The 57671-nt window shown below is 27.8% G+C and carries 58 protein-coding genes, 1 pseudogene and 2 riboswitches (1 of these 61 running past the window's edge); of the genes and pseudogenes, 10 read left to right on the forward strand and 49 right to left on the reverse strand.

The features are described 5' to 3' along the window. Positions 1-151: 151 nt before the first annotated feature. The 17 genes from BHW04_RS07120 to BHW04_RS07200 form a co-directional block, all read right to left on the reverse strand. On the reverse strand, positions 152-439 hold the full coding sequence (locus BHW04_RS07120; protein ID WP_302699282.1) for a class I SAM-dependent methyltransferase: 288 nt from the start codon (positions 437-439) through the stop codon (positions 152-154). A gap of 20 nt (positions 440-459) precedes the next feature. After that, a complete protein-coding gene (locus tag BHW04_RS07125; RefSeq protein ID WP_022166577.1) occupies positions 460-621 on the reverse strand; it encodes a hypothetical protein in 162 nt (53 codons plus the stop codon). A 24-nt stretch (positions 622-645) separates the two neighbouring features. Next, positions 646-1074 (reverse strand): GNAT family N-acetyltransferase, encoded by a 429-nt coding sequence (locus BHW04_RS07130; protein WP_022213016.1) that lies wholly within the window; start codon positions 1072-1074, stop codon positions 646-648. A gap of 113 nt (positions 1075-1187) precedes the next feature. Beyond that, positions 1188-1355: a hypothetical protein gene (locus BHW04_RS07135; RefSeq protein ID WP_022213017.1), complete on the reverse strand. Its 168-nt coding sequence runs from the start codon at positions 1353-1355 to the stop codon at positions 1188-1190. A 24-nt stretch (positions 1356-1379) separates the two neighbouring features. Further along, positions 1380-1547, reverse strand: a complete 168-nt coding sequence (locus BHW04_RS07140; protein ID WP_022166580.1) for a hypothetical protein — start codon at positions 1545-1547, stop codon at positions 1380-1382. A 378-nt stretch (positions 1548-1925) separates the two neighbouring features. Continuing rightward, a complete protein-coding gene (locus tag BHW04_RS07145) occupies positions 1926-3050 on the reverse strand; it encodes an RNA-guided endonuclease InsQ/TnpB family protein (protein ID WP_302638711.1) in 1125 nt (374 codons plus the stop codon). 644 nt (positions 3051-3694) lie between these two features. Next, positions 3695-4465, reverse strand: coding sequence for a diaminopimelate epimerase (gene dapF / locus BHW04_RS07150; protein WP_302699283.1), 771 nt, complete (start codon positions 4463-4465; stop codon positions 3695-3697). 139 nt (positions 4466-4604) lie between these two features. Further along, positions 4605-5033: a HepT-like ribonuclease domain-containing protein gene (locus BHW04_RS07155; protein WP_302699284.1), complete on the reverse strand. Its 429-nt coding sequence runs from the start codon at positions 5031-5033 to the stop codon at positions 4605-4607. Further along, positions 5026-5394 carry a type VII toxin-antitoxin system MntA family adenylyltransferase antitoxin gene (mntA, locus tag BHW04_RS07160; protein WP_302631209.1) on the reverse strand — a complete coding sequence of 123 codons (369 nt, stop codon included), beginning with the start codon at positions 5392-5394 and terminating at the stop codon, positions 5026-5028. The genes BHW04_RS07155 and mntA overlap by 8 nt, the downstream gene beginning before the upstream one ends. A 105-nt stretch (positions 5395-5499) precedes the next feature. Next, on the reverse strand, positions 5500-6885 hold the full coding sequence (locus BHW04_RS07165; RefSeq protein ID WP_302699285.1) for a PH domain-containing protein: 1386 nt from the start codon (positions 6883-6885) through the stop codon (positions 5500-5502). Positions 6886-6887: 2 nt separating this feature from the next. Beyond that, positions 6888-7286 carry a GntR family transcriptional regulator gene (locus BHW04_RS07170; protein ID WP_302631211.1) on the reverse strand — a complete coding sequence of 133 codons (399 nt, stop codon included), beginning with the start codon at positions 7284-7286 and terminating at the stop codon, positions 6888-6890. Positions 7287-7402: 116 nt separating this feature from the next. Further along, entirely contained in the window at positions 7403-7582 is a 180-nt protein-coding gene (locus BHW04_RS07175; RefSeq protein ID WP_302699286.1) for a YjfB family protein, read from the reverse strand. Positions 7583-7643: 61 nt separating this feature from the next. Next, a complete protein-coding gene (locus BHW04_RS07180; protein ID WP_302699287.1) occupies positions 7644-8426 on the reverse strand; it encodes an ABC transporter ATP-binding protein in 783 nt (260 codons plus the stop codon). Further along, positions 8423-9415: a FecCD family ABC transporter permease gene (locus BHW04_RS07185; protein ID WP_302699288.1), complete on the reverse strand. Its 993-nt coding sequence runs from the start codon at positions 9413-9415 to the stop codon at positions 8423-8425. The genes BHW04_RS07180 and BHW04_RS07185 overlap by 4 nt, the downstream gene beginning before the upstream one ends. A gap of 3 nt (positions 9416-9418) precedes the next feature. Next, entirely contained in the window at positions 9419-10297 is an 879-nt protein-coding gene (gene isdE, locus BHW04_RS07190) for a heme ABC transporter substrate-binding protein IsdE (protein WP_022213029.1), read from the reverse strand. Between the two features lie 15 nt (positions 10298-10312). Beyond that, a complete protein-coding gene (locus BHW04_RS07195; protein ID WP_302699289.1) occupies positions 10313-10954 on the reverse strand; it encodes an NEAT domain-containing protein in 642 nt (213 codons plus the stop codon). Positions 10955-11015: 61 nt separating this feature from the next. After that, entirely contained in the window at positions 11016-12971 is a 1956-nt protein-coding gene (locus BHW04_RS07200; protein ID WP_302699290.1) for an NEAT domain-containing protein, read from the reverse strand. Between the two features lie 181 nt (positions 12972-13152). Between BHW04_RS07200 and BHW04_RS07205 the strand changes: the two genes are divergently transcribed. Further along, the gene (locus BHW04_RS07205) at positions 13153-13878 is read left to right on the forward strand and encodes a helix-turn-helix transcriptional regulator (protein ID WP_302699291.1); all 726 of its coding nucleotides are present in this window, start codon (positions 13153-13155) and stop codon (positions 13876-13878) included. A gap of 40 nt (positions 13879-13918) precedes the next feature. On the opposite strand, the gene BHW04_RS07210 is transcribed toward BHW04_RS07205, so the two are convergent. The 3 genes from BHW04_RS07210 to BHW04_RS07220 all read right to left on the reverse strand — a co-directional run bounded on the left by BHW04_RS07210 (position 13919) and on the right by BHW04_RS07220 (position 17135). Then, on the reverse strand, positions 13919-15367 hold the full coding sequence (locus BHW04_RS07210) for a TrkH family potassium uptake protein (RefSeq protein WP_302699292.1): 1449 nt from the start codon (positions 15365-15367) through the stop codon (positions 13919-13921). A 1-nt stretch (position 15368) separates the two neighbouring features. Further along, the gene (trkA, locus tag BHW04_RS07215) at positions 15369-16724 is read right to left on the reverse strand and encodes a Trk system potassium transporter TrkA (protein ID WP_302632979.1); all 1356 of its coding nucleotides are present in this window, start codon (positions 16722-16724) and stop codon (positions 15369-15371) included. A 180-nt stretch (positions 16725-16904) separates the two neighbouring features. Next, positions 16905-17135 (reverse strand): hypothetical protein, encoded by a 231-nt coding sequence (locus BHW04_RS07220; protein ID WP_022213035.1) that lies wholly within the window; start codon positions 17133-17135, stop codon positions 16905-16907. 266 nt (positions 17136-17401) lie between these two features. Here BHW04_RS07220 and BHW04_RS07225 point away from each other — a divergent pair, with 266 nt between their 5' ends. Then, positions 17402-18250 (forward strand): DegV family protein, encoded by an 849-nt coding sequence (locus BHW04_RS07225; RefSeq protein ID WP_302699293.1) that lies wholly within the window; start codon positions 17402-17404, stop codon positions 18248-18250. Between the two features lie 67 nt (positions 18251-18317). Here the strand turns inward: BHW04_RS07225 and BHW04_RS07230 are convergent, their stop codons facing one another. The 9 genes from BHW04_RS07230 to BHW04_RS07270 all read right to left on the reverse strand — a co-directional run bounded on the left by BHW04_RS07230 (position 18318) and on the right by BHW04_RS07270 (position 28857). After that, positions 18318-19091: a sugar phosphate isomerase/epimerase family protein gene (locus BHW04_RS07230; RefSeq protein ID WP_302632158.1), complete on the reverse strand. Its 774-nt coding sequence runs from the start codon at positions 19089-19091 to the stop codon at positions 18318-18320. A 21-nt stretch (positions 19092-19112) separates the two neighbouring features. Continuing rightward, a complete protein-coding gene (locus tag BHW04_RS07235) occupies positions 19113-19808 on the reverse strand; it encodes an ECF transporter S component (RefSeq protein WP_022213038.1) in 696 nt (231 codons plus the stop codon). Beyond that, complete coding sequence (locus BHW04_RS07240) at positions 19790-21469, reverse strand: ABC transporter ATP-binding protein (RefSeq protein WP_186834591.1); 1680 nt, start codon at positions 21467-21469, stop codon at positions 19790-19792. Before BHW04_RS07240 ends, BHW04_RS07235 begins: the two co-directional genes overlap by 19 nt. Continuing rightward, positions 21442-22341, reverse strand: coding sequence for an energy-coupling factor transporter transmembrane component T (locus BHW04_RS07245; protein WP_186834590.1), 900 nt, complete (start codon positions 22339-22341; stop codon positions 21442-21444). Before BHW04_RS07245 ends, BHW04_RS07240 begins: the two co-directional genes overlap by 28 nt. A gap of 25 nt (positions 22342-22366) precedes the next feature. Continuing rightward, complete coding sequence (locus BHW04_RS07250) at positions 22367-23218, reverse strand: DUF4430 domain-containing protein (protein WP_302699294.1); 852 nt, start codon at positions 23216-23218, stop codon at positions 22367-22369. 132 nt (positions 23219-23350) lie between these two features. After that, a complete protein-coding gene (locus BHW04_RS07255) occupies positions 23351-24523 on the reverse strand; it encodes an LPXTG cell wall anchor domain-containing protein (RefSeq protein ID WP_302699295.1) in 1173 nt (390 codons plus the stop codon). Between the two features lie 35 nt (positions 24524-24558). After that, the gene (locus BHW04_RS07260) at positions 24559-25575 is read right to left on the reverse strand and encodes an outer membrane protein assembly factor BamB family protein (protein ID WP_302699296.1); all 1017 of its coding nucleotides are present in this window, start codon (positions 25573-25575) and stop codon (positions 24559-24561) included. 244 nt (positions 25576-25819) lie between these two features. Next, a riboswitch (cobalamin riboswitch) is annotated at positions 25820-26021 on the reverse strand. 153 nt (positions 26022-26174) lie between these two features. Then, positions 26175-27752: a starch-binding protein gene (locus BHW04_RS07265; protein WP_186834587.1), complete on the reverse strand. Its 1578-nt coding sequence runs from the start codon at positions 27750-27752 to the stop codon at positions 26175-26177. A 250-nt stretch (positions 27753-28002) separates the two neighbouring features. After that, on the reverse strand, positions 28003-28857 hold the full coding sequence (locus tag BHW04_RS07270) for an alpha/beta hydrolase (protein WP_186834586.1): 855 nt from the start codon (positions 28855-28857) through the stop codon (positions 28003-28005). 400 nt (positions 28858-29257) lie between these two features. Between BHW04_RS07270 and hydG the strand changes: the two genes are divergently transcribed. Further along, positions 29258-30676 carry a [FeFe] hydrogenase H-cluster radical SAM maturase HydG gene (hydG, locus tag BHW04_RS07275; protein WP_302631144.1) on the forward strand — a complete coding sequence of 473 codons (1419 nt, stop codon included), beginning with the start codon at positions 29258-29260 and terminating at the stop codon, positions 30674-30676. An 83-nt stretch (positions 30677-30759) separates the two neighbouring features. Here hydG and BHW04_RS07280 read toward each other — a convergent pair whose 3' ends face one another. The 7 genes from BHW04_RS07280 to BHW04_RS07310 all read right to left on the reverse strand — a co-directional run bounded on the left by BHW04_RS07280 (position 30760) and on the right by BHW04_RS07310 (position 38257). Beyond that, entirely contained in the window at positions 30760-31311 is a 552-nt protein-coding gene (locus tag BHW04_RS07280) for a hemerythrin domain-containing protein (protein ID WP_302623087.1), read from the reverse strand. 10 nt (positions 31312-31321) lie between these two features. Continuing rightward, entirely contained in the window at positions 31322-31960 is a 639-nt protein-coding gene (locus BHW04_RS07285; RefSeq protein ID WP_022213047.1) for a hypothetical protein, read from the reverse strand. 153 nt (positions 31961-32113) lie between these two features. Further along, the gene (gene hcp / locus BHW04_RS07290; protein WP_302699297.1) at positions 32114-33787 is read right to left on the reverse strand and encodes a hydroxylamine reductase; all 1674 of its coding nucleotides are present in this window, start codon (positions 33785-33787) and stop codon (positions 32114-32116) included. 100 nt (positions 33788-33887) lie between these two features. Next, positions 33888-34700, reverse strand: a complete 813-nt coding sequence (locus BHW04_RS07295; RefSeq protein WP_186834581.1) for an ABC transporter ATP-binding protein — start codon at positions 34698-34700, stop codon at positions 33888-33890. Between the two features lie 11 nt (positions 34701-34711). Next, positions 34712-35761: a FecCD family ABC transporter permease gene (locus BHW04_RS07300; RefSeq protein ID WP_302699298.1), complete on the reverse strand. Its 1050-nt coding sequence runs from the start codon at positions 35759-35761 to the stop codon at positions 34712-34714. A gap of 12 nt (positions 35762-35773) precedes the next feature. Continuing rightward, entirely contained in the window at positions 35774-36721 is a 948-nt protein-coding gene (locus BHW04_RS07305; RefSeq protein WP_022213051.1) for an ABC transporter substrate-binding protein, read from the reverse strand. A gap of 37 nt (positions 36722-36758) precedes the next feature. Beyond that, positions 36759-36969: riboswitch (cobalamin riboswitch) on the reverse strand. A gap of 148 nt (positions 36970-37117) precedes the next feature. Then, entirely contained in the window at positions 37118-38257 is a 1140-nt protein-coding gene (locus tag BHW04_RS07310) for a glycoside hydrolase family 32 protein (RefSeq protein WP_302699307.1), read from the reverse strand. Positions 38258-38406: 149 nt separating this feature from the next. On the opposite strand from BHW04_RS07310, the gene BHW04_RS07315 reads away from it, so the two are divergent. Next, entirely contained in the window at positions 38407-39420 is a 1014-nt protein-coding gene (locus BHW04_RS07315; RefSeq protein ID WP_302699299.1) for a LacI family DNA-binding transcriptional regulator, read from the forward strand. A 54-nt stretch (positions 39421-39474) separates the two neighbouring features. Here BHW04_RS07315 and BHW04_RS07320 read toward each other — a convergent pair whose 3' ends face one another. The 5 genes and pseudogenes from BHW04_RS07320 to BHW04_RS07340 form a co-directional block, all read right to left on the reverse strand. Next, positions 39475-40404, reverse strand: coding sequence for a carbohydrate kinase family protein (locus BHW04_RS07320; RefSeq protein ID WP_022213055.1), 930 nt, complete (start codon positions 40402-40404; stop codon positions 39475-39477). Positions 40405-40472: 68 nt separating this feature from the next. Further along, positions 40473-41939 (reverse strand): glycoside hydrolase family 32 protein, encoded by a 1467-nt coding sequence (locus tag BHW04_RS07325; protein ID WP_302699300.1) that lies wholly within the window; start codon positions 41937-41939, stop codon positions 40473-40475. 71 nt (positions 41940-42010) lie between these two features. Next, the gene (locus tag BHW04_RS07330) at positions 42011-43615 is read right to left on the reverse strand and encodes an extracellular solute-binding protein (protein WP_302699301.1); all 1605 of its coding nucleotides are present in this window, start codon (positions 43613-43615) and stop codon (positions 42011-42013) included. Positions 43616-43640: 25 nt separating this feature from the next. Next, positions 43641-44523: pseudogene (locus BHW04_RS07335) on the reverse strand (carbohydrate ABC transporter permease). A gap of 9 nt (positions 44524-44532) precedes the next feature. Next, positions 44533-45411, reverse strand: coding sequence for an ABC transporter permease (locus BHW04_RS07340; RefSeq protein ID WP_186834621.1), 879 nt, complete (start codon positions 45409-45411; stop codon positions 44533-44535). A 416-nt stretch (positions 45412-45827) separates the two neighbouring features. On the opposite strand from BHW04_RS07340, the gene BHW04_RS07345 reads away from it, so the two are divergent. Next, positions 45828-46874: a LacI family DNA-binding transcriptional regulator gene (locus tag BHW04_RS07345; protein WP_302623093.1), complete on the forward strand. Its 1047-nt coding sequence runs from the start codon at positions 45828-45830 to the stop codon at positions 46872-46874. Between the two features lie 259 nt (positions 46875-47133). On the opposite strand, the gene BHW04_RS07350 is transcribed toward BHW04_RS07345, so the two are convergent. Continuing rightward, complete coding sequence (locus BHW04_RS07350; protein ID WP_186834576.1) at positions 47134-47436, reverse strand: HNH endonuclease; 303 nt, start codon at positions 47434-47436, stop codon at positions 47134-47136. Between the two features lie 96 nt (positions 47437-47532). Then, positions 47533-48441: a patatin-like phospholipase family protein gene (locus BHW04_RS07355; protein ID WP_022213060.1), complete on the reverse strand. Its 909-nt coding sequence runs from the start codon at positions 48439-48441 to the stop codon at positions 47533-47535. Positions 48442-48744: 303 nt separating this feature from the next. On the opposite strand from BHW04_RS07355, the gene BHW04_RS07360 reads away from it, so the two are divergent. Beyond that, complete coding sequence (locus BHW04_RS07360) at positions 48745-48876, forward strand: hypothetical protein (RefSeq protein WP_279287093.1); 132 nt, start codon at positions 48745-48747, stop codon at positions 48874-48876. 185 nt (positions 48877-49061) lie between these two features. Continuing rightward, entirely contained in the window at positions 49062-49913 is an 852-nt protein-coding gene (locus tag BHW04_RS07365; RefSeq protein ID WP_302699302.1) for a metallophosphoesterase family protein, read from the forward strand. A gap of 98 nt (positions 49914-50011) precedes the next feature. Here BHW04_RS07365 and BHW04_RS07370 read toward each other — a convergent pair whose 3' ends face one another. Next, positions 50012-50875: a DegV family protein gene (locus BHW04_RS07370; RefSeq protein WP_022213062.1), complete on the reverse strand. Its 864-nt coding sequence runs from the start codon at positions 50873-50875 to the stop codon at positions 50012-50014. A 256-nt stretch (positions 50876-51131) separates the two neighbouring features. Between BHW04_RS07370 and BHW04_RS07375 the strand changes: the two genes are divergently transcribed. Beyond that, on the forward strand, positions 51132-52028 hold the full coding sequence (locus BHW04_RS07375) for a patatin-like phospholipase family protein (RefSeq protein ID WP_302623644.1): 897 nt from the start codon (positions 51132-51134) through the stop codon (positions 52026-52028). 61 nt (positions 52029-52089) lie between these two features. Here BHW04_RS07375 and BHW04_RS07380 read toward each other — a convergent pair whose 3' ends face one another. Beyond that, positions 52090-52851, reverse strand: coding sequence for a MerR family transcriptional regulator (locus tag BHW04_RS07380; protein ID WP_302699303.1), 762 nt, complete (start codon positions 52849-52851; stop codon positions 52090-52092). Positions 52852-52990: 139 nt separating this feature from the next. Beyond that, the gene (gene deoC, locus BHW04_RS07385; protein ID WP_022213064.1) at positions 52991-53656 is read right to left on the reverse strand and encodes a deoxyribose-phosphate aldolase; all 666 of its coding nucleotides are present in this window, start codon (positions 53654-53656) and stop codon (positions 52991-52993) included. Between the two features lie 226 nt (positions 53657-53882). Here deoC and BHW04_RS07390 point away from each other — a divergent pair, with 226 nt between their 5' ends. Continuing rightward, positions 53883-54401, forward strand: coding sequence for a ferritin-like domain-containing protein (locus BHW04_RS07390; RefSeq protein WP_022213065.1), 519 nt, complete (start codon positions 53883-53885; stop codon positions 54399-54401). A 45-nt stretch (positions 54402-54446) separates the two neighbouring features. Here the strand turns inward: BHW04_RS07390 and BHW04_RS07395 are convergent, their stop codons facing one another. The 3 genes from BHW04_RS07395 to BHW04_RS07405 all read right to left on the reverse strand — a co-directional run bounded on the left by BHW04_RS07395 (position 54447) and on the right by BHW04_RS07405 (position 56870). Beyond that, positions 54447-54932: a hypothetical protein gene (locus BHW04_RS07395; protein ID WP_022213066.1), complete on the reverse strand. Its 486-nt coding sequence runs from the start codon at positions 54930-54932 to the stop codon at positions 54447-54449. A gap of 23 nt (positions 54933-54955) precedes the next feature. Then, on the reverse strand, positions 54956-55474 hold the full coding sequence (locus BHW04_RS07400) for a hypothetical protein (protein WP_022213067.1): 519 nt from the start codon (positions 55472-55474) through the stop codon (positions 54956-54958). A 139-nt stretch (positions 55475-55613) separates the two neighbouring features. Then, on the reverse strand, positions 55614-56870 hold the full coding sequence (locus tag BHW04_RS07405) for a sn-glycerol-1-phosphate dehydrogenase (RefSeq protein WP_302623695.1): 1257 nt from the start codon (positions 56868-56870) through the stop codon (positions 55614-55616). A gap of 248 nt (positions 56871-57118) precedes the next feature. Between BHW04_RS07405 and BHW04_RS07410 the strand changes: the two genes are divergently transcribed. Beyond that, positions 57119-57671 carry the 5' portion of a LysR family transcriptional regulator gene (locus tag BHW04_RS07410; RefSeq protein ID WP_302699304.1) on the forward strand. It continues 341 nt past the right edge of the window, so the window shows 553 of its 894 coding nt (coding positions 1-553); its start codon is at positions 57119-57121; its stop codon lies beyond the right edge, outside the window.

The raw sequence follows: 57671 nt of genomic DNA on the forward strand, positions 1-57671 counted from the left end.
ATTGATAAAACCTCTATGTAACAAATTTATATATTTTAAATTATATTACATATTTGGATAAAAATAAAGACTGCTGACACTTTGTCAACAGTCTGAAAAAAATAAGGTAGTAATACTACCTTATTTTTATGTTGTATATCAACAATTTAGTCTAACAGAGCCTAAAATTAATGTCTGGAACAGCTACTCTAATATACCCACCTTGCTTCAAAAATTTATATATATTTTTTCCTGCCTCTGCTCCTTCTTCATAGCTTAAATGCTCAAAAACATGTTCAGCTAAAAAGGCATCAATGGACTCTTCCTCACCAAATAATTTATAATAATCCTCAATATTTAGCAGATTTAGCTCTTCTTCTTGTGTTGCTATCCATCCTTCATAAGAAGTATTACCTGCTCCAATAATAACTCGTTTTATAAACTTCTTTTCCTTACTCATCACTCTTTACCCTTTATTATTTATGGTAATATCTCATTCTTTTTGTTATTTACCATATATAAATAACCTAATGAAATCAAAGCTATATTAGCAGCATACGCCACCATCATCTTTATTCCTCCAGATAACAATGCAGCTATACCACTAAAGACTATTACTAAGATTGCTAATTTTTTATTCATATTACTAATTCCTCCTATATATATTTATTTAATTAACTTTTTAAGATAATATCTTTTATGCTTCTTTGGACATTCATCTAAAACACCAAATACTTCATATCCATGCTTAATATAAAAATCCTTTGCTTGAAAATCAAAAGTATCCAAATGAATCAAATGACATCCTTTTTCTATTGCAATATTTTCAATTTCTTTTAATAACTTTGATCCTAATCCATCTTTTCTATAACCTTCTTCAACCCATAAAACATCTATATATAAGCAGTTCCAACAATACATTTTGGCAAGTATTCCAGCAATGATATTACCTTTAACATCTTCTACAACTCTATCTATATTTAAAAAGTCAATTTCTTGTGTACTTGCTACTTTGGATAAATTGTATTCTACTAATTTATCAATAACAAAATCTGCTTCTTCATTACTACATTCTCTTATATCATAATCTTTCATCACTATTATCCTTTTTCTCTCATATACTTGTTTACAGTCTTTTAGTAAAATAATGACGCTTTCCTTCTAATGGATATTCTTCTAAAACAAACTTTTCTTTATATCCATGTTTTTTATAAAATTCTGGTGCTTGCTAAAAGTTCATCATTGTCATCTTTTAAATAAACACCTAAGTCTTGAGGATTTTTATCTTCTAGTCTTGCCAAATTATATTCTAATAATCCTTGGAAAATAATTTCTTTATCTTTTGCATTAATTTTATCAGTAACCTTAAATTCCATTTAAACACTACCCTTACTTTCAAACTAATAATATTTTGCAAAATAATAAATTACATATACCCAGCTAAGCAAACCATGTATAATTGCCCATCCAATTGATTTCCATGCAGTATAAGATATTACCATAGCTAAGCATGTCCCAAATGAAATTCCACTTTTCACTGCACTATTTCTCTTACTATTATCCACCATCCCTTTCACCTCACAAAATTATATTACTCTTTCAATAAACAAAACATTCTATTATGCTTTACAGAAACTCCCCTCAAGGAGTTTCCTCCTTCATTTTTAATTCTTAATTCTTCATTTTTCATTTACTTAAGGTCTTCAATAAGTTCTCCATTTAAAATTCCTTCAGCTATTTGTCTAACTTCTCCAGTCATTCTTACATTAAAGTCATCATCAATCTCAATTGTAAGCTCTGGTGCTAAAAATATACTTAAATGTGTATATTTTTATTTATTCACTACTTCGTTGTGTCCTATTTTGCCTAAGCTACTTTAGTTTGTATAACACTCCATAGCATTTAAGGATACACCAAAATCCCTAAGACCAAAGCCTCTCAACATTTTAGGCTCTAGAATAATTACTTAAATTAATACTTGCATTATAATCTCTATCTATTTCTAAACCACATTTATCACATTTATAATTTCTATCATTAAGTTTTAAATCTTTTTTTATAAATCCACAACATGAACAAGTTTTACTTGATGGATAAAATCTATCTACTTGAATAAATTCAATTCCATTAAATTCACATTTATATTTAATTTGTCTCATAAACTCATAAAATCCTTGTTCTGCTATTGCCTTAGATAAATGCTTATTCTTCATCATTCCACTAACATTTAAATCTTCTATTACAATTCTATATGGGTAATGCTTTATTATTTTATTAGTAGTTTGATGTATATAATTATTTCTTATATTAGATAACTTTCTATAAATTTGCTTCACTTGTTTTTCTAATTTAATAATATTATTAGTTTTAACAAATTTACTTCCTTGTTTATTATCTTCATATTTTCTGCTAATACTACGTTGCAAGTGTTTTAATTTACTTTTTAAATTTTTAATTCTTTTTGTTTTGTTTATATTTTTAAATACATCACCATTAGAACAAGTAGCTAAATCTTTTACCCCTAAATCTATTCCTATTGATAAATCTTCATTTAAAGCAGTTTGGTTTTCTTCTACTTCAACACTAAAACTTAAAACCCAACACCTTCCATTATAACTACAGTAAGGGTTACTATACTTACAGTTTTTAGGAATACTATAATTAGTTTTAAATCTTACTTTTCCTATCTTTTCAATGTTGCACATATCATCTGTGAAATATAAACTATCACATCTAACATAAAAAGATTGTTTTGATTTTCTTTTAGTTTTAAATTTAGGATACTTAGATTGTTTATTAAAGAAACTTTTAAATGCTTTATCTAAATTTCTAATAGATTCTTGTGTTACCTTACTAGAAACTTCATTTAGCCATTTAAACTTTTCTTCTTTCTTTAGCTTAGTAAATTCTTTTCTTATATTTGCTATTGAATATTTTTCATTATTATTATATTTTTCATTACACTTATTCAAAGCCCAATTATAAGCAAATCTGCTACAACCACTACTTTTTAACATTAATACTTCTTGTTCTTCTGTTGGTAATAATCTTATTTTTATTGACTTTTTCACTTTTTCACCTCCTTCCATATCTCCATATTTTAGTTATACCACTGTTATAACTTCTTTATTCTTATGATATATTCCCTTTTAAGAGGTGACATTGTATTTTAATAAATAGTATTTTTTAATTAAAAATATATAAATTATTCATTCTTAGAAATTTTCATCATCGTTATTTGAATAAATAAAAATATATACAGTTAGCATATTTTTAGCATGTTCAATATGGTTCGTTACTCCATACCAGTTCTCTTATGAACTTCTTATGCTTTCACATAAGCACAGACTATATCACCACCTTTTTAAAAGGTGCTACCCACTTCCATCCACTTAGATGTACTTCCTTTACGGAATAGTCGTTGAAGTTTCCTCTATTGGAGGCTTACCTGCTGATTATCCATTGTATAAGCACTTAGGATTTAACCTTATGCCATCTAACTAATTTTTTCTACTTTCGTAACCTTCACGCTTAACTTTATTTCATGTTTACGTTGTGGTTTAGTTAGCTTTAGGAACTTCCAGCAATTCAAGTAGTTTTGGATAGGTATTTCCTATCACTCCATGCTCTTTATAAACATGGGGAGCTTTTTATATTAAAAATATATTAAACACATTTGTTCACAACTAAACATATTTGTATATATTTTTAACAACTAAATAGTTGCTCCTCCAAGCATTTTAATTTTCACCTTATTATCAATAAGATTTCTTTTTCTTAAAATACAAGCTACTGCACAACAAGAAGTCCCAGATGCTAAAGTAAATTCAGCTCCTCTTTCCCAAATAAGAATTTCTGCTTCACTTCTTGAAATAATCTTAGCAAATTGAACATTAATTCTGTTAGGAAACATTTGATGACGTTCTAAGTATTTACCATATTCTTTAATTTCATCTATACTTAATTGCTCCTTTAAGACTACACAATGAGGATTTCCCATAGATACACAATTAACTTCAAATTCTTTTCCATTTGCCATAAGTTTTTTACCTATGGAATCTTCAGAATTAAATCTTGTTGGAATTTTCTTTGAATTAAATATTGCTTGCCCCATATCTACTGTAATAAGTTTAGCTTTTCCAGCTTCAGTAACTTCCACAATATCAGCATTAACTAATCCACCTTTAGTTTCAACAGTAAACTGTCTATTTTCTGTAAAGTTATAATCATAAATATACTTGCAAAATATTCTTAATCCATTACCACTCTTTTCAGCTTCTGAGCCATCTGGATTATATATTTTAAGACCAAAATCTGCTTTATCTGATGGAACTTTTAAAAGAATTCCATCAGAACCTATTCCAAAATTAACATTACAAATCCTTTTTATAGCCTTTTCTGTTAATTGAAAATTTATACTATCACTATCTAAAACTATATATTCATTTCCCAATCCATGTGTTTTTACAAAAATATTTTCTCTCATTTCTCTTCCCCTTTTCTATAGTCAAATTATATTTCACTTCTTCATATTACTTTATATGTCTTTTATGTTATATATTAACATATCATCATGGTATTTTACAGAAAAAAATCAGCAACTTACACTGTTACTGATTTTAACTTTATTCTTTATCTAATTCTTTAATTGCTTCCTCAAGCTCTCTAATAAATTTTATATTTTCTTTTAAATTTAAATAGATTACTTCATCTTTAGGAACCTTATATCTATGTGCCAATCTATTTCTTAACCTTCTTGAAGTACTATAAAAATCTAATAATTCCTTACTAATTTTTTCTGAAGATACTATTACCTCCATTCCTTCAATTGCCGATATGTCAACCTTAAACTTTTTTAGTGTCTTTAAGCTAATTGATATATAATCTTCACATAATATATGAAAATCTAAAAAATATGCCCTAATACTATGATATAAAAGTTTCTTTATATCTGCATCTTCACATTCTTCCAATTTGATACTGGCTAATTTAAAATCCTCTTCCCACTCTTTAAAATCCCTTAATAGCTTTAAAACTCTATCTCTATTAATCAAATAAATCCCTCTTCCTTAAATAAATAAAATCACTATTTTCTATAAAAAAATTTTCAATTTCTTTAAAAAATTTTTCAAAAGAATTATTTTTACTATATATCACATGAGCTTCATTTATAATATTTTTCGCTAATATTCTATCTGTATCTTTATCTAATTTAATTACATCTACATCTTGTTTTAAAATATCAGATATTTCTTCTTCTAACTTCAACTCATCACTCAAAGAAATTTCTCCAATGATAAAAATATCATAATCAGAATCTTCTCTAAAATCACCTCTGGCTCTGCTACCAAAAATCCCAATTGAATCAATGTTATATTTAACTCCAATATCTCTTAACTCATCTTCAAAACTCATTAGAACTAGTCTCCTTTTTAATATTTACTATTTATAGTATTACCATACTTTTGTGCATTAAAATAAAAAATCTCCTTTGAATTTCTATTTTTTTATCTTAGAAAATCAATACTTCTTATTTATCACTGCAATAAATTCATTATAATATCTTAATGTTTCTTCCTCATTTTCACCATTAATAAAAATTATTTCATCATTACTTTTAATTAATATATAAGGTTTAACATCATTATAAATATAAAGCTTACACTTTCCATAACCTTCTACGTTGAAATTACCAACAGAATACTCATCCATTCCTATTCCATTTATCCTTAATTTCACTTTAAGCTTATCTACTATTTCAACTTTTTCAATGTCTTCCACATTAAATTCAATACCATATAGTGGTGCATTTATCTTCACACTGTTATCAATAATTTTCATATTAAATCCATATAATCCAAAATATAACATCATTAATATAATAGTTAATACACTTACTGCTACAAAAATATTAGTACCATAAGTTATTAACCTTCCCTTTTTAGTTGCTAAATTATAAACTGGCTTTGTTCCAATTCTAGGCTCTACAACAACTCTATTATCATATGGATTTTTATAACTCATTCCATTAATCCAATATTCATCACTATCTACATAGATAGGATTTTCAGCAACTGAAATAAGCTGATTTTGCATATTAATAATTCGTCTATTACCATAAACTATTCCTAAAACAACTATAATAACTGGTAAAGTTATGGCAATTAAAAAGACATTTTCATTTACTCTTGGCAATAACATAAAAACATATAGAGTTGTATTGGTAATACTTTGTAATATTGCTAATGATGTATAAATAATACTCCAAGTTCTCTTATAAACCTTATTGCAAGCAATATTTATTTTACTTTCATCACAATAAACAATAGTTCTGCCTTTTACATAGATCATATATATTATGAAAAGAATAAGAGTTCCAACTATTGAACTACCTGTACATATAACTGCTGTACTAAAATATTCATTTTTATTAATTATATTTAATATAAAAGGACTTATTCCTATAAATAAAGCTATAAGGAACCACCATTTAGATATAGGCATCTTGCTCTTTGCTTTAGTAAGCTCTGTATCTATATTTAAAATATGATTATTAGGTAAAAGCCAATCATTTTTTCTTTTGACTTCTTTTAATTTACCATTAAACTTACAAATCAGCTTATAATAAATATAGCAAAATAATGAAAACCATAAAAACCATCCAATTAACAGCCATACTGTTTTCATAAACATCAGAGGAAAATAAATAACAATTGATAATACCGATAATATTTTCATATTATACATAAACTCTTTTGTAACATCTGTTATTTCAATGTTGCTTAATTCTAATGGAGGAATCGTTACACCTAATATAATGTTTTTATTGGGCTTTACTGCACTTTGTGCCTGCCAGTAATATACTACTATAATTACTAATGATGTAATTAGCATTACTAAATTCATAACTACCTCCTACCTCTTTCCAGCTGAAGTCCATTCATTGTATTATATACAGTTTCGCATAACTTCATAAACTCTTCTTTACTAATTCCCTTTACTCCTGATTCAGCTATAAGTATCTCCAGCTCACTTTCTATTTTCTCTCTAAACTCTAATGATTTATCTAATACAGGCTTGATTTTAGCACCATGTCTTCTATCAATTTCAATAAAGCCCTCATTTTTTAAAATGTTATATGCTTTAGTTACAGTCATCATATTAACACCTATATCTTCTGCCATTTGCCTTACAGTTGGAAGTTTTTCTCCACTCTTTAATTCACCACGACCTATTCCCATAACTATTTCATTCCTTAATTGAACATAAATAGGTATATTACTGGACATATCTAATTTCAAAATCATTTTACCACCTCTTTGTATTATTAGTATTAATACAAAGTATACTTTATTTTTATATTTTATGCAATAAAATTTACCAAATAAAATTAAAAACTGTGACATAAAATGCCACAGTTTTCCTAAACATATTGGTCTAAACTTATTCCTTTTCCTGGTTCAACAGCCATAGTTTGAGCAATTTCTAATAAATTATTAGAAACTTCTTGATCTGTATTCATCTGCATCTTAAGCAAAGCCATTGATGTTGCAGTATTTACTGCACTTTGACTCATACCAATTGATAATGCTGCTATATCCATATTATTCCTCCTATTATATTATTCATCTTAATTATCGTACAAAACCAAAATAGTATTAAATTTATTTTTGAAGTTCCTTTTTCATTGGTACAAAGTACAGATTATTTTTTTGAGTACTTAAGAATCCACCTATATTATAAACATCATTTAACAAATTCATACTTATTACTGCACTTGCTTTTCCACTTTTAATAAGCTTCCCATTTTTCATAACTATAATGTTATCACTATATATTAAAGCTTGATTTATATCATGCAATACCATTACTATAGTCAATCCCTCTTCTTCCTTTAATTCCTTTATAAGCTCCAACAATTCTATTTGATGATAAATATCTAAATATGTAGTAGGCTCATCTAAAAATAATATCTTACTTTTTTGAGCTAAAGCCATGGCTATAAAAACTCTTTGTCTTTCTCCACCTGACATACTCATGACTTCCTTATCTTTTAATGGTTCTAATCCTGTTCTCTCAATTGCCCACTTTACTATTTCTTCATCATCATGAGAATTTTTTGCAAAATATTTCTTATGTGGCATTCTACCATATGCGATAAGCTCTTTTACTGTTATGTCATCTGGCACAGTATTTTGCTGGTGTACAGTAGCAATTTCCTTAGCTATATCTTTATATTTCATACTCTTAATATCTTTATCATTAATGATAATCTCTCCAGATGAAATCTTATTTAAACCACATAATAAACTTAATACTGTAGACTTTCCACTACCATTTGGACCAAGTATAGTAGTAATTTTTCCTTTTTCAATATTAAAGCTTAAATCTTTAATAAATTTTTTCTTCTTATCATAACTAAACGATAATTTATTTACTTTTATCATTTTAAGTCACTCCTTCTTAAAAGATATAAGAAAAATGGTGCCCCTATTATACAGGTAACTACTCCCACAGGTATTTCATAAGGTTTCATAACAACTCTTCCTATAGTATCAGCAAAAAGCACCAAAAATGCTCCTAATATTCCACTGCATGGTATTAGATACTTATGATTAGATCCTACTATTATCCTACATATATGAGGTACAACTAATCCTACAAAAGAAATCACTCCTCCAATAGCCGTTGAGATACTTGCCAAAAATACGGCAATTAAAGTTACTATAATCATATATAAATCACTATTAAATCCTAAGCTCTTAGCATTCTTACTTCCTAGTACAAGTACATTACATATTTTGCTTACACATATTGATAAGATTATTCCTATAATTGAATATGGCAATAACATATATACATTATCCCATGTAACTGTGGCTAAACTTCCCATAATCCACTTTTGTATATTGCTAGCTCCAAGTCCTGCACTTATGGTAAACATTGATGATAGTCCACCTAGTAGAGCATTACAAGCTGCTCCTGCTAGAACTATTCTTATAGGTAAAAGTCCTTTTTTATAAGCCATTAAATAAACTATGGCACAACAGATAAGGCCTCCAAAAAAACCAAATACAGGCCTTAATGTTGTTACACTTGGTACAAATACCATAAAGAAAACTGTTACAGCACAAGCTCCAGATGAAATACCTGTAATATAGGGATCAGCTAAAGGGTTTCTAATAACTGCTTGCAAAAGCACACCTGAAATAGCTAAATTTGCCCCAATAAGTACTGCAATGATTACTCTTGGCATTCTTAAATCCTTTATAATTCCTATATTACCAGTGCTATCACCGGTGAATATTCCCTTAATTAACTCCGTAAAGCTTATATCAATACTTCCTAATTTTAAAGATATTAATATAGTAGCCAATAATACTAAAAGCAAAGAAACTGTAAAAACTATTTTCGTTTTTTTATTCAACATCTTCATTTTCTATTCACCTTTATTATGCACTATATCATATAGCATGTCTAAACCTTCAATTACTTTTAAATTAGCACTCATACCAAAATAAGTATTATCTAGATATTCAACTTTACCATTTCTTACAGCCTCAATATTTTGCCATGATGAATCAGTAGCCATTTCAGTTTCTAAAGCTGCCTTAGTTTGCTCTGGAAGTGCATGCATCATTACAAGGATTTTATCTGGATTTAACTTTGCTATTTCTTCCTTACTATATGTTACATACGCTAAAGAAGTATCCTCAATAATGTTCTTTCCTCCCACAATTTTAACTAAATTTCCTATATAAGATTTTTCAGTGGCAATCATTGTTGAACCTGGTGCTGCAAATAAAATAAGTATATTAGGTTTTTCTTTTTCACTTATTGAAGCCATTTCTTCTTCCTTAGTATTTAGTTCTTTAAGTATAGCTTCTGCCTCAGCCTGCTTATTAAATTTATTTCCTAAATTACTAACTGTCTCTTTTAATCCTTCCAAGCTTGATAATGAAACAAATTCACTTGGTATATTGTTATCTGTAAATAGCTTTTCATAATCTGCTCCTAATGTATCAACAGACACTACCACCGACGGATTTAATGACTTTATTATTTCTAAATCAGGACTCATTGGATTACCAACTTCTACTGCCTCCTTTGTACTTTCTGGTAGTTCATATGAAGTGGTAGGAACTCCTGATACTTTTACTCCTAAAGCATCTAAAATTTCTGTTACTGCTACGGAAGTAGCTACTACAACATCTTCATCATTGTTAACAACAACATCTTTTTTGTCATTACTACAACCTATCATTGTTGCAGAAAGCATTGTTACCATTAACATTCTTAATATATTCTTAAATTTCATATTAATTCTCCAGTCTTACTTTTTTCTTTTTAACATTATAGTACAAACTATACCAATCACTAATATTGCTACTCCACCAAATAAAATTACTTTATTACTATTATTTTCTTCTGTATTATTATTTTCACTTATAGGCATTATTTCATTATCTTGTATTTCTTCAATAGCACTATTTTCAGTAGTTTCTTCTGTACTTTCTTCTTCAATAGATTCAATTAATGACATTGTTTCTAATTTTGGTATTATTCCAAACTCTACGTCTCTTCCCATTGGACCTACATATATACATGCTTTTAATTCATCACTTAATGAAGTTGCAGATACTTTCAATGTTACTATTCCATCTCCATCAACTCTTTCTACTGGCACTTCAACATCATTGACCTTCACTCTATAATTTTCCATATAATCAGTTCCTGTAAAACCAATAGTATATAAAACTTCATTTTTTGTAATTTTTATAGTCATGGTATCTTTTAAATAACTTCTAGCCATAGACATACCAATTTCATTATCATGATACACTTCATTAGAAACTTCATATATTCCACTTGCTATCTTTTCTTCTGCAAATACCGTATAAATATTGATATTTCCCATAACTACTATTGATAGAATAATCATTATTAAAATCTTTATCTTATTAATTATTTTCATTTTTTTCCCACCTTATCCTTTACGCTGAAAATGGGCCTTTACAGCCCATTTTAATCTTTTTCTATTTAACTTTTTTTCTTAAAGCCGCTCCTGAACCAATGGCCATTAATCCTATAGATAATGCTAATGCTGATGATGTTGCTGCTCCTGTTTCTGGAAGTGAATCAGCTTCTATAGTATACTCATTAACTAAAGTCATAGTATCTAATAATAATTCCACACCAAATTCAACATTTCTTGCCATTGGTACAACATAAGTTTTAACTGATATTGCATCATTTAAGCTTGCAATGTTAAATCTAATTGATACTGAATCACTAGTACTTGATACTATACTGTGACTTACTTTGCTACCATTTACATAAACTTCATGATTTTGCATGAATTCAGTTCCTGTAAATGTTAATGTTACATAATACTTACCATTTATCTCTTTTATTTCTGTATCACTGTTTAAATATTTTCTTGCCATAGCTACTCCTGTTGCATTATCATGAGTAACATTATTTTGCACATTATAAACTTTAACTTTTACATTTTCTTTAACATTTTTCTCTTCTTCTACTTTATTAGTAGCATTATTATTAGAACTGCTTGTCCCATTATTTACTAAAGATGAATTATTATTAGATTGATTATTTGTATTATCTTTGTTTTTATCTTCTTCAATATTTCCATTAACTAATGTAAGAGTATCTTCCAATAACTTTACATCAAATTCAATATTTCTACCCATTGGAATTACATAAGTTCCAACTTTAATTGAATCACTTAGGCTTTCTACAGCAAATCTTAAAGCTATCTTACTTGAAGTACTTTCAACAACCTCAGCTTCAACTTTGTTGCCATTTACATATATTTGATGATTATTCATGTATTCAACACCTGTAAAAGTCATTGTTACATAACGCTTACCATTAACATCCTCCACCTTGGAAGTAGTATTTAAATATTGTCTTGCCATTGTCATACCAGTAGCATTTTCATGATATACCTGATTTTCTATTGTGTATACCTTAGTTCCTGGTATTGTCTCTGAACCTTCCCCATTATTTCCTGAGTCTGGTGTAGTTTCTGGTTTAACTTCTGGAGTTTCAGGCACTTCTGGTACTGTGTCATTCTTGTCATCTTCTGCTGGATTATCTGTCTCCTCACTTATCTTTGCCAATGTATCCATATCATTAATCACATAGAAATCAACTGCATGATTCATTCCTTTTATATTCATTCCTAATAACACTTCTGTATCTACTGATGGAACTTCAAAAGTAACTGTTCTTGCATTTGAATCTTCAACTATATCTAGTTTTTTTCCATCTAAAGAAACAGAAATATTTTCTAACATAGAATACATAGATGAAAAAGTAATTGTTAAGTAAGTTTTTCCATTTTCAACCTTTATTAAAGTTTCGCTTTCAATAGCTCTTCTTGCAGATGAATTTCCATGTTCACTATCTGTATAGTATCTTGTAATATTACTTGCTTTATATTTACCATCTTCTAAAACAACAGCACCTGTTTCTTCCTTAAAAGCTTCTTCTAATGTTAAGGTATCAATATTATTTTCTACATAAAAAGATACCTTTCTTCCCATTACACTAACTGTAACATCAACCTTCACCTTTGAATTCACAGATGGTACTTCCATGGTAACTGATTTTTCATCATTATTAACCTCAGATATTAATTCTCCTTCATCCATAGATGCTTTTATATCACTTAGCATTTTAAACATTTCTTCATCAAAATACATCGTTAATAATACTTTATCATCTTTAACTACTATTTTTGAATCTTCCTTTAGTACTTTTCTAGCCATACCTTCGCCTGTAGTATTACCTTCTTCTACATACTTAGTAGTATTTTTTACAGTATATCTTCCACTTTGCAATTGTTTTTCATTTTTTAAAATTGTTTCATTTATTACATCAGCCTTTACCACTGGAGTAACAGCTCCAAATACTGATGTAGCAATCATTATTACTGATAATAGCTTACATATTTTCTTCCTTAACATTCCTTATCCCCCTATGTCCTAGTAGTATATTTATTTTTTATTAAATATTGACATTTTATTATTTTCTGCGATAATTGAAATTGATTCTCATTCACCCTTAATATAATAACATATCTTTTTATGAATGTTTTTAAGGATATTTATATTTTATTTTATATATTTTTAACTATGGAGGTATAAAATGACTGCTTTATATACTAAATTAGATAATTTTTTTAATTGCTGTAATGTTCCTCTTTCAATTATAGATTTAAATTCAAATTTTCTTTATGAGCGTAATTTAAATAAATTATCAAAGTTTACATTACTTAATTTAAATATTGTAGATAAGATTATTAAAAATGATTTAAATTCACCACAAGAAATTATCTCTGAACATTTAAAAATAGTAGCAATTCCTTTTGCCAACAACAATAAGAACTCTGCTACTTTTCTTTTACTTGGTCCTTACACTATCCAATTAGAGGAAGATAATACTTTTTATTATATTAATTGTGAAAAAGGCCTTACTTACTTTATTAAGCTCCTTAAGTTATTTTTATCATATAAGAATACATGCTCCTGTGAAAAAATTTCTGATGTATCACCAATAATCAAAGAATCACTGGATTATATACATAAAAACTACTCCAAGCAAATTACAATTGATGATATTTGTGATAAATTCAAAATAAACAAATGTTATTTCTGCTATATGTTTAAAAAGGAAACAGGTCAAACCTTTATTAACTATTTAAATAATTACAAGATAGAAAAAAGTAAGAACTTATTAGAAAATACTAATATGACTTTACTGGATATATCTTTAGAAGTAGGTTTCAATAATCAAAGTTACTACAGTACTATCTTCAAGAAATATACCAATATGACCCCACTGGAATATAGAGAAACAGCCCTTTACACATAAAAAATCACACAGCCAAAAAACTGTGTGATTCTTTATTACATTAGTATTTTTTTCTCCAAATTGATGGGCTAAATAAAATTAACATTGGATATATTTCTAACCTTCCTGCTAGCATACAGAACGATAAAACAATCTTACTTAAAGGTGAAAAAGCTGCAAAATTACCTGTAGCTCCTACCATTTCAAATCCTGGACCTATGTTACTTATAGTCGCAATAACTGATGTTGTAGTTGTTACTAAATCAAATCCATCTAAAGCTACTATAAAAATAGCAATTAATGATATGACTATATACGCTCCAATAAATAATAGTACACCTAAAACCACTTCTTCTTCAACTACTTTACCATCCATTTTTACTCTTTGTATTCTCTTTGGATGTAGTATTTTATCTATTTCTCTTTTAATAGCTTTAAGAATTAAGACTATTCTTACGGTTTTAATTCCTCCACCTGTTGACCCTGCCATAGCACCTGCAAACATTAATAACGTTAATATTATTTTACTAAAGGTAGGCCATAAATTAAAATCTGTTGTGGCATATCCAGTAGTAGTTATTACTGAAGCAACTTGGAATGATGAATCTCTAATAGAAAGTCCAATATTACCTCCATTAAAATCAAGTATGTTTATTGTAATAAGGACAATTGATACCACTATCATTAAAATATAATATCTAAGTTCTTCAGATTTAAATACACTTTTAAAATCCCCTTTAAACATTTGGAAATAAAGTGCAAAGTTAACTCCAAATAGCAACATAAATATTGTTATGATCCATTCCACTGCTGGATTATTAAATGATGCAACACTTCTATTCATATTAGAAAACCCACCTGTCCCTGCAGTTCCTAATGCATGAATCAAAGCATCATATAATGATAATCCTGCCACCATAAGTAGGATAGTTTCTATCACTGTCATTACAAAATAAATCATATATAATATTTTTGCTGTTTCTCGTATCTTTGGAACAATTTTTCCTGGGTTAGGTCCTGGACTTTCTGCTTTTAATAAAAATATTGTATTAGTTGATAATGAAGGTATTACTGCTAATATGAATATTAAAAATCCCATTCCTCCAATCCAATGTGTAAAGCTTCGCCAAAACAATATTCCTCTTGGAAGTGATTCAATTTCTGTTAATATGGAAGCTCCTGTTGTAGTAAAACCTGATGATGTTTCAAAGAAAGCATCAATAAACGAAGGTATTGCTCCACTGATTACAAAAGGAAGGGCACCTACCACTGAAATCAATATCCATGCTAATCCTACTGTTAAAAATCCCTCTTTTGCATATATCTCTTTCTTATCAATTCTAATCTTACATAAGTAAATCATTAAAGGTACCATAAGACCAATTGTTATTAAAAACGATAAGGCATCTCCATCGCCATAATATAGAGCTACCAATAATGGAATAATTAAAAGAAATATTTCATATTTCAATACATTACCCAGTAGTTTTAATACTACTCTATAATTCATGCTATTTGTCACCTCCGAAGATTATCTCTTCAAATTTCTTATTTTGTGACACAACTATTACTTTATCATTAATTTTTAAGCAATCATCTCCTGTAGGTATAATTATCTTATCATCCCTAACTATTGTTGCATAAATTACATCATCAGATAATGTTATATCCTTGAATTTTTTATTTAAATTTTTAGTATTTTCATCAACTATAAATTCTATTGCTTCAACCTTTTCATTACAAATCATATACATATTTTCAATTAAATATTTTCTTTGACCTTTAAGAGATCTGACATATTTAATTATCTTATTAGCAGTGGCAAGTTTAGGACTAACTATTGAATTAATTCCTACACTTTCAGCTATAGTAATATGATTTTCTCTTGTAACCTTAGTAATAATGTTATTAACACTCTTATTTGCCGCAAACAACGCAGCCACTATATTATCTTCATCTCTATCGGTTAAGGCAATAAAATTATTAACCTCACTTAAATTTTCAGACATTAATAATTGCTGATCCATTCCATCTCCATTAATTATTATAGAATCTGGCAACAATTCAGTTAATTCTTCGCATTTCTTAATATTTTTTTCTATTATTTTACAACTTACTCCTACTTCATTGATTTTCTTAGCTAAGTAGTAACTTATTTTACCTCCGCCAATAATCATTGAGTTCCTAACTCTTTTTTCGTATTTTCCCAACCTCTTAAAGAAATCTTGAATTTCTTTATGCTCACCAATAACATATATTCTGTCATCTACTTGAAAAACATAATCTCCTTTAGGTATTATTACTGTATCATTTCTTTCAATTCCACAAAATAATACATTTCCTCTGATAGAACCTATTTCGGAAATTCTCTTTCCTACTAAGTCTGTATTATGAGCAATCTTAAATCCAATTAAATTTACTTTTCCTTCGGAAAAATCATCTATACTACATACTGATGGGAACTTTATTAGTTTTGCTATTTCATTAGCAGCAGCTTTTTCCGGATTAATTACTAAATCAATACCTACAGCTTCTGATAATAAAGTTATATCCTCATCATATTCTGGATTTCGTACTCTTGATATAGTATACTTAGTACCTAATTTTTTAGCAGCTAAAGAACAAAGCATATTTAATTCATCACTATTTGTTACAGAAATTAATAAATCAGCATCTTTAACCTCTGCTTCATTAAGCACTTTCAAACTTGTACAATTTCCTTTAACACACATTACATCTAGACTATTGTTAATTCTCTCTAAAGCTACAATATTATTATCTATTATAGTAACATTGTCACCTTCTATAGAAAGATATTTGGCCAAGGCATATCCTACTTTTCCTGCTCCTACTATAACTATATTCATCTGTATATCTCCTTAAATCATATGTATATTTAATATAAATAAAAAATATATTCTTATTATATATTATTACACTAAGTAACTCAATTACTCTTTGTATTTTACTTAACAAATATATATATATTTATTAAGTATTAAGTAAAATAAAAGCTCCTCTATATTTGGGAGCTTATATATATATATTTAATTATTTAATAACTGAATTAGTTCAGCAACAGATTTTTTTACATTATCAGGTAATTTTTTTATAGCTTTTTGCCTTTCTCTTTCATTAGTCATTTGAGCTATTTTTATTATCTCTTGTTGTAATCCTGGAATACTATTTAATTCTTGAGCTAATCTATTAAACTTTTGAGCAAAATTAGAATCTTGCATCTTGTTCTGTAGCTTTCTTATAAGTTCATAGCCATTCATTTATATTAGCCTCCTTGAATATGCATTACATTTTATAATATTCCTAAAAATAAAATAATGTTCGTTTATTAAACATTATTTTATTATTTATTCGATTTCCCACTTATTTTTTAACATTTATGTAATATAATTATATGAAAATTTGTTAATAATTCTTATGAAAGATTAATGTTAAATTTCTGATAATTATTTATAATTAATAATTTTTCCAATAATTTTTGAGCTATAATATTATAATCAAAGAAGAATAATAAGGAGGACTATATATGGCAATAAAAATTGTTACAGACAGTACATCATATATACCAAAGGAATTCATAGATAAATATGATATATCTGTAGTATCACTTAACGTAATTATGAACGGAGTATCTACACGAGAAATAGATTTAGATAATGAAACATTTTATCAAAAGATGAAATCAAGCACTGAAATTCCTTCATCTTCTCAGCCATCTCCTGATGAAATATATAATACTTTTGAAAAGATAATTAAAGAAGGTAATTCTATAGTTGGTATTTTTATCTCTTCAGATATGAGTGGTACTGTATCTAGTGCTAACCTAATAAAAAATATGCTCTTAGAAAAATATCCAAATGCACAAATAGAAATAGTTGATTCCCGAAGTAACTGTATGCAGATGGGATACATAGCCATTGAAGCAGCTAAATCAGCCATTGCTGGAAATTCTATGGCAGAAGTATTAAATGTATGTAATACTGTTATTAATAATAGTAGATTTTTATTTACACCTGATACCTTAGACTACCTAAAAAAAGGTGGAAGAATCGGTGGAGCCGCTGCTCTTTTAGGAACGCTTTTTCAAATCAAACCTATACTAACAGTATGTCAAGGAAAAACCACTGTATTTACTAAAGTTAGAACTAAGAAAAAAGCCATAGATACTATTATTAATACATTAATTAGTGATTTACAAGGTAAAAAGTTAGGTGGTGTCATTGTTCATCATATAAATTGTCCCGATGAAGGTCTTAACTTAGCAGAAAAAATCAAAGAAAAACTAGGTGTTGAGGTACAAATTGACACTATTGGTCCTATAATTGGCCTACATGTTGGTCCTGGTAGTATAGGCGTAGCCTATTTTACCAAATAAAAAGGTATCTGAAAGTAATATTTCAGATACCTTTTTAAAAATATTTTATATAATTATGTAAGTGATTTTATTTATTGTTATTGAAAAACTTTTCTACTATATTAATTGAATTATGTAATTCATTATAATTATTAATCTCAATAGTAATTGATGAATCTTTACAATACTTATTTATACTATTAAGCACAGTATCAATATCAATATTTCCACAACTTAATCCATTATGAGTATCCTTAACTCCATCATTATTATGTAAATGAACATGACCTATACGATGCCCACATCTTTTTATCCATGTTTCTATACTATCTTTTCCATAACAATTTACATGTCCAATATCTAAGCATAATGTTAAATTTTTATTATTTACTGCATCAATAAGTTCTATTAAATGATCCATTTTAGATTCTAACACATTTTCAATATGTATCTTAATAGTATCATCCTTATCTTTCAAAAATTCCTTCCAAAACTCAATAGAGTTATTAACATATGATTCCTTAAAATAAATATTTTCATTAAAGCATGAATGGTAAATTATTCTGTCAGCTCCAAGTTTCTTGGCAACTGAATATACTTGATTATATCTAAGCATTGTAATGTTTCTTACCAAACTATCATAACTAGCAGGATTTAAATCTAAAAATGGTCCATGTATTGATAAAGAACGTTTTTTAATGGTATCTCCCATTCTATTACAATAATCACTTAATCCATTATCCTCTTGATCTAATACACTTCCTATTCCAAATTCAATAATTTCCAGGCCTATATCCCTATCCTTAAGAAAATCAATTATTTCATTATCATTAAAAAGTTGCGATATATAAATTTTACTCATTATTAATTCCTCTTCTATCATCTATCTAAACAATCCATATTTAATCTTTAATCTTTCCATTTTTTCTTTCATAGGCATTGCTAATATAAATAAAAATAAAATAGTTGAAACTGCATGTATAGTGTCAAATGGTATACTTGAAATATAAATTGTCATTAATCTTTCTTTAGTAATATCATTTAATTGTGTAGAAACAATCCATAAATTCACTATAAATCCATATAAATAACCTGCTATACCTCCAAATATACAAATTGATAATTTATTTTTTATAATTTTATATTTATATAAAAGCCCTGCAAGAAATCCTAGTACACCAAAAGCAAACATTTGCCAAGGAGTCCAAGGACCTTGCCCAAAAAAGAAATTTGATACTAGTGCCGATACTGCTCCTGTTAAAAAACCTGCTTCTGGTCCAAAGGACATTCCTGTTATTATAACTATTGCTGCAACTGGTTTAAACTGTGGCAACATTGCAAAAGCAAACCTTCCAATTGCTGCAATTGCTGACATTACAGCAATTGGAACTATCTCTCTAGCTCTTGGTTTTCTACTTTCAAATAAAGAAAAAAATAACCATATAGCTAAAATAATTAAAGACATGCTTACAAACCAATAATTCCTATCACCTATCTTTACCCCAAATAATAAAATTATAAAACTTAATAAAATGCTTATAATTGATGCTTTTACTGACTTTAATTTTGATAATTCCATATATCTACCATATCCTCAACTTTTAATATATCTTGCAAAATACCTCTCGACATCTTATTAGCACTGGTTGTATAAAATGTATTGCCACAGAAAAACTCCCTTGGTGTACCTTCTGATGAAATATCTCCATCAAAAAACATTAAACATCTATCCGAATTATCTGCAGCAAATTCAATATCATGAGTTACAATAACAATGGTCATGCCTCTTTTCTTTAAACTTTTAAATAAATTTCCTAGTTCTCTTTTAAAATTTCCATCTATCCCTTTCGTAGGCTCATCTAATATTAATATTTTAGGTTCTAGTAATAATATCTTTGCTAATGCTGCTTTTTGTTGTTCTCCACCACTTAAATCATATGGATGCATTTTTAATAAATTAACTATACCTAGTAGTTCACTAATATTCTTAACTCTTTCAGTCTTTTCACTTTTAGATAGTTTCGTACCATCTAAAACCTCTTCTAAATCATCTTGCAAAACACTTTTTACGAACAAGCTTTGTGGATCTTGAGGAAGTACTGCTAAATTATTATTAAATAACTCTGATAATTTATACTTTTCTATCTTTTTTTTATTAATATAAACATTTCCTCTATATGCTCTATTACTACCTGAAATAACACCTAAAGTAGTGCTTTTCCCTGTACCATTTCCTCCAAGAATACATAATACTTCATTTTTATAAACTTCTAAATTTAAACCTCTTAATATATCTGGAGATGTTTTATCATACCTAAACCATACATTGTTTAATTTAATAACAGATTCTTTTTTATTATTCTCTTTTAAATCACTTGATACTGCTTTAAGTATTGTATTTTTTTTATTAAATGTTTTTTTAACCCATTCCCTTCCTTCTTTTATTGTTAAAGGAGATTGTCCAACACCATCACATTCTTTATAAACTTTAATTGGTGTAGGAAGAGAATAAAACATAGAATGCTTATTACCATTATTATATATTATATCACCTATTTCATTTGCATTTTTACTTCCTATAACCTTGCCATCATCCATTAAAATCACTTTATCAGCCATAGAAAATACTTCCTCTAATCTATGTTCTGTAAGTATAACTGTTACACCTAGTTCTCTATTTATCTTATATACAGTTTCTAAAAACTCTGTTGCAACTATAGGATCTAATTGAGATGTAGGTTCATCTAATATTAATATATCAGGTTGCATACACATTATTGCTGCTAAATTCAATAATTGTTTCTGTCCACCACTTAATTCAGATACATCTTTTCTAAACCATGTCTGTATTCCAAAAAAACTAGCCATTTCCGAAACTCTTCTTCTTATTGTTTGTGAATCAATGCCTAAGCTTTCTAACCCAAAAGCAAGCTCATGCCACACTTTATCTGTAACTATTTGATAATCTGGATTTTGCATAACAAATCCTATTTCTGATGCAGATTTTCTTTGGTCTAATTCTCTTATATTTTTCCCTTTATATAATATCTCCCCAAACACTTTGCCATATGGTTGTATTTCATTTTTTAATTGTCTCAAAAGAGTGCTTTTACCACACCCTGATTCTCCAATTAAAAGAATAAATTCCCCTTCATTTATATTAATATTTATTTTATCTAATACTTTCTTTTCAGTATCTGGATAACTAAAACTTAAATCTTTGATTTTAATAATCTCCATCTTAATGCCTCCACTACTTCAATTATAATTGGGAAAAAAACTAATATGATATATGTTAAATATATAATATAATCTATTACCTCTATTTTTTTCATTTGTATATATGGATAAAACTGCATTGTATTTTTACCACCTAAATATCCCAACATACAAATTGCAATTAATACTCCCATTATAGATAAAGTTAATTTATCTCTTTTATCCATCTTGTATAACGAAAAGTGAGTTCTTCCTCTTAATCCATATCCCCTACTCCTCATTGAATCAGCTGTTTGAACACCATTTTCTAATGCCCACATTATAAGTATAGATATAATCCTACATCCATGTTTAGCCTTTTCATAAAAATTTCCATTATTAATATCACGCCCTATATTTCTTTGAGACATTCTTATTTTCTTTAATTGCACTTTAAACTTTGGAACAAAACTTAATGTCATAGAAATTAATAATGCTATTGATGGAATTGTTTTGCTAAAAAGATATATTATCTTATCTGAAGTTATTACCTTATTATAAGAACTAAACCACATAACCATTGTTACAAGCACCATAGCTGTAACTATCCCATATATAAATGATTCAAATGTTATAGGTTTATTGTCAATATAAAATAATATAGTCATACCTTGATGACTAAATAATGGATTTAATGCTATTACCATAAAAAGCATTGGCAATAAAAAATATAAATTAAATTTTAATGCTTTAATTCCATTAAGTATTATTGTATAACTAAATGAAGATATAATAGATATTACTAATAATACTGGATGTTGAAATATCATGGAAAACATTATAACTACAGTAAAATATAAAAAGTTTACTAATGGATGATATTCACTAAACGAATTATATGATTTTATATCCATGTTTCTATTGACTCCCTTATTATTTTTATAAATCTTTACCTAAATCACAAGTATACATCCACTGAATAACATCGCCATCATTTAAATTGTAAATGCTACATCCATAATTAGGGAAAACACCATTTACACTATACATCCATCCACTAAGTTCCCCAGCATCAAATTCATAAATATTGTTTATTCCCTTTATATATGCACTTCCATATACAGGAGATTCCACAAAATCCATATGAATTCTTTGTTTTCTTGTTTCCCTTAAAAGCACATCAAATACTGTATCACCATCATTTATTTCAACTTGCTTTTGTGATAGTATAACACCATTTGACGGTATTATTCCTTTTTTGTTATCTGAAACTTTATCTAAGTTATTTAAAATAGTATGACAAGTTATTGATATAGTTACATATTTACTTACTGGTTCTTGATTACTTTCTGGTTTAATTTCTGGCTTACTTTCTTGAGAAACATTTGTACTACCAGCACTACCATTTGCTTCTTGCTTTTTTTCTACTGTAACTTTTGATTCCTCTTCATTTGTTACTGGATTACTACTTCCTAACTTAACTTCATTGATATTATCATCACTTAATAAATTATCTTTTTTATCTTCACTAATATTTTCTTCATTTTTTAATTGTTCACCATCACTAATAGACGTTTCTTCTTCTTTTGACTTATTATTTTCATCATTACTTTCCCCATTAGAACTATTATCTTCCATAGTTTTATCAGTTATTAAATCATTATTTTTATTAACTTCAGGTTTTGTTGTTAATGAACTTTCATAACTTTTTATCATAAATCCACCTGAAACTATAATTGCTAATATAAGAACTATTATAATAGCTCCTATTTTAACATTTTTATTTTTCATAATTGCCTCCAATATATTTATTAAAGTATTAAATTATCTTTATTAAGATTTTATTTACTTAAATAAAAAAATGCTTGCACAACTAAGCTTTTCTAAATAAACATTCAATTGTGCAAGCTATTTTATTTTAAATTACTTTTTAATTTCTTTTCTTAAATTATTATTTTTTAAAAATAATATAGTTCCAGTAGTTAATATTATTGCAGAAATAAATATTAATATTACTGAATTTACTCCACCTGTTTTTGGTAAATTTGTTTGAGTATTAACTTCTGATTTAACTTCAGGTTTTGTTTCTGGTTTAACCTCAGGCTTTACATCTACTTTTTCTTCAGCTTTCTCTAATGTATCAATTACTTTTTTAGCATCTAACACTTCATCAAAGTGATTTACATACTTTCTATCTCTTTCATCTAATGCATTATATCTTGATATTAATCCATAAACTATATCTTTATTTTCTAAAGTGATATTTTCAGGATTTATTTTTTCCCAAATATCTTTTTCTATTGAAGTTACTTCTCCTCTAACATAATCTATCTTTTCCTTAGCTTCAATAAGCTTATCCTTATTTGTAACTTGATTTTGTACATCTTCTGATAAATTTGTAAACTCTTTATATAAATTATTTATTTTTTCTTCTTCATCTAAAACAATATCTTTTAGCTCTGGTAGTTTAGCTATCTTAGCTTCCATATCTTTAATAGCTTCAGCTTCTTCTAATTTTATAATAGTTTTATATGAATTAATTAACTTATCTGCATTAGTTACCTTTAATTTATGCTCTTCTGATAATTTATCATAACTATCAAATAACTCTTTAACTTTAGCTTTATCTTCTAATGTTATTTCATCTGGTAATTCTTTTATTTCAACTAATAATCTTTCTACTTCTTTATCAGCATCCTTTAAGTCATTTATCTTTTCTAATGCTGAATTTAATTTATCAATATTAGTAACCATAAGTTTATCTTCATCAGATAAATCTTTATATCTTTCCATTACATCATTAATTGATATTTCATCATTTAAAGTTATATTCTCAATATTAGGTAATCTATTTATAATATCTATAACATCTTCCACACCAAATGCACCATTTACTTTATTTATAAATTTAAATAAATAACCTGAATCATTCTTAAAATATATACTTCCCTCTTCATCTATTGCTGCAGATGATGAATTATATTGTGGTTTTGATGGTGTTGCTACTTTTTCATAAGATGGTTCTGTATTACCTTGGAAATCCTTAATCACATATATATCATCTGGATTTTTATAATTAAATAAATATAAATACACTGTATAGTTATTTTCTGCTGTAGCATATGCAGTTGTTAATATTGGTTATTGGCATCTAATACAGAGAATCCAGCTCCAGATAATGCACCACCACCAGCTACGTATATTCTTCCATTATATGAAACAGGACTTGATGTTATATCAGAACCTATTTTTTTAGTTATTAAAGATGATTTATCAAAAGTACCATCTGAATTAACTTTCACTGAATGTATATTTCCTGCCTTAGTTGCTATATAAATTCTACCTGTTTTTATATCATAATGAATTGATGTTCTTATGGCTTCATTTATTTCTAAAGTATCTATTACAGCATCTGTAGTTAAGCTATGACTTACAACTTGTCCACTTTCACCACCAAAAACTATACTGTTTCCAATTATAGAAGCACCACTCCAGTAGTATCCTTTTTTCCCTTCACTTGGTGAATATGTCCAAGTATACTCTTTTATTTCATCACCAACTGATGGATCTTCATCTTCAGCTGATACTGCATAAAAAATTCCCTTATCAGCAGAACCACTTGTTGCTCCCATATAAACATAACCATTATAATAAGTAACAGGTGATATAGCTTGTAAAGACATGTCTGATGGATTTACTTTTGTTATCCAAAGAGACTCTAATGTATTTGCATCAATACATTGTATTCTTCCTTCTCCAACTGGAACAAATAACTTTCCTTCTCCATAAGCCATTCTTGAGAAAAATCCTATTCTTTCTGCTAAAGGTTTTTCTAATACAATATCTCCAGTTTCCTTATCTAATTTTTTGACATTTGAACTATCTGTTATGTAAACATAACTACCAACAACTATTGGATCACTAAAGCTCCAGCCTGTCCCCATTTTCTTAGCCCATGATTCCTCTATTTCTTCTGAACTTCTTGGAGTTTTACTATCTGTCACTCCTGGATTTAAAGTTTCTCCTCTAAACTGTGGCCATGCCGATTCTTTTCTTGGAGTAGCACCTACAACCAAAGAGTTAGTAACTAATAAAAAAGCTACTAGTAGCATAGACAATACTTTTTTGCCTACATTAATTTTTTTCATACTTTTACCCCTTTCAATTGATGGCAAATAATTTCATTATCCTTATGAAATGCTAGTATTCTTTTTTTAATCATCTTTAAAGTATTACAAATAAAAAAATCCCATAAAATATGAGATTTTTAAGCAATACATATTAAATAAATAAATTAAATCATAGACAAATTAAATAATTCATTAATTTAATGAATTATTTATCTGCAATATGTTATTAAAAAGTATATGCTTTCATTTCCCACCGAAATTATTCACTTATATTTTTGTGGCAGGGATCCTGACTTAAAGCTTCAAATCTATTCCTCTTGCCTTCCCAAGTATTCCTCAGTGACATTACTTAATAAAATAATATATTAAGTAGAGTTTCGTATCTTTTACAGTAGCGGGGGCTGCTATGGATTCTAACCATATTCCCTATTATTACAAATGTAACCACAAAAACTTATTAAATTTTACTTATTAATTCTATAGTAACATAATACCAATGTCAACTTAATTTAACTTTTTCATTTTATTAAATCTGTATATATAAAAATAACTTTATCTAGGTACATATCTTTTCACTGACCATATACTTAGATAAAGTTATATCTTAAAATAAAATTTTATTTATTTTTTAAAATAGGTAACCCTTCTTTAGCAAACTCTGGTATCTGAGTATTTCCATTAGTAAATATCACTCGTCCACTAATCCAATAATCTTCTATTGGATAGCTATATAAATTTTCTCCTTCTCTATACATTTCTCTTCCTGGCCATGGTGATAATTCTGTAGATTTATAGTTTCCTTCTTTATATATATATACCCTTGCTTTATCCCATCTTAAAGGATTTGTGAAAAATACCTTATTATCACGAAGATAATATATATCTTTTTCTATAAAATCTTCTTCTAATTCATGATATATTATTGATATTCTCCCTTCTTCAACAGTTCCATTTAACCGCCCATCTCTTACATAAAATAATTTATCGGAAATTTTATCCTTATATATGCCATCTTTTAAGTTAGTATATATATTTATATCATAATGTCCACCAATATTAATCATTATCACACCTTTATTACCTCTTTCAACAATCATCAGATTATTACCTAAAGTAATAATATTTTCCTTTTCTCCTTTCATCTTTAACCTAAACTTGTTTATTGCAACAATTTCACTACTCTTCCAGAAATCGTTTCCTGCTTCTCCAATAGTTCCTTCAAGCCATATTTTCCCTTTAGGCCTATTAAAAAATAATGGTATTGATTCACTTCTTGAAGCAATTATTGCCCATCCCATCTTTATCTGCCACTGACTTAACTCAAAGCTTTTTTCAATATCACTGGCATAATCATCATGAGATTCTATCCACGTCACTAAATTTGAGCCATTAACTCCATAAGGTACTTGATATTCTTTAGCGTTATTAATATTTTTTTCTGACTTATATCCAACAGTTTTCCTTATGGCATAACTATAACCTTCTGCTGATAATCTCATATATTTTATATATTTTTCATAATTTGATGCTCCACACTGTAATACTTCTCCATATAAAAGTAATCTTTCTTTATTTTTTAATGCTCCTATTACTCTTGGCCAAAAATCACTTCCACCTGGATCCTCAGGTAGTTCAATATGCTTAGCTGCATCAAATCTTAATCCATCTGCACCACATTCAATAACATCATTTAAAAAATCAATAATTATGTCTTGAAGCATATGGTTAGATGTGTTTAAATCTGGAAGACCTATACACCAGTGAGTAACTTGCCACCTATCATCCCAATCTTCTACTTTTTTTCTTTCATGCCAAAAATTAATATCATCTCTTATAAATGATTCAACTGTTTCATGTGGAAAATTGCTATCATTACCTCCACCTCTATTGGCCATATGGTTTAATATTACATCTACCATTACTTTTAATCCATACCTATGAGCTTCTGCACACATTCCAATAAACTCTTCTCTACTTCCTAATTGAAAATTTCCTATCTTAAAATTAATTGGTTGATATAACATCCACCAATCCTTTACTACTAGACTTTTATCTTTAGTCCCTTGAACTGGCGATATCTGTATCCAAGTATATCCTGCATTGACTATTTCCTTTATATTTTCTTTTATTGTTTTAAATGACCAATTCCACACATGAAGAATCGTTTCCTCATTGATTCCGTTATTTATAATCATAAAACCTTCCCCCAATAATAATAGAAAGTTATTATTAATTTAATGGAATTTTATTTTTTATTATGCCCTTGCTTTTAAATTATTATCCAATCTTTTTCTCATAATTAAACATTATGATTCTATATATATTCGTAAACAAAAATGAGTTCGCATATTATACTATTATTTTTTTATTTAAAATGTGATAAAAAAAGATATTAATAACTAACTTATTGCTAATTATTAATATCTTTTTACTAATTATGAATTTTTAAATAATCATATCTTCTAGCATCTTTACATACTCTACTGGCCTAAATAAAAATGATGCATGTCCACCACTTTTTATTGTTTTACTAATGTTATTTTCAAATAGTTTCTTTAATTCAGCCTTAATTCTTTCATCAAAAACCTCATCATCATTTGTATTTATTATACATATGCTTCCATCAAAATCCTTAAAGTCATTCTTATCAAAAGTGATATTTTCAGCAAAATCTAATGCAATACTGCATAGATATATAGCTTTCTCCTTACTTACCCTTTCCATAAGGTATCCTACGTATTCCTTGGCATATATGCTATCAATACTTCCATCAAAATCTTCTTTAATCTTTTTCAATGATTTTTTTATCAATGCTGATTTTAAGATATATGCTGGTGTCATCTGTACAGTCTTAATGGCAGATTTTATTCCATCAACAACTTCTTTTCTCATTGTATTAGGAATATTTTTAGTGATAGTTCCTGTATTAGTAAGCACTACTCCCTCTATCATTTTGGGATACTTTTTCATAAATAGTTCTACTACTAAACCACCTAATGATTCCCCAATGAAATAAGATTTATTAAAATTTATACTTTTTAAAAATTCTGCAATACTATCAACTAAATGGTAAATATCCTTTTTCCCATCAGGATAATCAAAAGCTACCACAGTATACTTCTCTTCCAATAATTGTATATGTCGATAAAACCCTTCATATAATCCACTTCCTGCTGTAAATAGTACAATCTTTTTCTCTCCGCTGCCTGAAAGTACATAATTAAAATCCCCTCCTCCAATCTTTACTGTATTCATCTTATGCTTTTCATTAAACCTTCTAATATCCTCTTTAAATTCCATAATTCCCTCCAAAATGCTAAAGAACCGCATAATTACAGCTCTACTCCTATATATTTATTATTATTCAACTCTTCTTTATGCTATGACTTAATTTATTCTTAGCTAACTTATACAAAAGTAAAGTTTATAATTTTAAGCCTTTAATTTCATTGATACCCATAAGCTATAAAAATCATTTCCTATATCATAATGTGATGTTACTTCTTCTTTCTGCTTAACTTTATTATTAGCCTTATGAAATATATGTGGTAGATTTTCTTCAATAATTTATCATTAATTATAAATTTTGATAAAAGAATTTATTTATGTTAAAATTTACTTATATGTAATATATAGTAAATTAATCTACATTAAAGGATACGATTTTAAATAAACTATTAAGGAAAGAAGATGTTTGAATATGTATAATGTAAAATCAAATAAAGCTACCGAATTCATAAATGATGATGAAATACTTGAAACACTTAAATATGCAGAAAAAAATAAAAACAATAAGCAATTAATTAATAAACTCATTGAAAAAGCTAGAAACTGTACTGGCCTTACTCATAGAGAAGCTGCTGTACTTCTTGAATGTAATTTAGAAGAGGAAAATAATAAAATTTATAGTTTAGCCAAAGAAATTAAAGAAAAATTTTATGGTAATAGAATTGTAATGTTTGCTCCTCTATATTTATCAAATTATTGTGTAAATGGCTGCACATATTGTCCATATCATTTCAAAAATAAACATATTCCTAGAAAAAAACTTACTCAAAAGGAAATAGAAAAAGAAGTAATTGCACTACAAGATATGGGCCATAAAAGACTTGCCTTAGAAACTGGTGAAGATCCTATAAATAATCCTATAGAATATGTACTTGAAAGCATAAATACAATTTATAGCATAAAACATAAAAATGGAGCCATTAGAAGAGTTAATGTCAATATAGCTGCTACCACCGTAGAAAACTATAAAAAATTAAAAAAAGCTGGCATAGGAACATATATATTATTCCAGGAAACTTATAATAAAGAAGCTTATGAGGCATTACATCCCACTGGTCCTAAACATGATTATAATTATCATACTGAAGCAATGGATAGAGCCATGGATGGTGGTATTGATGATGTTGGCTGTGGAGTATTGTTCGGCTTAAATCTTTATAGATATGATTTTGTAGGTCTTTTAATGCATGCTGAACACCTAGAAGCAGTTAAAGGCATAGGTCCACATACCATAAGTGTACCAAGAATAAGACCAGCTGATGATATAAATCCCCATGAATTTACCAATGCAATTTCCGATGAAATATTTGCTAAGATAGTTGCTGTCTTGAGAATTGCAGTACCTTATACTGGATTAATCGTTTCCACTAGAGAATCACAAAAAACTAGGGAAAAAGTCTTAGAGCTTGGAGTATCTCAATTAAGTGGTGGCTCTTCTACAAGCGTTGGAGGATATGTCATTAAAGAAAAAAAATATGAAAGTTCTGCTCAATTTGATATAAGTGATGACAGAACTTTAGATGAAATTGTCAATTGGCTATTAGAAATAGGACATATCCCTAGCTTCTGCACTGCCTGCTATAGAGAAGGAAGAACTGGTGATAGATTTATGACCCTTGTTAAAAATGGACAAATAGCCAATTGCTGTTTACCAAATGCTCTTATTACTTTAAAGGAATATTTAGAAGATTATGCTTCTCCTCTTACAAAAGAAAATGGAGAAAAAGTAATTGCTACTGAAATAAAAAAGATACCTAATGAAAAAGTTAGGCAAATAGTACTTGAATATTTAAGTAAATTAAATAATGGTAAAAGAGATTTCAGGTTTTAATTTAATTACTATAAATTTTCAATGTTTAAAAAACAACGGATAGTACTTATACTTATCCGTTGCTTTAAGTTATTATACTGTATTTATTTAGTATATTTTTCTTCTAATTTACCTAAAATATTTAAATATTTATCTTTTACAGCTTCATTAGCATCTTCAAATTTATAACACTCATTATTAACTTTCTCTAATATTTCTTTGCTTAAATTTCTTTCTGCAAAAGTATATACTACTCTATCTTCCTTATCAATATGTCTTTCCATTAGATGGGTATATGATATTGCATTAGCAATTATATCAAGCTTAGCTTCTTCATCGCCACCTTTTACCTTTTCAATAGATTCAACTAAATTACTTATATAAAGTCTTCCATAATCATGTTCTACAAGCATTCCATGCTTCACAAGTTTTTCTCCTAATTGCCCTAAATTTTCAGTAATTCTATTAAATAATATGTCTTCTTCTTTTTTATGATGATGACTATCGGCATAATTTCTAATGAATTCAATTATATCTTCTAAATCTTTATAATTAATTTCTGTACCATTCATTATATTGAAGCATACCTTTCTTATAACCTTAATCATTCTTAGTATATTTTTATGTTCTTCATTCATTAATTCTATAGCATTCATAGTTTTTTCCTCATTGCTTTTTCTTTATTTCCATTGTAGTTTCATCTATTTTAACATACTCATATTGACTATTTACTTCTTGAACAAATGCCTTTATCCATATATTTCTTAATTGATAAAATATAGATACATCCATTGATTCTTTTTGCCAGATATCGTTATGTACACATATTCTTCTCTTCCATTGCACTTTATCTTCTTCAGCTATTATAACTTCATTAACTCTGTCACAAGGCATACCATCAAGAATATAATCATTAATGCTATCATATATTTCTTTAGCACTTATAATATTTTTTTCTTCTTTTACTTCTTTAGCTGCTTTTATTCCTTGATTAGCATATATATTTTCTAATTTTCCAATTGCAGTTTCATTATTTTCTAAGATAGCTTTTGTCCATGCTGCCATTCTTCCTTCTGCACTATGAATTTTATTTTGTAACCATCCATGAATATTACTTGTATCTATTATTTCTTCTAAATTTTTATTTTCAGTTTTTTGTCCATACTTATTATTAATTTCAACACTTAATTTTTTTACATTTAATCCTTCTTCTTGTGCTAACTTTATAATTTCATCCTCTAACCCTTCAAACCATAATACCTTATTAAATAACCAAAAATGTATTTTACCTAAAAATAAACTCATTTTCTCTTCTCCTATCAACTTACATAATACTTTTTACTTCAAACTATAATATTAATATACATCAACTTTAAATTATTTTAAGTAACATTTGTTACAAATATAAATAATATTCATATAAAATACACATTATTTTCAAACTAACTTATATTTCTTTTATATCTCTTGTTTCAAACAAGTTTTTAAATCATCTTCAGGTGTACTTATTAAATGCAAATTAAAAGTATCTATAAGATATTGAAGAACATTAGGACTAAAGAAAGCAGGAAGTGTTGGTCCTAAATATATATCTTTAATTCCTAATGATAGCAATGCTAAAAGATCTGCTACAGCTTTTTGTTCATACCATGAAACTATTAAAGATAATGGTAATCCATTTACATCTGTTCCAAAAGCATCTGCTAATGCTGTAGCTATTCTAATTGCTGAATAAACATCATTACATTGTCCTACATCTAATAATCTAGGTAAACCTGCTACTTCACCAAAATCTAATTTATTGAATCTATATTTTCCACATGCTAAAGTAAGAATTATACAATCATCTGGTATCTTTTTTGCAAATTCAGTATAATAATTTCTACCTGGTCTTGCCCCATCACAACCTCCTATTAAAAAGAAGTGTCTTATTTTTCCATCCTTTACAGCTCCTACAATAGCTTCTGCATTGCTTAAAGTTGCATGATGACCAAAACCTACAATAATTTCATGTGGTTCTTGGTCTTCTTCAAAGCCACCTAATTCTAATGCTTTTTCAATTATTGGTGTAAAATCTTTTTTACCATCTTTTCCTTTTGGTATATTTATAACTCCATCCCATCCAACAACATTAGTTGTAAATATTCTATCTTTATATGTTTCTCTTGGTCTCATAAGACAATTGGTAGTCATTAGTATACATCCAGGAATACCATCAAATTCTTTTTGTTGATCTTGCCATGCACCTCCATAATTTCCAATTAAATGTTTATATTTCTTTAATCCTGGATAACCATGTGAAGGTAACATTTCTCCATGGGTATATATATTTATACCTTTTCCTTCTGTTTGTTCTAATAGCTGTTCTAAATCTCTTAAATCATGACCAGAAACTATAATAAAAGGTCCCTTTTTAATCTTTACATTTACTTTATGTGGTGAAGGCTGTTCATATACTTTATTATTTGCTTCATCTAACTTTTTCATTATAGCAATACTCATATCACCAGTTCTCATAGTCCATCTTATTAACTCTTCTACTGATAAACTATCATCTGTTGTTGCTTCTAAAGCTCTTACATAAAAATTATCTACTTGATCATCGTAATAACCTAAATATCTTGCTTGATGTCCATAAGCACTTATACCTTTTAATCCATATACAATTGTTTGTCTTAATGAACGTATATCAGGATCTAAATCTTGATCATACATAATTCCTGCAATTTTTGAATCTTCAAGCATTTCTGCTTTGCTTTCTCTTAATATATAAGTTACATGAGCTGTATCATTTTTAATTTTACCAACCTTCTTTTTTAAATCATCTTTTATTTTTTGAGATTCTCTTAATAACTTAACATGATTATCTGCATCAAAATTAACATTTGTTAATGTTGTAAATAAACAATCTTCAATAAAAGCTATTGTTGATTTATCAACATTTTCTCCCTTTTTTATAAGTTCATTTGCATAACAACTTATTCCTTTTAATTGAAATATTAATAAATCTTGTAGATTTGCTACTTCAGGGGTTTTCCCACATACACCCATCTTAGTGCATCCCTTTCCCCCTGATGTTTGTTCACATTGATAACAAAACATTGGATATTCCATAGCCATATTATTTTCCATTATATATTCCTCCTTTATTATTATCTTGCCTTAATATCTATTTTTTTATAATCAAAATACCCTAAATAACAAAAAAACATATACTTTAACAGCATATGCTTTATTTATATTTATTCAATAATCCAGATACTAAGGGTACAAAAAATAATTGATTACTTTTAGTTAAATGTTGAATTTCAAAATCCATTTCATATACAGCCTTCAAATTTTCTTTAGTAAGTACTGATTCTACTTTTCCTTTAGAAAAAATTTTTCCATTTTTCATAAGTACTATCTCCTTGCAATATGCTGAACTTAAATTTAAATCATGCAAGATTGCAATAATTGTTTTATTTTCCTCATTATTAAGCCTTTTTAATGTCTCCATCAATTCTATCTGATATCGTATATCAAGATGTGAAATAGGCTCATCTAATATTAAATATTTAGTATCCTGTACTATAGCTCTAGCTACTAATACTCTTTGTGATTCCCCTCCACTTAAATTAGCAAATATCTTATCTTTTAAATAAGCACAATTTGTAATTTCCATAGCATGTTGTATAATTGCCTTATCTTCAATAGTTAAATCTTGAAATCTTTTTAAATATGGTGTTCTCCCCATGGCAATAATATCATATACAGAAAAATTTACATCCATATTAACATTTTGAGGTACAAAAGAAATATTTGTTGCCAATTCTTTTCTTGAATACTTATTTATGTTTCTTTCATCTAAAGAAATATTTCCTTCTTTTACTTCTAAAAATCTTAAAATATGTTTTATTAAAGAAGTCTTTCCTGAACCATTAGGTCCCAATATACCATAAAAACCACCTTCTTTAAAATCACTGGATATGTCATTTAATATATATTTTTCTTCATTATTTGGTTGCCAGCTTAAATTGCTAATTGACAAAATATTTTCCGTCATCTCACTTCACCTCAAACTCTTCCATTCTTTGAATTACGATAAAGTAAATATATAAAATATGGTGCTCCAAAAACAGCTGTTATTACTCCTACAGGTATTTCTGTAGGAGCAGCTATTGTTCTAGCTATAGTATCACATATTATCATAAATGCAGCTCCACCAAAATATGAAAATGGTAAAAGTAATCTATGATCTGAACCTACTAGTAATCTCATGCAATGAGGAATAATAAGCCCTACAAATCCAATAGTTCCACTTACTGATACACTTGCTGCAACTAATATAGCACAAAAAATTATAAGTAGATTTTTTAATTTTACAGTATCTATTCCTAAACTTGCTGCCACCTCATCACCTGTAAGAATTACATTTAAATCCCTACTGAAAACAAATAATATTACTACGGATATTAAAGATACTATAAACATAAATAATACTTTGCTCCAATTGGCAGAAGAAAAACTGCCTAGTGTCCATAAATAAACTTTTTCTAAATTATCTCTATTGTAAATCATAAGTAGTGAAATAACAGAACTTAACATTGTTCCTATAGCTGTACCAGTTAATAAAAGATTTGTAGTTATTATTTTTCCACCTAAGCCACCTACTTTATATACCAACATTACAGTTGCTATTGCTCCAATAAAAGCAAATACACTAATAATACCTATTCCTAAAAAATTAAGTGTTAAACCTGACAATATTGCAATTGTTGCTCCTAATGATGCTCCTGATGAAATACCTAATATATGTGGATCTGCTAAAGAGTTTCTAAATACTGCTTGAAAGGTGCAACCTACCACTGCAAGCCCCCCTCCAACAAGAGATGCTTGCAAAATTCTTGGTAAGCGCACCTTCCAAATAATTACTTCATATATTTCCTTTATATCAGTAGTATCAATAACTCTATTTATCAAAGGAATTTTATTAAGCACAAGCTTTAAACTTTCCATTGGATTAATAGATGATGATCCTACTGATGCAGAAACCACTATACATAGGAATAAAAAAACGCACAATAAGCTAATATAAATATAGTTTCTTGCTTTCTTTGATTCCAAAATATGCTCCTCCTATTGTTGAAAGGCTTCTGGATGGAATATCTTTGCTAAAGTCATTACTCCTTCTGCATTTCTATAGCCTTGACGGTCTATTAAGTTATTATCTATTTCGTATACTTTTCCTTCTTTAACAGCAGTTAACTCCTTATATCCTTCAGCTGTCTCAAATCCATCCTTCATACCATTACCTATAATGATTATTTCAGGATCGGCTTCTAAAAGTGCCTCTAAACTATATGACCAATTGTCTTGTGCTGGTACTATATTATCTCCACCAGCTAATTTAATAATTTCTCCTGCAAAAGTATTTTCTGGTGCAGAGAAATCACCATATTCTCCATATCCTACTACATAATAAACTGTAGGTTCTTCTAAATCTTTAACAGCATCAGTTACTTCTTTAATAGTAGATTTCATTGCAGCTACATCCTTAGTTGCTTCATCTTGTTTATTTAAAGCTTTTCCTAATGTTTCCATCATAGTGTAAACACCATCAACATCATGTTCTTCATATAATCCTATAATCTTAATACCAGCTGCTTCAAGTTTAGCTGTATTTTCCTTATCAAAATGAGTTGAAGTAATTACTAAATCTGGTTCTAAGCTTATTATTTTTTCAATATCTGGCGTCATTAAATTACCAATTGATTCAATATTTGTTACTTCTTTTGGATAATCACAATAATCAGTTCTTCCTACAAGTTTGCCTTCTGCTCCAAGTTCATATATCATTTCTGTTATGTTAGGTGCTACAGAAATAATCTTTTTAGGTTCCTTATCTAAAGTTACCTCTTTACCAAAAGAATCTGTTATAGTTACTGGATATACTACTTCTCCAACTTGAGATGATTGATTTGCAGTATTATCTTTTTTTTCTGCATTATTTCCACAGCTAATTAAGCCAAAAGCAATCATAGTGGATAAAGATATTGCTGCAAACCTTTTAAATAATTTATTCATTTTTTTCTCCTTTTTTGTTCTCTCCCTCCCAAAGAAAAACACTATTAAAGTTATGGCAGGTTTCCTGACTTAAGAATCTCTTTACTCACTAAACTCCTTCTCAAGAAAATATCTCAATGGAATTTATAATTTTAGCTTTCATCCTCTATCACAGTAGTGGGGGCTGTTGTGAAATTTCATCACATTCCCTTTTAACTTTTGCCTATTTATATTTATAAACTAAAAGCACCATACTAATTCCTTCAATATTATATATATTAATAAAACATATTTCAAGTATAATATAATTATTAGTTTATCAATCTTACATATATTTAAAACTATCTATTCAAAACAATAAAGCTATACCAAAAATAATAAACTTTTTGATACAGCCTTATATATTTATTAAATTATCTAGTTAGTGCTATTCTCTTTCTTTTGAAAAACCGTGGATAGCAAAATTGTTGCTACAGTTGCTGTAACAAATGTAATAACCATTGTTACCATATATTGTACCATAGACTTTGGTCTAATCACTATAACTCCAGGTAACCCAGCTGGCCCTTGAGATAATGATAATACTTTCATAAATGTAGCATATGCTGAACCTACGGCAGAACCTATTAATGCACCTACAAATTGATACTTTAATTTTAAATTTACCCCAAATACGGCTGGCTCAGTAATTCCTAATAGAGCTGAAATTCCTGATTTTAACGTAACATTTATTTTACATGGATTATTTATATCAAATTTGCCTATATCTATTTTTTTATTAAACTTATCATCGATATAGTCAGGTATACTAAAATACACTTGATTTTTCCTAACTGTTATTTTTCTTGGTAGTGTCATCATTCCTATCCACTCTTCATTAGAAGGCTTACTAGGCATACGCATCCATCCAACTAATATCCTATTTCCGTATTTATCAATATTTGTTTGTGCTGCATATAAATCTAATCCCTCATCTAAGATCATTACTTCATCATCAATCTTCATATCACAGGATTCTTCATCAAAGCCAACTATTGAGTAAACAGTATTATTAGTGTAATTATTTCCATCACTTATTAAATGTTCCGGAGACATAATTAATATATATTCATTATCGACTTCAAATAAATCTGGACATTCCCACATATCTCCTATTTTTTTATCATAATACCTATTTTTATAACTCCAGTTTTCGCCGTCCTCACTAGTGTAAAATAGAACTTCTCCAGTAAACTTATCACTACCACTTTCTATAAACTTACTCCCAAGTATTAACGTATATCTATCTTTATATTTCCATACTTTTGGATCTCTTGTATGAGTTCTATGTCCTAACTTTTCATCCATAATCGGTTCTATAATTATTTTCTTATCTTCTAAATTATTAAATGTATATCCATCTTCAGAAAATATTTTTACTTGTGATGACTCAAAAGACTCATTGTCATATGGGAAATATTGATAAAACAAATGATATTCTCCCTTATAATAAATAAATCCATTTGGATCATTAATCCAATTTCTCGGTGCTGTTAAATGTATCTTAGGTCTCCCTATATAATTCCCTCCTAGTTTTAGTAATCGGTAACATAACCGGTTATTTTAAGGTAATATTATCATGTTATCGATTACATGTCAATGTTCTATAAGCATTTTATTTTCATTTGAAATCCTTTTTTGATATAATATACTTAGGTGAGGTGCATATGAAGAAAAAAATTACATTTAACGATATAGCAAAAAAAACAAACTTTTCTAAAACAACTATCTCTAGATATTTCAATAATCCTGATTCTTTAACTGAAGAATCTAAGAAAAAAATTGAAAATGCTTTAGTTGAATTAGACTACAAAGAAAATAAAGTTGCTAGAAGTTTAGCTAATGGTAAAACAGAAATGATTGGTATTATTATTCCTGATTTATTTTTACATTACTATTCTCAAATTTTAGATTCTCTTATTAATACTTATCCAAAATACAAGTATAAATTTTTAGTATTTGTTGGAAATAACAATAGAGATGAAGAAATGAATTATATAAACGAATTATTAGCTTATCAAATCGAAGGATTAATTATACTAAGCCATTCTATAGATTCTAAAACCCTAAGTGAATTAAATATTCCTATAGTCTCTATTGAAAGAGAAAACAAGTATATTTCAAGTGTTAATAGTGATAATTATTATGGCTCTTTGCAAGCAACTAATTTACTAATTAACAATAATTGTGATATGTTAATTCATATAAACGGAGATGTAAAGGAAGACACTCCTTCTTATAAACGTATTGAAGCGTTTAAAACTGCTTGTGAGACTAATAACATTAATTATAAATGTTATCTTTCTAAAATAGGAAGTACATTTGATACAGCTTATCATAATATTTATAATATATATGAAGACATTGAAAAAAAATATCCTAATGGAAAAAAAGGTATATTTTTAAGCAATGACACTCATGCCAATATTTTATTGAATATTTTAATAAAAAATAAAAAAAATATACCTGATGAATATGAAATAATAGGATTTGATAATTCACCAATTTCTATGGAGTCTATCCTTCCAATTACCACTGTTAAGCAAGATATTGTTAAAATTGCTGAGGACTCAATGAAATTAATTCTTAGACAAATTAATGCTAAAAATAAAAATATGCCTATAACTATTGAACATATTAATATAGACACTGAATTAATTCAAAGAGAGACAACTTCTTAATATTTATACGTATAAAAAATACTGAGATTTAGTTAACTAAATCTCAGTATTTCCTTATTTATACTTTTCAACTTCTTCCCAAGTAGGTATTGATTCAAGTGCACCTATTTTAGTTGTGGTTATTCCTCCTACTAAATTAGCTAGTTTAACAATTTCAACAATATCTTTATCTGGTTTATTTATAATCTGAGCAATGACAGCTCCCATAAAAGCATCTCCTGCTCCTGTAGCATCTATCATTACCATTTCTTTTGTTGGCACTAATACTTGTGTTTTCTTCGTTGTTACTAAAGAGCCTTTTTTACCTAATGTTATAATCAAATTTTCACAACCTAATTTTACAATATACTGGGCAGCTTCTTTAACTTCATTTTTACCACTAATTAACAATGCTTCTTCCTCACTTAGTTTTACAATAAAACTATCCTTTATAAAATCAACAGAGCATTTAATAAATTCTTCTTTTTTATCAGCAAATAAATTTTCTCTATAATTAGCATCAAATGTTATTAACTTGTTATTTTCAACTGCATACTCTTTTAATTTATAATATGTTTTTTTCAATTCTCCTTCAAGAAATGCTGTGGCACTTCCAAAATGAAATAAATCAAAACACTCTAATTTATCCTTAAACATATCAATTGATAAAAGCGAATCAGCATCCCTTGCGAATTCAAAATCTCTCTCTCCATCTTCCATTAACGAAACAAATGCTAATGTAGTACTATGATTTTCTAGCTTAAACAATAAACTTGTATTAATATTATTAGCTTTTAAAGTAGTTTCTATAAATGCTCCAAAAGCATCCTTTCCTACAGTTCCTGCAAAATAAGCTTCTGCTCCTAATTTAGATATAGCTGATGCTACATTTGCTGGAGCCCCACCAGCTTTTTTTACAAATCCATTTGTATTCTCTAATGATTTACCTACATCTGTTGATACAAAATCTATTAACGCCTCTCCAGGACAAATTACTTTTTTCATAATAGTTTAATCTCCATTTCCTAGTACTCTATTTTATAACTTTAAATATTTTGATTAATTTTTATAATTTATATGTCGATTTTATGTTTTTCAATGCTAAGTATTGATTTTCCTTTTGATGAAAGTGTTATATCTTGTGCATCCAATGGTGTATAAAATGTTGAAGTCATTACTTGTTCTCCATCATTTGCAAATATTTCAGCAGAATATTTATCTAAAACTAATCTCATTCTTAACTTACCATCATTATCTTTAACCTTCATCTCTCTTTTATGAAGAATATCTCCATATTTTCCTGAATAACTTCTATCAAACTCTATTGTATTTCTTTTTGAATAATATCTTATTATCGTTTCATACTCATTATTTTTTGCAAATTTGATTTCAAATTCTTCAGCTTTTGAAGCGTCGATATCTAAAGTCATATCAAGTACTCTTCCGTTAATTCCTTCTAGCGAAACTTCTTTATCTATAGTTATTTTTTCATATTTTACTGTATCACCATAGTAATTTTCAATTTCCTTAATTGGCGTTTGAATTACATTATTATCTTTTATTCTAATTTCTCTTGGTATTGTCATCATTCCACACCATTTAAACTCATTAGGAATAATTCTATTTTCCCAAGAATGCATCCATCCAATCATTATACGTCTACCATCTTTATCTTCAAATGTTTGAGGTGCATAAAAATCTAATCCAAAATCTATTACCTTTGTTTTTTCTCTATTAAATTTTTTATTTTCTTTATCATACTCTCCAATTAAAAATGCAGTATTATTCCCATTATGGAATCCATCTTTGGTAGCTCTAACCTCTTGTGGTGAAATTACAAGTACATTTTTTCCATCTATATTAAAGAAATCTGGACACTCCCACATACGACCTAATTTATTTTCACTCTTGTCTAAGATAGTAACTAACTCCCAAGTTTTTAAATTCTCTGACTTAAACATTAATATCTGTCCACTACCATCTTTACTTCTACTAGCAACAACTGAATAAAAATCTCCATCTTCTTTCCATATCTTAGGATCCCTAAAATCTTCAAAACTGCTTCCTTCTGGTAATAATTCATCAGTTATAACTGGATTACTATCTAGCTTAAAATAATTTTCTCCATCACCAATAGCTATACATTGAACTTGTCTTACATAATGCTCACTATTTTCATTTTTCTTATCAACTACTCCAGTATACATAAGTATATGTTTATTATTATCTTCTATAGCACTCCCTGAAAAACATCCATCTATATCATATTTACTATCTGGTGCCATAGCTACTGGTAGCTGTTGCCACTTTATCATATCTTTTGATTTACTATGCCCCCAATGCATTGGCCCCCACACTGTACCATATGGATTATATTGATAAAATAAATGATATTCTTCATTAAAAATTGAAAATCCATTTGGATCATTAATCCAACCAATTGGTGCTGATATATGAAAAGCTGGTCTTTCTTCGCTTTTTATACTCTCAATAAATCTATTCTCATAATCTCTTGCTTTCTCTAAAACTGAACTACTCATAATTACCCTAATCCACTCCTCTAATATTTTTCAGTAAACACAAGTGACAATCTGCCACTTGCGTATGTTTATTATTTAAAATATTCATCTAAATATTTTTGCTTTATTTCCAACATTTTTGATAGCCCTAATTTTTCCATCTCATCAAGATAAGAATCCCATTCCTTTTCTATGCCTCCATTTAAAATCCATTCAGCTTTTTTTCTTTCAGTATATTGTCGTACTGCTGTTTCATATTGAGTAAACAATTCTATATCTTCTTGAGTCATAAGTAATACAGGATAGTTATACTCTGCCTTCATATCTTTTACATAAGTTTCATGGAGTATATTTAACCTTTCTTGGGCATCATCTGGACATGTTGTATAATTTCCATAGTATTCATTAAGAACTGCTAAAGGACCACCTACATTTTGATTTACTCTAACTTCCCAAGGTGAAGTATCTCCTAAAGGTAAATGTGCTAATGAACCATCTTCTTTTAGTTCAAATACATTTTGATGTTCTTCATCTCCGTAAGTTCCCCAGTTATCTTGTACTGATTGTAATGGATCATATAATTCATCTATCCATTTTGCTGTTAATTCTAAATTATTATTAGCAGTAGTTATTACACATCTTCCAATGTCTATACCTGCTCCATTTGATCTTGGTACATTAACGTTCCCATTTGGTCCTGCTAGTGCTGGTAATGCAATATAATCTTCTGGATTTGTAACTATATTTGCTGCATCCCAAGTAAAGAACATTCCATATCTTCCATTATTACCTTTAGATACATAAGTTGCCCAATCTTGTGTAAATGCTTCTGAATCTATAAGTCCTTCTTCTTGAAGTGAATGAAGCCAGCTTATACCTTCTTTATATCCCTCTTGTACAGTTGAATAAATAACCTTTTTATCATTTGTTACAAGAAAATGATCACTATTGTCCCCTTCTCCAAAAGCTCCTAATAATATTCCTGGATCTTGGTCTCCATTATTTATAATGAACGTCATAGGTATTACATCTGTTCTACCTTCTGGTTTCTTATCCCTAAAAGCTTTTAGCACTTCAACTAATTCATCAGTTGTAGTTGGTACTTCTAACCCTAATTCGTCTAGCCATTTTTTATTTATAAAAGGCATATCTCCTACAGCCTGTATAGCTTCTTTTCCAGTACCTAATTCCTCAATCCAAGGGAATGAATATATATGTCCATCAGGAGCTGTTATCATCTTTCTATACTCAGGATTTTCATTTAATATCTTGCTTAAATTAGGCATATATTCATCTATCAAATCTTCAACAGCAATAATTACGCCTTGTTTAGAGTAACGAAGTAAATCATAATTACTCATTCCAGCATTAAAAACTACATCAGGTAGTGTATCTTTTTTAGATAATGCTAAACTTTTTTTATCGCCATATTGATCATCTGGATAGCATGTCCAATCTACTTCTACATTAGTTTTTTCTTGTAATCTTTTAAATATAAGTCTATTATTAGGATTTTGTTCTGATACTGCTGGTGCACTTGTAAGCATAGTTAAAGTGGCAGTTTCCTCTAGTGGAAATGATACATCAGAATGTACAGTTACATTTTCCTCCTTCTTACTTCCACAAGCACTTAAAGATGTAGTTACTACAGTTAACATTACAATACTTAAAATTCTTTTTATCTTATTTTTTCTCATTTTACTCTCTCCCTTTTATATAATATCAGCCTTTTACTGAGCCCATCATTATACCTTTATCAAAATATTTTTGGAAAAATGGATACATAATTAACAATGGTAAACTTGAAATTACTATTGTTGAATACTTTAATAATTCGGCCATCTTAGACATTTCAGCCATATTTTGTATATCAGCTATCATTCCTGTAGATGGTGAATTTTGAATTAATATTGATCTTATTACTAGTTGTAGTGGCTGTAGCTTAGAATCATCTATCAAAATATCCATTCCATTGAGCTACAAATTGGTATAACATCAATACTGCTATAATTGGTTTGCATACTGGTAACACTATTTTAAAGAAATGCTTTATTTCACTTGCTCCATCTATAGATGAAGCTTCTCTTAATTCTTTAGGTAGTGACTTAAAATATGTTTTTGCAAGCATTATATTCCATACATTTATGGCTCCTGGTAATAACATAGCCCATATAGTGTTTAAAAGATTTAATTTATCCATCAATAAATATGTTGGGATTAATCCTCCACCTAAAAACATAGTTATTACATATAAAGTGTTTATAAATGTCTTACCCACAAACTTATCTTTTGATAACGGATATGCTGCCATAAGTGTAACTGCAACTGAAATTACTGCATATGAAATTGAATAAAAAATAGAATTTAAAAATCCTCTTAAAATCATATCATCTTGCAGAACTCTCTTATATCCATCTAATGACCATTTGCTAAAATCGAATGTTATTCCTTCACTGCTTAGCACAGTAGGATCTGTAAATGAAGCAATAACTATATATGCAAGTGGAATTATAATAGCAAGTAGAAAAATTCCTAGCAATATATATCCACTATTTAAAATAATTTTATCTGACATTGAAAGATTTCTTTTTCTTTTCTTTACCATTTTACCCTCCTATAAGCCTACTTCTTCATCTTCGTTCATTTTCTTTATAGTTACATTCACCATAATAAGTAGTATTATATTTATTACTGAGTTAAATAATCCAACTGCTGTAGAGAAACTATAATCACCTAACTGTAACCCCATTCTGTAAGTATAAGTAGCTAATATATCAGATGTAGGCATATTTAAACTTGTTTGTAAAGCAAGTGCTTTTTCAAATCCTATACTCATTATTCCACCTACTGATAAAATAAATTGAATAATCATAATTGGCTTTATAGCTGGAATATCAACATTCCAAATCTGTTGAAAAATATTAGCTCCATCAATGACAGCAGCTTCTGTTAGTTCCTTACTTGAATTAGAAAGAGCTGCGGTGTAAATAATAGACGCCCAACCTGCCCCTTGCCAAATTCCACTGGCAATATATATAGTACGGAATGCTTCTGGCTTAGTCATAAAATTAATTGATGTTCCCAAAAATTGATTTACAGGTCCAACAGGAGATAAAAATAATATAATCATACCTGATATTACTATTACAGAAATAAAGTTTGGTGCATAAATTATTAATTGCACTATTTTCTTTATTCTTTCACTTTTTACCCTAGTTAAAAGTAAAGCTAAAATAATTGGTACTGGAAATCCCCATAACAATCCATAAACGCTTAATTTTAAAGTATTCATCAGTAAGGTCATAAAATCTGGTGAGGACATAAATCTTTGGAAATGTTTTAATCCAACCCACTCACTTCCTAGTATTCCACTGATAGGGTTATAGTCTTCAAAAGCAATTAGTATTCCACCTATAGGAATATACTTAAAAATTATTAACAACAGTAATGGAGGTAATGTAAAAAACAAATATAACTGGTAGTTTTTTTTCATATAATCTAATTTTTTATAAATACTTACTTTTAAATCTTGCTTTTTACTTCTGAAAAATTCTCCCTGTATTTTTTCATTTGTAACTAAAACATCACTTTTTAGCTCTCTCAATATAATCTCATCCCTTCTTATAATTTTAGAAACAATTCCGCTTACCTTTATACCATTGCAAACATTTTCATTTCTCTATAAACTAATATTATCACCATTATTTTACAGCGTCAACTATTTTTGTTATATTTATCAATATTTTATTTTTACATTGTAAACTATATACTTTTTATATTGTAAACTATACTCTTTTACTTTTGTAACAATAATTATGTATTTATCTTTTATTTTTATAGTTAGTTTGCTATACTTATTATAAATATTTTAAAAATTTATAAATTTGTAAAAATGAGGAGTTATAAATAATGCAAAACAAGAAAATTACAGCACAAGATATAGCTGATAAATTAAATATATCAAGAAACACTGTTTCCAAAGCGCTAAATAATACTGGAAATATATCTGAAGATACTAAGATGAAAGTAATCCAAACTGCATTTGAGATGGGCTATAAGAATTTTTCTCAAGAAAATAAAAATATTACTTTTAAAAATAAAGAAATTGCACTTTTCACCACTAATATGCCAAACTCTTCACACTTTGGTTCTAAATTTTTATCTGGATTTGAAAAAAAGATAAGTAGTTTGGGGATAAAGTTATCAATATATATAATTAGAGAAGATGATTTACTCTCTAGAAAGCTACCAAGCAACTTTCAAACTGAATTAATAGATGCAATTATTTGCATAGAAATGTTTGATGCTAATTATAGCAACTTTATTTGTAAGCTAGGAATTCCTACACTGTTCATCGATTGCCCTACTACTAAAGAATGTCCTAATCTTAAATCAGATATTCTACTGATGGAAAATTATAATAGTGTTTATACTGTAACTAAAAACCTAATAAATAATGGTTGTAAAAATATAAGTTTCGTAGGTGATCCTAATCATTGCCAAAGCTTTTATGAACGTTGGCAAGGATACTGCTCAGCATTACTTGATTATAATATTCAACTTGATAAAAGCACATGTATATTAGATAATGATTCAAATCCATATTCAGATTCTTCATGGCTTAGAGATAATATTAAGAAACTAGATAAACTTCCTGATGCATTTATCTGTGCAAATGATTTTATTGCTGTATCATTGGTAAATGCTTTAAAATCAATTAATATTTCTATTCCTGAAGATACTTTAGTATGTGGATTTGATGGTTCATTGGAGGCAAAAATTATAGTATCTCAACTTACTACTATTACTATTCCTAGTTATGATATGGGCAATTTAGCAGCTGAATTAATTATTTCACGTATCAAAGATAATTCTACGCCATTTAAAACTGTTCATGTAAAAACCTCAATAGACTATAGGGAGTCAACAGGTTTTAATATTATTAATACATTATAAAACTAGTTAACTTAACTAGTTTTATATTTTACCGGTTACGCAACCGGTTACTTTCTTTATTTTACCACTTACATATATCCCTTTCAAGACTTTTCTTATTTTAAGTATTAATAAATCATAATTTTTATCTATATTATGTTGTTTAGTTATTTTGAATCTCTTCCAAAAATATAATAGCTAAATATACCCATAAATAAGATATATTATCTTATTTATGGGTATATTAAACTAATTAAGTTGTAAGTATTTTATTTATTCTTTACCTCTTGCTTTTCTTTCTTACTTCCCTAGACTTTTTTATGGATAGCTTCTTTGATGGACATTGCTTTTTTACATACTTAAGATATTTTTCAATCTTATAATCACATTTAAGTTTTTCTAAAGTATTGAGTCTCATGGCAAGTTCCTTATTAGTATATAAGGCATGAATTTGTTTATGACAGTCTTCACATAGCAATGCAGTTTCCTTATCTCTTCCTCCCTCTTCCCTTGGAATAAGGTGATGTTCTGTAAGTTTAGGGACACCAGACCTTTTACATAATTCACAAACAAGTTCCTTCATTTCTTATCTCCATATTTCTATTCCTATATTTTATTAATATTTTTAACAAATTTATATAATATATTTATCAATTAATGTATTTCTATAAAAATCTATTTACCTAGATATAAATTTATCCACTATCTTTTTAGAATAATTATAAGCTTTATATAATCTAGGATTAGCTTTCTCCTCTTCTTTTTCTTTAATAAACTTTACCATTTCCACTATAGGCATAAGCTTGTTCATAGTATCATTATATCCTTCATTTATCCGTATTCTTTTAGCATCTGCATCTAAATTCAAAGTTCCATTTAAAGTATTTTCCACAAGTCTTTCAGGAGAAATTATTATTAATTTTGCCTCTGGATAAAGACTCCTATCTATTGTTACTTCCTTGGAAAGCAGTACAACAATTATTATGTCACATCCCTCATCATAAACTGGCTGTATAGGCGTATTATCCACCATACCACCATCAATATATTTATCTCCTAACACTTCTGTACTATCATAAATTAACGGAAGTGATGCCGATGCTAAAATCATTTTTCTTGCTTCATTTTCTTCATAATCATTTATTCTGAAATACTTAACAGAACACTCTGGAATCTTGGTACATGCAGCATAACATATTTTGTTATTTTCATTAACTTTATTACAATCAATGTACTTATTTAATACTTCAACAGCACCTTCATTACTTATTGAACCATGGTCTAACTTATCACTGAGTAATTTAATTACAAGCTGTGGATTTTTGCTTCCTAAATATAATCCTATTCCTCTTTTTATTAATTCCTTCTTACTTATTGGTACTAGCTTATCCATAGTAACTTCATCCCATAAATTTTCTGCTTTTTCCAAATCATCCATTGCAAATAAAGCTGCATTAAAAGCTCCGATAGATGTTCCTGAAAAAACTGATATATACTTATTTAAGTTAAGCTCTTTTAATGCTTTCCATACGCCAAGCTCATATGCTCCTTTTCCGCCTCCACCTGATAAAACTAATCCTATCTTCATCTTTTTTCACCTACTATTTTAAATGTACTTATTTTTATATTTTAATTATACTTTATTTGAAATTCTTATTCAAAATCCCTCTATACCTATGAATAAATAAATTAATCTATTTATTTCTAATTTATAGATAAACTTCTTTATCAATCACCTACTATTTATCCAATGTTTGACTTGCATCATAACCTAAATTTCTAAAATCAGAGTTTAGTAATTCTATTCACAAAAAATAAAAATATAATACTATACACTTTTAAAAATATGTTGAATATACTGTAGTATATAAATATTTAGGAGGTAATAATTATGTATAATAATAACAATTGTTGCTATAATCCTTGTCAATGCAATAATGGACGTTATGGAAATTATGGTTATGGAAATTGGGGATTTAATAATAACCTATACTGGCTTCCACTATTATTCTTATTCTTCTAATTTTTTATCAATTAGTTTTATTTGGCATATGAATTTTTCATATGCCATTTATATTTATGACAAATAAATTAAATACATCATATATTATTATTGAATTTAAATATTAACTTTGCATTATGTAAAAATAATTAAAACTATATAATAAATATCTGAAATATTTACTGCTTATTCTTGGAGAGATTTATATGAAATTTATTATTTTTGGTGATACTAAAGGAAAAGACAATGGTATAAATAAAAAGGTTTTAAACAACTTATTAAAATCATCTAAAAAATATGCTCCATCGCCTGATTTTATAGTAATTTGTGGTGATTCAATTGCTGGTTCAAAAGACACTAATATTTTAAAACTCCAACTTGAGGATTTTAACAGCACAATAAATAAACATTATCCAAACACTCAACTTTTACCTGTAATTGGTGATAACGAAGTTAATACAAACCCTACAGATAATCGCTTTGAAAAGATATTTGCCTCAATTTATGACAATATGATTCCTGAAAGTAATTATCTTAAGGAATATAATAAAACAGTATATTTCTTAGACTTTTCTAATATACGAATTATTGTTCTAAACTCCTTTCACTATGGTGAAATTCAGAAAGTTAGTGAAAGAGTTCTTCATTGGCTAAAGGAAATAACAACTGATTGTAATAAGAAAAAGCTTCTTTTCATACATTCTCCACTATTTCCAACTGGAGCTCATTTAGGAGATTGCTTAGATTTATATGCAGCTGACCGTGATAATTTATTACTTACCATAGAAGAATGTAATATTGATGCTGTTTTTTGTGGTCATGAGCATAATTACTCTAGACGTCTTATAAATAAAACTAATAATTTGAAAGACCTATATCAAATTATAACAGGCGGTGGTGGTGAAAAACTTAGAGATAAATATAAAAGTAAAAAAGGTGTGATAGTGGCGCCTATTGCAGAATATCATTATTTAATTGCTGATTCATACGATGATTATATTAAAATTACATCCATAAATATTAAAGGTAAAATATTAGATCAATTTATTATAGAATAGTGTTAAACCCTACAAAATCATTTTAAGTGACTTTGTAGGGTTTAACACTATTTTAAGTATCTCAATTTGATACTATATGCAATTTATATCTATATTATTTAAACTAGAGAGTATTTTAAAGCATCATGCTTCTTAATATATTGTATTGAAATACATCCTGGTCCACCTTGAGTAGTAAAAGCTGGTCCTAATAACCCCACTTCAATATCAGCATCTGGTATAGCCGATAATATTATTTTCTTAACTTCTTCTGCTCCATCTTCATTAAATGCATGATAAATATACAGCTTATGTTCAGAATTTATACCATCCTCTGTCATCTGTTCTATTATCTTTTGAACAGCTTTTTTATAAGTTCGCTTTGTGGTAAACTTAACTAAGGATTTCTTATCATCAGACATTGTCATTACAGGAACTAGCTTTATTACACTTCCTATCTTACCAACTATTGAGGATATTCTTCCACCTCGCACTAAATAATCAAAATCATGTGGAATTAAATATGATTTAGATTCTTTTAATGCCTTATTAATTTCATCAACTATTTCTTTACATTGTCTTCCTTGTTCCACAAGTTCCATTGCTAAATCTACTAAATATTTTTGTGGACCACATAAAGTTTGTGAATTGATTACATGTATACGCTCTGGATTTTCAACCATTCCTCTAGCTACACAAGCTGAATTATATGTACCAGATAAACCATCAGCCATTGAAATATTTATTATTTCATCTTCTTTATACTGATTATATATATCAACAACATGTCCAATTGACGGTTGAGATGAAGTTGGCATATGTCCTTCATTTATTATCTTTATAAATTCTTCCGTTTCTATGTCTTCATATTCTCTATAATTTTTTCCATTTATATGTACTGTTAGTGAGGCAATTGTTATGTTCTTTTCTTGACCTTTTTTTTCTGAATAAAGTGATGATGAATCTGATATTATTCTAATCATGCTTATTTCCCCATTCCTCTATATTTTACTTAATTCATATAAAACCTAATAACGTAGTTTTTAAAACTACTTGTTTTAAGGTTATCATACCAAACATTTTTTGTCAATATTCTTCATCATATTCACTTCTTAAACAATAACTTTTAAATATAACATTATTGACTTATTATCATAAAGCTTTTTGTAGAATTAAAATTTCACAATATTAATTTATCTTGCTAAACTATTTATAGAAATATTTTTTTAGGTGATATTTATGAAAATTAATCTTGTATGTCAAGGAGGAGGAGTCCGTGGAATTGCCCATATAGGTGCTTTATGTGCTCTAGAAGATTATGGCTTTACATTCAATTGCTTTTCTGGAACTTCCGTAGGTGCCTTAGTAACTTCACTTATGGCCGTAGGTTACTCTGCTTACGAAGTAAAAAAAATCTTATTTGATATAGATTTTAATTTATATATTAATAAAACCATATTGGCATCTATCCCATTTATAGGAAGAAACCTAAGCATATTTAAATCTAAAGGCATCTTTTCTACCTCTGCCATTGAAGAATTGCTTACAGAGCTTTATAGTGCAAAGGGAAAAAAATATTTTAAAGATATTTCTAATAACAGCAATTTTTTAAGATTTATTGCTACTGATATAACACAAAAACAAATATTAATTCTTCCTGAAGATTTAAAAAAATATAATATTAATCCAATGAATTTTGAAATATCTAAAGCTGTAAAAATGAGTATAAGCCTACCTTTTATATTTATTCCTGAAAAACTAAAGACTCCTAAAGGTTCCTGCTACATAGTAGATGGTGGACTCATAAGTAATCTCCCTATCTGGCTTTTTAATAATACTACTACAAAGTACCCCACCTTTGCTTTGAAGCTTGTAAGTAATCAAGATAAAAATATAACTTATGCAGAAAAATGCCCTTTAAGTAAGTATTTAATGGATATTCTAGATGCCTGTATGACTACAAATGAATCTATTTACTTTAGTTCACTAAAGAATATCCACACCATAGATATTCCTACCTTTGATATTGCTGTTACAGATTTTTATATCTCTTATAGCAATAAAGAAAAACTTTTTAATTCTGGCTATAATACCATGACTAATTTTTTAAAAAAGAACAATATCTCATCTAAATAAAAATAACCTTAATTAAATTCAAAAAGATGCCCTCTTACTTAAAGAGAGCATCTTCTTTTATTTATCTATCTCTGGTATATTCTACAATTGCATCTCTTAAGAATTCTGCTAATCCATCTCCATGCTTATCATAGTATTCCTTAAATCTTTCATCATACGCATACATTTGTGCCACCCCTACATGGGCTTCTTTAGAATACTTATCCCAATAGATGCATAACCATTTTTTATGAAGCTCTGCCAAAGCTTTAGCTTCTTTAGATGATGGATCACCTATTTTCTTAGCTTCAATTAATTGTTCTATTATTTCCTTAGCTAAAGCTTCTGCTTCATTATACTCTTCTTCTGACATCTTCATAAATTTTTCATTAGATTTATCAATGGTTTCATCACCATATTTACTTCTAATTTCTTTTCCATACTTTTTCTCATTTTCATCTATCACACTTTTCTTAAACCCTTTAAACTTTTCTTTATCAGACATTTTACAACCTCCATCTACACTTAATAATGTTCTTTCCACATTATCTAAAAGCATATCAATTTGTTTTCTCTTTTCAAGAAGCTTAATCTTATGCTCTTTTAAAGCATTAATTCTATCAAAGTTAGGATTTTGTATTATTTCTTTTATTTCATCTAAGCTCATTCCAAGCTCTTTATAAAATAATATTTGCTGCAATATATCCACTTGCTTTTTTCCGTATATTCTATATCCTGATGAACTGACTCTTGCCGGCTTTAAGAGTCCTATTTCATCATAATATCTAAGTGTCCTAGTGGATACCCCTGCAATTTCACTTAACTTTTTAATACTATATTCCAAACCTCTTCACCTCCTGACAAATTTAATATACACCTTTACGCAGCGTGAAGGGCAATAGATTTTCTAAAATTTATTTGAAATTAATTAATATAGAAAAAAGCCATGCAGATAAATTAATCTACATAGCTTTCAATACTAATTAGTATCCAGTTACTTCTTCACCTTTAAGCATGTTAACAGCAGAACTTGTTCCTATTCTGTCACATCCTTCATTTATAAACATTTCTAAATCAGCTATAGTCTTAACGCCACCTGCTGCCTTCATCTTTACATTTGGTCCTATATGTTTCTTAAATAATCTTATATCTTCTATAGTTGCACCTGCTGTACCAAACCCAGTTGATGTCTTGATATAATCAGCTCCAGCTTCTGTAACAGCTTTGCACATAGAGATCTTTTCTTCTTCAGTTAAATAACAAGTTTCTATAATAACCTTTAAAATTTTATCTCCACAAACTTCCTTTAAGTCAGCAATTTCTTTAGTTACTTTATCATAATCTCCATTTTTAACATCACTTATATTAATAACCATATCAATTTCATTAGCACCATCTTCAATTGCTTTTTTAGTTTCTAAAACTTTTGCTTCTGTTACTGAGTATCCTAGAGGAAAGCCTACTACTGTACAAATATTAATTTTATTGCCATATGTTTTATGAATACGTGAAATATAGCAAGCTGGAACACATACTGAGGCTGTTCCATACTCAATAGCTTCATCACATAATACTTTTATATCTTCCCAAGTAGCCACAGCCTTTAATAATGTATGATCTATATGTTTTAATATTTCTTTTCTTTCCATAATATTACCCCTTTTTTTACATAATTTTAATTTTCCTATTTATTATAATAATCAACACTTATAAATAAGTCAAACCTTGTTTATTGGAACTTTAAATATTTCTGAAATAACCATATAACCATATTCTAGCAATACATTTACTAAAAATAAAACTTATTCTTGTATAGACATTATTAACACTCCTTAAACATATTATATATATAATTGTTTTTTAGGAGTTTTTTTTATGGACAATAATCTTAACTTATGCAAGGCAAAGCTTCCTTATCCTCCAATAGTTGTTGCAAAGCCAAATAAGCATTATGCCGAAATAATCCAAGTTAACTTTGCTGGTGCTGTATCTGAATTTTCTGCCATATCTCAATATATAAATCATCACTTCAGAACAGAAAATCAATACCCTGAAATTTCAAAAACATTAGAACATATTGCAATAGTAGAAATGTATCATTTAGAAATATTAGGAAAGCTAATAATAAAACTAGGTGGAAACCCTGGCTACTGGATTAACAAAAAAGATAAAAAATTAAACTGGAGTCCTCATTTTATTAATTATGGCTTAAATGTAACCGAAATGATAAATTACGATATTAAAGATGAAAAGGTAGCTATTAAACAATATATTAGTACTCAGAAAAAAATAGATGATTCCAACATAATTTCAATTATTGATAGGATAATTCTAGATGAAGAAGTCCATATTCAAATTCTTACTGAATTATCAAAGAAATATTTGACACCATAAAAATAAAAGGAGCTAAGCTAGCTCCTTTTATAAATTATATTCAATTTATCCAGCACATTCCATATTATTATAACCGGCAATATTCACAGTAATCCATATACCATACTTCCTTACATTTTCAAAAACAGTTTCCATATCATTATAATCAGCTCTTGTTAATTCTTTATTTAGAGCTACTTCTATAGACTCCTTTTCTGAATTTAACCAACTATCTATTTCATTTATCTTAACCGTTTCTAAAACCTTGTATAATTTACTAATTTCCCTCATAACAATTTTACTATATGAACTACTATAACTTTGAAGTTTAATAATACTTAATCCATCAGTTTTTAATCTCACTAAATCCTTCTCCATAACCTCTCTTAAGGAAATATGTAAATTACTTATTGATTTTTCATTTGAAGCAATCATTTTTCTAGTTTCACTGTTTATCTCTTTAGTTTCTATATTAAATAATTCTGATTGATACAAAGCATATAAGCTTATGATTATTGATATACCACTAAATATAATAGTTAAAATCTCCATTTTATTCCCCCACTCATTAGTTTTTAACTTATTTCTATTTTTTCTTTTATATCTCTATATAAATCTACATTTAAACTTACCCATATTCCATACTTTTCTAATTGTTCTAAACTTATCTCAATATTTTTATAATCCTCTCGGTTAATATCCTTTGACAATTTTAAAATAACTTTTTGCTCATCATTATCAAGCCACATATCTAAATCAGATATTGATTTTGATGCTAATATATTACTTAAATACATTATGCTATGTAATATATTAAATTTATTTTCTAAATTATAATTATTCATCTTTATTAATACCATTTCATTTTTTATAAATGTAACTTCTTCTTTAGCCTCTAATTTTGTTTCTTCTTTATTTATTACTTCATCAAGTGTGCTATGTAAATTATTTATGGATTTCTCATTGCAATCAATCATTAGTTTTGTATCTTTATTTAATTCTCTTGATAACTTGTTAAAGTGTTCTGATTGATAAACAGCTATACAGCTTATCAAAATAGATAAAACCCCACAAAAAACCGCTATAATTACCATTATCTTCTCCTTAAACTTATTTTTCGTTATTTTACTTAATATTATATAATAGACCTAAATAATACACAATATTTTATTATAACTATATTAATTTATTGTAAATAAGAAATGCTATATTTCTACAGCATTTCTAATATTTTTAATATTCTAACATTTTTGAAATTCTCATAAGAGTAAGTCTATTTCTCACATATGGTGATACTCTAATGCTATTTTGCTTTACATCATTAGACAACCCTATCTCTTCTAATGTTGTAACAGCTTTTGCTCTCTTTAATGTATCCTTTACAAAGTCTAAGGTAGGAAGTTTTTCTAATATTTCAGCAATACTTTCTAATCTATTTTGTAAGATAACTTTATTTACATTTAATAAAGGATCTGGTGTATTTTCTTTCATAATAGAATCATACATTTCTCTACTCTTAAATACTTCCTTTAGCATATCCTCTTCCAACCCATAATATTTTTTGACTCTACATCTACCATTTTCAATGGATTTTTTTATTTTCTTATATTCTTCCATTACCAATATTAAACCTACTGATACTTTTTCACCATGATATGCATCTAAATGTTTATTAATAACTTCCATTTCCCATAAGTGAGACATATGATGCTCTGCTCCTGAAGCTGGTCTTGAATTTCCTATTATCTGCATTGCAAGTCCTGATAAAATTAAAGCATACATCAATTGTTCATAAGCCTCCAACTTACCAAGAACTAAATCATCTACACATTCACAAAGTTTATTTACTGCATCTATTTCCATATTGCATACTTTATTACAAATATACTCCCCAATTACTATACTTGAAATTTTCCAGTCTACTAAAGCTGTATATTTTCCTATTAAATCCGATACCCCTGATGCAGTAAGCCTATATGGTGCTTCTTTAAATATATCTGTATCTGCTACTACATAAATAGGTGATACTGCAGTAAATGTTTTTTTATCCCCTTTCCAAGTCATAGCAGCTACTGTAGATACAAATCCATCTACACTCGCTGCTGTAGGAACAGATATAAAAGGAATATCTTTATTATATGCCACATATCTAGTTATATCATGAATAGTTCCTGAACCTAATGCTATTAAAACATCATTTTCTACCGATAAGCACTCATATACCTTTTGTACTGCTATTTCATTGGCATGAAGATTTTCAGACTTTAAATTTATAAACTTTCCTTTTGGAATAATTTCTTTAATTTCTTCCCCTGCTGCAGCATAAGTATTTTCATCACATATTATTGTTATGTTTTTAAATCCCTCTTTTTCCATAATCATTGAAAGCTTTTTAATAGCTTCACTTTCAATTATTATATCCTTCACCATAATTTTATGTTCCTTACCACATCCACAAAATCCTATAAACTTATTAATGTCTACTCTCATATATCCTCACCATCCATCTATAATATTCTATATGTAAAATTATACCATTTTTATATTGAAATAAGGATATATTAATTGAAAATAATACACAAGTAATAAAGAGTACTATTTCCTTAAATATTACTTGTATAGTATAATCTTCATATATTATATTCATAAGTAAAATAAATATTAAAAATAATTATCATTAATATTTTTAATAATAAACTTATATTTTACTTTCATTATCACTTTGAAGGGAGAATCTTATGTTAGAAGAATTAAAAACTTTCATTGCCGTAGTAGAACATAAAAATTTTACTAGAGCTGGTGAATACTTAAACTTATCACAACCAAGCGTTAGTACCCATATAAAAAACTTAGAAAGCTCCTTTGATGTTACATTAATAAATCGTTCTGTTAAACAAAAAAACATATGTATCACAGAAAATGGATATAAATTATATGAAAAAGCAAAAGAAATAATAAATTTACTTGATATTACATATATAGAAGTTAAAGATAATAATAACTCCTTAAAAGGTACTTTAAAGGTAGGTACAAGTCTTACAATTGGAGAATATTTTCTTCCTAAGTTTCTCTCAATTTTTTCAAAGAAATATCCAGACATAGATGTGGAAATTGTTATTGAAAACACTTCTTTAATATGTTCACATCTAAAAGACTTAACTCTTGATATTGGACTTATAGAAGGAACCCCTACCCTAGGAAGTTTTAATCAAGAATATTTCCTAAAGGACCAACTGGTTTTAGCCTTTAATCCTAGTAATAACCAACTGATTAACATCAAATCCTATGAAG

The sequence above is a fragment of the Clostridium sp. 29_15 genome (genome assembly GCF_001916075.1).
In the GTDB taxonomy this organism is placed as follows: Bacteria; Bacillota; Clostridia; order Clostridiales; family Clostridiaceae; genus Clostridium; species Clostridium lentum.

Coding starts and splice junctions, on each gene's coding strand:
- BHW04_RS07120 (WP_302699282.1), bottom strand. CDS start 439: ATGAGTAAGGAAAAGAAGTTTATAAAACGAGTTATTATTGGAGCAGGT.
- BHW04_RS07125 (WP_022166577.1), bottom strand. CDS start 621: ATGAATAAAAAATTAGCAATCTTAGTAATAGTCTTTAGTGGTATAGCT.
- BHW04_RS07130 (WP_022213016.1), bottom strand. CDS start 1,074: ATGAAAGATTATGATATAAGAGAATGTAGTAATGAAGAAGCAGATTTT.
- BHW04_RS07135 (WP_022213017.1), bottom strand. CDS start 1,355: ATGGAATTTAAGGTTACTGATAAAATTAATGCAAAAGATAAAGAAATT.
- BHW04_RS07140 (WP_022166580.1), bottom strand. CDS start 1,547: ATGGTGGATAATAGTAAGAGAAATAGTGCAGTGAAAAGTGGAATTTCA.
- dapF (WP_302699283.1), bottom strand. CDS start 4,465: ATGAGAGAAAATATTTTTGTAAAAACACATGGATTGGGAAATGAATAT.
- mntA (WP_302631209.1), bottom strand. CDS start 5,394: ATGAGTTTTGAAGATGAGTTAAGAGATATTGGAGTTAAATATAACATT.
- BHW04_RS07165 (WP_302699285.1), bottom strand. CDS start 6,885: ATGAATTTAGTAATGCTAATTACATCATTAGTAATTATAGTAGTATAT.
- BHW04_RS07170 (WP_302631211.1), bottom strand. CDS start 7,286: ATGATTTTGAAATTAGATATGTCCAGTAATATACCTATTTATGTTCAA.
- BHW04_RS07175 (WP_302699286.1), bottom strand. CDS start 7,582: ATGGATATAGCAGCATTATCAATTGGTATGAGTCAAAGTGCAGTAAAT.
- BHW04_RS07180 (WP_302699287.1), bottom strand. CDS start 8,426: ATGATAAAAGTAAATAAATTATCGTTTAGTTATGATAAGAAGAAAAAA.
- BHW04_RS07185 (WP_302699288.1), bottom strand. CDS start 9,415: ATGAAGATGTTGAATAAAAAAACGAAAATAGTTTTTACAGTTTCTTTG.
- isdE (WP_022213029.1), bottom strand. CDS start 10,297: ATGAAATTTAAGAATATATTAAGAATGTTAATGGTAACAATGCTTTCT.
- BHW04_RS07195 (WP_302699289.1), bottom strand. CDS start 10,954: ATGAAAATAATTAATAAGATAAAGATTTTAATAATGATTATTCTATCA.
- BHW04_RS07200 (WP_302699290.1), bottom strand. CDS start 12,971: ATGTTAAGGAAGAAAATATGTAAGCTATTATCAGTAATAATGATTGCT.
- BHW04_RS07205 (WP_302699291.1), top strand. CDS start 13,153: ATGACTGCTTTATATACTAAATTAGATAATTTTTTTAATTGCTGTAAT.
- BHW04_RS07210 (WP_302699292.1), bottom strand. CDS start 15,367: ATGAATTATAGAGTAGTATTAAAACTACTGGGTAATGTATTGAAATAT.
- trkA (WP_302632979.1), bottom strand. CDS start 16,724: ATGAATATAGTTATAGTAGGAGCAGGAAAAGTAGGATATGCCTTGGCC.
- BHW04_RS07220 (WP_022213035.1), bottom strand. CDS start 17,135: ATGAATGGCTATGAACTTATAAGAAAGCTACAGAACAAGATGCAAGAT.
- BHW04_RS07225 (WP_302699293.1), top strand. CDS start 17,402: ATGGCAATAAAAATTGTTACAGACAGTACATCATATATACCAAAGGAA.
- BHW04_RS07230 (WP_302632158.1), bottom strand. CDS start 19,091: ATGAGTAAAATTTATATATCGCAACTTTTTAATGATAATGAAATAATT.
- BHW04_RS07235 (WP_022213038.1), bottom strand. CDS start 19,808: ATGGAATTATCAAAATTAAAGTCAGTAAAAGCATCAATTATAAGCATT.
- BHW04_RS07240 (WP_186834591.1), bottom strand. CDS start 21,469: ATGGAGATTATTAAAATCAAAGATTTAAGTTTTAGTTATCCAGATACT.
- BHW04_RS07245 (WP_186834590.1), bottom strand. CDS start 22,341: ATGGATATAAAATCATATAATTCGTTTAGTGAATATCATCCATTAGTA.
- BHW04_RS07250 (WP_302699294.1), bottom strand. CDS start 23,218: ATGAAAAATAAAAATGTTAAAATAGGAGCTATTATAATAGTTCTTATA.
- BHW04_RS07260 (WP_302699296.1), bottom strand. CDS start 25,575: ATGAAAAAAATTAATGTAGGCAAAAAAGTATTGTCTATGCTACTAGTA.
- BHW04_RS07265 (WP_186834587.1), bottom strand. CDS start 27,752: ATGATTATAAATAACGGAATCAATGAGGAAACGATTCTTCATGTGTGG.
- BHW04_RS07270 (WP_186834586.1), bottom strand. CDS start 28,857: ATGGAATTTAAAGAGGATATTAGAAGGTTTAATGAAAAGCATAAGATG.
- hydG (WP_302631144.1), top strand. CDS start 29,258: ATGTATAATGTAAAATCAAATAAAGCTACCGAATTCATAAATGATGAT.
- BHW04_RS07280 (WP_302623087.1), bottom strand. CDS start 31,311: ATGAATGCTATAGAATTAATGAATGAAGAACATAAAAATATACTAAGA.
- BHW04_RS07285 (WP_022213047.1), bottom strand. CDS start 31,960: ATGAGTTTATTTTTAGGTAAAATACATTTTTGGTTATTTAATAAGGTA.
- hcp (WP_302699297.1), bottom strand. CDS start 33,787: ATGGAAAATAATATGGCTATGGAATATCCAATGTTTTGTTATCAATGT.
- BHW04_RS07295 (WP_186834581.1), bottom strand. CDS start 34,700: ATGACGGAAAATATTTTGTCAATTAGCAATTTAAGCTGGCAACCAAAT.
- BHW04_RS07305 (WP_022213051.1), bottom strand. CDS start 36,721: ATGAATAAATTATTTAAAAGGTTTGCAGCAATATCTTTATCCACTATG.
- BHW04_RS07315 (WP_302699299.1), top strand. CDS start 38,407: ATGAAGAAAAAAATTACATTTAACGATATAGCAAAAAAAACAAACTTT.
- BHW04_RS07320 (WP_022213055.1), bottom strand. CDS start 40,404: ATGAAAAAAGTAATTTGTCCTGGAGAGGCGTTAATAGATTTTGTATCA.
- BHW04_RS07325 (WP_302699300.1), bottom strand. CDS start 41,939: ATGAGTAGTTCAGTTTTAGAGAAAGCAAGAGATTATGAGAATAGATTT.
- BHW04_RS07330 (WP_302699301.1), bottom strand. CDS start 43,615: ATGAGAAAAAATAAGATAAAAAGAATTTTAAGTATTGTAATGTTAACT.
- BHW04_RS07340 (WP_186834621.1), bottom strand. CDS start 45,411: ATGAAAAAAAACTACCAGTTATATTTGTTTTTTACATTACCTCCATTA.
- BHW04_RS07345 (WP_302623093.1), top strand. CDS start 45,828: ATGCAAAACAAGAAAATTACAGCACAAGATATAGCTGATAAATTAAAT.
- BHW04_RS07350 (WP_186834576.1), bottom strand. CDS start 47,436: ATGAAGGAACTTGTTTGTGAATTATGTAAAAGGTCTGGTGTCCCTAAA.
- BHW04_RS07355 (WP_022213060.1), bottom strand. CDS start 48,441: ATGAAGATAGGATTAGTTTTATCAGGTGGAGGCGGAAAAGGAGCATAT.
- BHW04_RS07360 (WP_279287093.1), top strand. CDS start 48,745: ATGTATAATAATAACAATTGTTGCTATAATCCTTGTCAATGCAATAAT.
- BHW04_RS07365 (WP_302699302.1), top strand. CDS start 49,062: ATGAAATTTATTATTTTTGGTGATACTAAAGGAAAAGACAATGGTATA.
- BHW04_RS07370 (WP_022213062.1), bottom strand. CDS start 50,875: ATGATTAGAATAATATCAGATTCATCATCACTTTATTCAGAAAAAAAA.
- BHW04_RS07375 (WP_302623644.1), top strand. CDS start 51,132: ATGAAAATTAATCTTGTATGTCAAGGAGGAGGAGTCCGTGGAATTGCC.
- deoC (WP_022213064.1), bottom strand. CDS start 53,656: ATGGAAAGAAAAGAAATATTAAAACATATAGATCATACATTATTAAAG.
- BHW04_RS07390 (WP_022213065.1), top strand. CDS start 53,883: ATGGACAATAATCTTAACTTATGCAAGGCAAAGCTTCCTTATCCTCCA.
- BHW04_RS07395 (WP_022213066.1), bottom strand. CDS start 54,932: ATGGAGATTTTAACTATTATATTTAGTGGTATATCAATAATCATAAGC.
- BHW04_RS07400 (WP_022213067.1), bottom strand. CDS start 55,474: ATGGTAATTATAGCGGTTTTTTGTGGGGTTTTATCTATTTTGATAAGC.
- BHW04_RS07405 (WP_302623695.1), bottom strand. CDS start 56,870: ATGAGAGTAGACATTAATAAGTTTATAGGATTTTGTGGATGTGGTAAG.